At 39.2% G+C, this 49721-nt stretch carries 40 protein-coding genes and 1 tRNA gene; 27 read left to right on the top strand and 14 right to left on the bottom strand.

Features of this window, described 5'->3' with window-relative positions; all coding sequences use genetic code 11:
- Nucleotides 1-310: 310 nt before the first annotated feature.
- The gene (locus QZ738_RS00490; protein ID WP_293782887.1) at nucleotides 311-1012 is read right to left on the bottom strand and encodes an SAM-dependent methyltransferase; all 702 of its coding nucleotides are present in this window, start codon (nucleotides 1010-1012) and stop codon (nucleotides 311-313) included.
- A gap of 279 nt (nucleotides 1013-1291) precedes the next feature.
- Between QZ738_RS00490 and QZ738_RS00485 the strand changes: the two genes are divergently transcribed.
- Nucleotides 1292-2887 (top strand): DUF6600 domain-containing protein, encoded by a 1596-nt coding sequence (locus tag QZ738_RS00485; protein ID WP_293782884.1) that lies wholly within the window; start codon nucleotides 1292-1294, stop codon nucleotides 2885-2887.
- Between the two features lie 211 nt (nucleotides 2888-3098).
- Here QZ738_RS00485 and QZ738_RS00480 read toward each other — a convergent pair whose 3' ends face one another.
- Nucleotides 3099-3722 (bottom strand): HAD family hydrolase, encoded by a 624-nt coding sequence (locus QZ738_RS00480; protein WP_293782881.1) that lies wholly within the window; start codon nucleotides 3720-3722, stop codon nucleotides 3099-3101.
- 79 nt (nucleotides 3723-3801) lie between these two features.
- Here QZ738_RS00480 and QZ738_RS00475 point away from each other — a divergent pair, with 79 nt between their 5' ends.
- From QZ738_RS00475 to QZ738_RS00465, 3 genes are all read left to right on the top strand, one after another.
- On the top strand, nucleotides 3802-4029 hold the full coding sequence (locus QZ738_RS00475) for a YtxH domain-containing protein (protein WP_293782878.1): 228 nt from the start codon (nucleotides 3802-3804) through the stop codon (nucleotides 4027-4029).
- Between the two features lie 64 nt (nucleotides 4030-4093).
- The gene (locus tag QZ738_RS00470; RefSeq protein WP_293782875.1) at nucleotides 4094-5494 is read left to right on the top strand and encodes an MBL fold metallo-hydrolase RNA specificity domain-containing protein; all 1401 of its coding nucleotides are present in this window, start codon (nucleotides 4094-4096) and stop codon (nucleotides 5492-5494) included.
- Nucleotides 5495-5729: 235 nt separating this feature from the next.
- A complete protein-coding gene (locus QZ738_RS00465; protein WP_293782872.1) occupies nucleotides 5730-6416 on the top strand; it encodes a methyltransferase domain-containing protein in 687 nt (228 codons plus the stop codon).
- Nucleotides 6417-6505: 89 nt separating this feature from the next.
- Here QZ738_RS00465 and QZ738_RS00460 read toward each other — a convergent pair whose 3' ends face one another.
- The 5 genes from QZ738_RS00460 to QZ738_RS00440 all read right to left on the bottom strand — a co-directional run bounded on the left by QZ738_RS00460 (nucleotide 6506) and on the right by QZ738_RS00440 (nucleotide 13724).
- Entirely contained in the window at nucleotides 6506-7582 is a 1077-nt protein-coding gene (locus QZ738_RS00460; RefSeq protein ID WP_293782869.1) for a DUF5694 domain-containing protein, read from the bottom strand.
- 175 nt (nucleotides 7583-7757) lie between these two features.
- Complete coding sequence (locus QZ738_RS00455; protein ID WP_293782866.1) at nucleotides 7758-8897, bottom strand: M28 family peptidase; 1140 nt, start codon at nucleotides 8895-8897, stop codon at nucleotides 7758-7760.
- A gap of 348 nt (nucleotides 8898-9245) precedes the next feature.
- Nucleotides 9246-10442, bottom strand: a complete 1197-nt coding sequence (locus QZ738_RS00450; RefSeq protein ID WP_293782863.1) for a PepSY domain-containing protein — start codon at nucleotides 10440-10442, stop codon at nucleotides 9246-9248.
- Between the two features lie 73 nt (nucleotides 10443-10515).
- Entirely contained in the window at nucleotides 10516-11226 is a 711-nt protein-coding gene (locus QZ738_RS00445) for a DUF4198 domain-containing protein (protein WP_293782860.1), read from the bottom strand.
- A gap of 59 nt (nucleotides 11227-11285) precedes the next feature.
- A complete protein-coding gene (locus tag QZ738_RS00440) occupies nucleotides 11286-13724 on the bottom strand; it encodes a TonB-dependent receptor (protein WP_293782857.1) in 2439 nt (812 codons plus the stop codon).
- 460 nt (nucleotides 13725-14184) lie between these two features.
- On the opposite strand from QZ738_RS00440, the gene QZ738_RS00435 reads away from it, so the two are divergent.
- Genes QZ738_RS00435 through QZ738_RS00420 form a run of 4 tightly spaced genes read left to right on the top strand, consistent with a single transcriptional unit; the run spans nucleotide 14185 to nucleotide 20604 of the window.
- Nucleotides 14185-17364: a SusC/RagA family TonB-linked outer membrane protein gene (locus QZ738_RS00435; protein WP_293782854.1), complete on the top strand. Its 3180-nt coding sequence runs from the start codon at nucleotides 14185-14187 to the stop codon at nucleotides 17362-17364.
- Between the two features lie 12 nt (nucleotides 17365-17376).
- On the top strand, nucleotides 17377-18894 hold the full coding sequence (locus tag QZ738_RS00430; protein WP_293782851.1) for a RagB/SusD family nutrient uptake outer membrane protein: 1518 nt from the start codon (nucleotides 17377-17379) through the stop codon (nucleotides 18892-18894).
- Between the two features lie 26 nt (nucleotides 18895-18920).
- Nucleotides 18921-19607 carry a hypothetical protein gene (locus tag QZ738_RS00425; RefSeq protein WP_293782849.1) on the top strand — a complete coding sequence of 229 codons (687 nt, stop codon included), beginning with the start codon at nucleotides 18921-18923 and terminating at the stop codon, nucleotides 19605-19607.
- Between the two features lie 13 nt (nucleotides 19608-19620).
- Nucleotides 19621-20604, top strand: coding sequence for a DUF5007 domain-containing protein (locus QZ738_RS00420; RefSeq protein WP_293782846.1), 984 nt, complete (start codon nucleotides 19621-19623; stop codon nucleotides 20602-20604).
- A gap of 162 nt (nucleotides 20605-20766) precedes the next feature.
- Here the strand turns inward: QZ738_RS00420 and QZ738_RS00415 are convergent, their stop codons facing one another.
- The gene (locus tag QZ738_RS00415) at nucleotides 20767-21468 is read right to left on the bottom strand and encodes a DUF4397 domain-containing protein (protein ID WP_293782843.1); all 702 of its coding nucleotides are present in this window, start codon (nucleotides 21466-21468) and stop codon (nucleotides 20767-20769) included.
- A 571-nt stretch (nucleotides 21469-22039) separates the two neighbouring features.
- Here QZ738_RS00415 and QZ738_RS00410 point away from each other — a divergent pair.
- The 14 genes from QZ738_RS00410 to QZ738_RS00345 all read left to right on the top strand — a co-directional run bounded on the left by QZ738_RS00410 (nucleotide 22040) and on the right by QZ738_RS00345 (nucleotide 35235).
- Nucleotides 22040-22738 carry a GNAT family N-acetyltransferase gene (locus QZ738_RS00410; RefSeq protein WP_293782840.1) on the top strand — a complete coding sequence of 233 codons (699 nt, stop codon included), beginning with the start codon at nucleotides 22040-22042 and terminating at the stop codon, nucleotides 22736-22738.
- A gap of 1 nt (nucleotide 22739) precedes the next feature.
- The gene (argG, locus tag QZ738_RS00405) at nucleotides 22740-23927 is read left to right on the top strand and encodes an argininosuccinate synthase (protein WP_293782836.1); all 1188 of its coding nucleotides are present in this window, start codon (nucleotides 22740-22742) and stop codon (nucleotides 23925-23927) included.
- Between the two features lie 85 nt (nucleotides 23928-24012).
- Nucleotides 24013-25032: an N-acetyl-gamma-glutamyl-phosphate reductase gene (gene argC / locus QZ738_RS00400; RefSeq protein ID WP_293782833.1), complete on the top strand. Its 1020-nt coding sequence runs from the start codon at nucleotides 24013-24015 to the stop codon at nucleotides 25030-25032.
- Between the two features lie 41 nt (nucleotides 25033-25073).
- The gene (locus QZ738_RS00395; RefSeq protein ID WP_293782831.1) at nucleotides 25074-25445 is read left to right on the top strand and encodes a four helix bundle protein; all 372 of its coding nucleotides are present in this window, start codon (nucleotides 25074-25076) and stop codon (nucleotides 25443-25445) included.
- 45 nt (nucleotides 25446-25490) lie between these two features.
- Nucleotides 25491-26621, top strand: a complete 1131-nt coding sequence (locus QZ738_RS00390; protein ID WP_293782828.1) for an aminotransferase class III-fold pyridoxal phosphate-dependent enzyme — start codon at nucleotides 25491-25493, stop codon at nucleotides 26619-26621.
- A 158-nt stretch (nucleotides 26622-26779) separates the two neighbouring features.
- The gene (locus QZ738_RS00385; RefSeq protein WP_293782826.1) at nucleotides 26780-27751 is read left to right on the top strand and encodes an acetylornithine carbamoyltransferase; all 972 of its coding nucleotides are present in this window, start codon (nucleotides 26780-26782) and stop codon (nucleotides 27749-27751) included.
- Nucleotides 27752-27847: 96 nt separating this feature from the next.
- The gene (gene argB, locus QZ738_RS00380; RefSeq protein ID WP_293782890.1) at nucleotides 27848-28636 is read left to right on the top strand and encodes an acetylglutamate kinase; all 789 of its coding nucleotides are present in this window, start codon (nucleotides 27848-27850) and stop codon (nucleotides 28634-28636) included.
- A 267-nt stretch (nucleotides 28637-28903) separates the two neighbouring features.
- Nucleotides 28904-29713 carry a pyrroline-5-carboxylate reductase gene (proC, locus tag QZ738_RS00375; RefSeq protein ID WP_293782824.1) on the top strand — a complete coding sequence of 270 codons (810 nt, stop codon included), beginning with the start codon at nucleotides 28904-28906 and terminating at the stop codon, nucleotides 29711-29713.
- Nucleotides 29714-29781: 68 nt separating this feature from the next.
- Complete coding sequence (locus QZ738_RS00370) at nucleotides 29782-30849, top strand: M20 family metallo-hydrolase (protein WP_293782822.1); 1068 nt, start codon at nucleotides 29782-29784, stop codon at nucleotides 30847-30849.
- A 156-nt stretch (nucleotides 30850-31005) separates the two neighbouring features.
- Nucleotides 31006-32337, top strand: coding sequence for an argininosuccinate lyase (argH, locus tag QZ738_RS00365; RefSeq protein ID WP_293782819.1), 1332 nt, complete (start codon nucleotides 31006-31008; stop codon nucleotides 32335-32337).
- A 20-nt stretch (nucleotides 32338-32357) separates the two neighbouring features.
- Nucleotides 32358-32540: a hypothetical protein gene (locus QZ738_RS00360; protein ID WP_293782816.1), complete on the top strand. Its 183-nt coding sequence runs from the start codon at nucleotides 32358-32360 to the stop codon at nucleotides 32538-32540.
- A 54-nt stretch (nucleotides 32541-32594) separates the two neighbouring features.
- Nucleotides 32595-33848 (top strand): aminotransferase class I/II-fold pyridoxal phosphate-dependent enzyme, encoded by a 1254-nt coding sequence (locus QZ738_RS00355; RefSeq protein ID WP_293782813.1) that lies wholly within the window; start codon nucleotides 32595-32597, stop codon nucleotides 33846-33848.
- Nucleotides 33849-33919: 71 nt separating this feature from the next.
- On the top strand, nucleotides 33920-34771 hold the full coding sequence (locus QZ738_RS00350; protein ID WP_293782811.1) for a hypothetical protein: 852 nt from the start codon (nucleotides 33920-33922) through the stop codon (nucleotides 34769-34771).
- A 323-nt stretch (nucleotides 34772-35094) separates the two neighbouring features.
- Complete coding sequence (locus QZ738_RS00345; RefSeq protein WP_293782809.1) at nucleotides 35095-35235, top strand: hypothetical protein; 141 nt, start codon at nucleotides 35095-35097, stop codon at nucleotides 35233-35235.
- A gap of 408 nt (nucleotides 35236-35643) precedes the next feature.
- Here the strand turns inward: QZ738_RS00345 and QZ738_RS00340 are convergent, their stop codons facing one another.
- From QZ738_RS00340 to QZ738_RS00320, 5 genes are all read right to left on the bottom strand, one after another.
- Nucleotides 35644-37068 (bottom strand): RtcB family protein, encoded by a 1425-nt coding sequence (locus QZ738_RS00340; RefSeq protein ID WP_293782806.1) that lies wholly within the window; start codon nucleotides 37066-37068, stop codon nucleotides 35644-35646.
- 11 nt (nucleotides 37069-37079) lie between these two features.
- Nucleotides 37080-38141 carry a nucleotidyltransferase domain-containing protein gene (locus QZ738_RS00335; RefSeq protein WP_293782804.1) on the bottom strand — a complete coding sequence of 354 codons (1062 nt, stop codon included), beginning with the start codon at nucleotides 38139-38141 and terminating at the stop codon, nucleotides 37080-37082.
- Nucleotides 38131-38892 (bottom strand): nucleotidyltransferase domain-containing protein, encoded by a 762-nt coding sequence (locus QZ738_RS00330; protein WP_293782802.1) that lies wholly within the window; start codon nucleotides 38890-38892, stop codon nucleotides 38131-38133. Before QZ738_RS00330 ends, QZ738_RS00335 begins: the two co-directional genes overlap by 11 nt.
- A gap of 60 nt (nucleotides 38893-38952) precedes the next feature.
- Nucleotides 38953-40050 (bottom strand): slipin family protein, encoded by a 1098-nt coding sequence (locus QZ738_RS00325; protein WP_293782800.1) that lies wholly within the window; start codon nucleotides 40048-40050, stop codon nucleotides 38953-38955.
- A gap of 359 nt (nucleotides 40051-40409) precedes the next feature.
- A tRNA-OTHER gene (locus tag QZ738_RS00320) sits at nucleotides 40410-40468 on the bottom strand.
- Between the two features lie 606 nt (nucleotides 40469-41074).
- Here QZ738_RS00320 and QZ738_RS00315 point away from each other — a divergent pair.
- Together QZ738_RS00315 and QZ738_RS00310 are read left to right on the top strand one after the other, a co-directional pair.
- Nucleotides 41075-42115 carry a WYL domain-containing protein gene (locus tag QZ738_RS00315; RefSeq protein WP_293782798.1) on the top strand — a complete coding sequence of 347 codons (1041 nt, stop codon included), beginning with the start codon at nucleotides 41075-41077 and terminating at the stop codon, nucleotides 42113-42115.
- Nucleotides 42116-42183: 68 nt separating this feature from the next.
- Complete coding sequence (locus QZ738_RS00310) at nucleotides 42184-43701, top strand: glycoside hydrolase family 32 protein (RefSeq protein ID WP_293782796.1); 1518 nt, start codon at nucleotides 42184-42186, stop codon at nucleotides 43699-43701.
- Between the two features lie 139 nt (nucleotides 43702-43840).
- Here the strand turns inward: QZ738_RS00310 and QZ738_RS00305 are convergent, their stop codons facing one another.
- Nucleotides 43841-45424, bottom strand: a complete 1584-nt coding sequence (locus QZ738_RS00305) for a peptide chain release factor 3 (RefSeq protein WP_293782794.1) — start codon at nucleotides 45422-45424, stop codon at nucleotides 43841-43843.
- A gap of 449 nt (nucleotides 45425-45873) precedes the next feature.
- On the opposite strand from QZ738_RS00305, the gene QZ738_RS00300 reads away from it, so the two are divergent.
- The 3 genes from QZ738_RS00300 (at nucleotide 45874) to QZ738_RS00290 (ending at nucleotide 49416) form a co-directional block, all read left to right on the top strand.
- Nucleotides 45874-48144 (top strand): helix-turn-helix domain-containing protein, encoded by a 2271-nt coding sequence (locus tag QZ738_RS00300; RefSeq protein ID WP_293782792.1) that lies wholly within the window; start codon nucleotides 45874-45876, stop codon nucleotides 48142-48144.
- 76 nt (nucleotides 48145-48220) lie between these two features.
- A complete protein-coding gene (locus QZ738_RS00295; protein ID WP_293782790.1) occupies nucleotides 48221-48598 on the top strand; it encodes a GxxExxY protein in 378 nt (125 codons plus the stop codon).
- A 209-nt stretch (nucleotides 48599-48807) separates the two neighbouring features.
- The gene (locus QZ738_RS00290; protein ID WP_293782788.1) at nucleotides 48808-49416 is read left to right on the top strand and encodes a SprT-like domain-containing protein; all 609 of its coding nucleotides are present in this window, start codon (nucleotides 48808-48810) and stop codon (nucleotides 49414-49416) included.
- Nucleotides 49417-49721: the final 305 nt, after the last annotated feature.

Raw genomic sequence — 49721 nt, 5'->3', positions numbered from 1 at the left:
AATTTTTCTTTCAAAGCCAGTAATAGGGCTCGGTCAGTGGAATCCGAAAAATTTGTTAGGCCGGACTTAAGTAGAACGGGGGCACAGTGCGAAGGCCTTGTTAGACGGAAATGCATTGTGCACAAGTGTCTAACTATCAATTGATAACAAAATAACGTCAATGGTAGCTGTAGCGAAGCGGAAAGCTACGGTGTAAATTTATTTCAGGGTCTTTCCTGCTAAAAAGATGCTGGAATGAATTCAGCATGACGAATTGGTCTAGTCAATGGCGTTGAAAAAATAGGATTTCTAAATAATTATCAATTGCAGTTTAATATAATAAAAATATAGTCGGCTTTTTATGAAGGTCTATCTCCTCTTTGCGCCAGTTGTAAACACTTTGTGTTTTAATAAATTCATCTGCTGCGGTAAGGTTACTGGCTACGCAAACCTGCGTGTTCGGTTTACAACTTTTCAGTACCTCTTCAAAAAGCTGGTTATTGCGGAAAGGTGTTTCGATAAAAATCTGAGTTTGTTTATAACGGCTGGCCGATAAATCCAGGTCTTTAATACGCTTTGTTCGTTGTTCTTTATCAATCGGTAAATAGCCCCAAAAAGCAAAACTTTGTCCATTAAAACCTGAAGCCATTAAAGCCAGTAAAATAGAGCTGGGCCCTACCAAGGGCACTACCTTTATACCGCGTTTATGCGCTTCGGCAACAATATCTGCTCCAGGATCGGCAATACCAGGGCAACCTGCTTCGCTCATCAAGCCAACGTCTTTTCCGGCAGTAAGTTCAACAAAAAACTGCCCTAAATCTGTTCGGTTGTGTTTACCATAATCGTGTACAATTAAATCTTTCTGTGGTATTTTTAAACCCGCCTCTTTTAAAAAACGACGTGCAGTTTTACTGTTCTCTACAATGTAGGTTTCAATCTGGTTAATGGTGTTAACCAGGTAAGGGGTAAATGTTTTATGTGCTACCTCTTCAGCCAATGGTACGGGAATAAGGTATAGGGTGCCTTTTTGCATGCTACAAAAATACGCACAATAAATAGAATTTAAGTTCTAAAGCTTGTGCAACTGGCAATATAATCTCTTTTGTAAGCAAAGGTGTAGCAAATTTTATTTTTAACTGACTTCTTTTCTGCACAATTAAACTCCGCGTAAAACGTTAAATATTAGTTAAATATACCTTGGATGGCAATATTTGAAAAGAAAACATAAAAACTATGCTTGCATATTAAACCTTTGGCATTTTTGGTTCTCTAATTGATACACACACATTAGGTTATTAAAATAAACACACAAATGAAAACACTGAAATCTACGGCACTTGTGCTGGGGCTATTTTCGCTCCTTGCCGGAACCACAACCCTTGTCAGGGCACAAGACTACCAAAACGATTACCAGTCTGATGGTTACAGTACCGGCAACATTTCTCTACAGACTTTTTACGACGAGCTCTCGCCCTATGGTACGTGGATACAAGATCCGCAATACGGCTATGTTTGGCGCCCCGATGTAGATCAAAGTGAATTCCGCCCGTATTATACTAACGGACGCTGGGCCATGACTGAGTATGGTAATACCTGGGTTTCCAATTACGACTGGGGCTGGGCACCTTTTCACTATGGCCGTTGGGTAATTAACAGTTACCGCCAGTGGATCTGGTTACCTGATACCAATTGGGGCCCAGCCTGGGTAGATTGGAGAAGTGGCGATGGTTATTACGGATGGGCACCTATGGCGCCAAGCATTAACATTAACCTGAGCTTTGGGCGCCGTTATGTGGTGCCTGCTTTCTGCTGGAACTTTATCCCTCAGCGAAATATTTATATCAATACTTTCCCAAGATATGATTACGGCCGTAATAATGTGTATATACGCAATACCACCATCATCAATAATACTTATGTATATAACAGAAGAACTTATTATGGGGGGCCAAGGGTTGAAGATATCAGGCGCGCAACCAACAGGGATGTGACTGTATACCGTTATGCCGAAAGTTCCAGACCTGGTGCTAGCCGGATAGGTGGCAGGGAGGTAGCGATTTACAGACCAAGGCCTGAACGTAATGCAGTAGTAGACAACCGTAATGCTGCGCCAAGGAGATTTGAGCAAGGCAATGCTGGCATTAGCAGAGGCGGAAGAAACGAAGGTTATACCAACCGTGATCAAAGAGGAAATACCCCAGGCAGTAATGACAACCGCTTTGGGTCAAGAGATAATCGAAATGTAGGCCGGGATAATAACAATCAGCCAGATAATAGGGCTGAGGCTTATAACAGAGATGCAAACGGACGTATTAGCCGTGGCGGTGCTAATGGTATTGATAATGGAAACAGACAAGATAATGCAAATCGTGGTCAGGACCAACAACGTTGGGATCAGATGAGGCAACAACGTAATCAAGACCGCATGGGCATAGATCAACAACGTGGTCAACGTGATATGCAACCGCAGAGAGGTCAGGATGATCAACGTGTGCAAATGGATCAGCAAAGGGCACAACGTAATGAGCAGATGCAACAGCAACGTGCACAACAGGCCCAGCAGCAGCAACAGGAAAGAGCGCAACGCGATGCACAGATGCAACAGCAACGTAATGAGCAAATGCAACAGCAACGTGCGCAACAAGCCCAGCAGCAACAACAGGAAAGAGCGCAGCGAGATGCACAAATTCAGCAACAGCGTAATGAACAAATGCAACAGCAGCGGGCTCAACAAGCTCAGCAACAACAGCAAGAAAGGGCTCAACGAGATGCACAAATGCAGCAGCAACGTAATCAGCAAATGCAACAGCGACAAGAACAAAGAAGGATGGAGGCTCCACAACAACGAGGTGGCGGCGGTGAACGAGGTGGTGAAGGTGGAAGACCATCAAGAGGTGGCAGAGGATAAAATGGAAAGTCCCGATGAAAATCGGGACTTTTTTATGCGGTAATTCTAATAAAGTTAACGTCATTTCGAGTGAAGTGCAACGAAGTGAACCACGTAGTGCTCAGCGAAGCTAAATCTATTAAGATAGATCTCTCCCCGCCTGTACGGGCAGGCCTGTCCGCACAGGCGGGCATTCCACTGCGTTCCAGTCGAGATGACGATCTTCATTTTATTACTGCTCTGCCGCTATGCGCAAATTACTTAAATCATTTCCTCTAAAGGTGCTTTCAGCATTAGGGTGCAGGTTTTCGGGATCCAGCAAGAAAGTGGTTATCCCGAGTTCCAGGCCAAATTTAATTTCCGATTCGGCATCATCGCCTATAATTAAAATATCATCTTTGTTAAGTTGATGCTGGTCGATCAGCATTTCAAATGTTTCTTTCTTATTGGAGATCGAAACATCTACCACACGTACTTCTTCAAAATCATCGGCAATGCCTAACATTTTTACCTTTGATCGCTGTTGTTTTGGGAAACCCGCCGTTACAATAAATTTTCTGCCGGTTAAGTTTTTGATATAATGGTAATCATCGCTTGGTTTTAACGGATGGGTTACAGATCTGTTTTGGAGGTAGGAAATCACTTCTGGCATCACATCCTCATTGAAATGATATTTTTTAGCTACTTTCAGAAAAGGAGTCCTCAACATTTCCTTTTTGGCTAACTGAAAATCTTCCCGACTGATTCCTAAATCCAACTTTTCTAAAAAGCGATATAATTCCCCCATCAACTGTTCTTCGTTCTGCCTGGTAAAATAAATGGTATTGTCTAAGTCTATAAAAAATATTCGCTTCATTATGGATGGGTTTTTGTAAGATGAAAAAAATAAAAACACCTGTGGGTTAAATATGTTTAATAAGTAAATCACTAAAACCATGAAAAAAGAAACAAAAATCATAGTAGGCGTATTAGCCGGAGCAGCATTAGGTGCAACCATCGCATTAGCATTGTCATCAGATTCAACCAGCGATCTGAAAAATAAAGTATCAGATTTCTTTGCTGATCTTTTAGACGCTTCAAAAGATAAATTAGCCGGTTTGGCAGATAAAGCCACAAGTGTTGCCGACAAGGTTAAAGATAAAGTTGCAGAAATAAACGCATAACAAATTGAAAGTGCCGGAAATATCCGGCACTTTTAGCTATATATTTTCTCTAACCAATATTTTGATGAACATTGCTTTTCATGGTGCTGCCCGTACGGTTACGGGAAGTAAGCACCTTATTACCTTAAAAAACGGCACCCAGATTTTATTAGATTGCGGCTTGTTCCAGGGGATGGGCCGTGTTACCGATAAACTAAATGATTATTTTGGTTTTAATCCAAAAAACGTCACGTATCTCATTTTATCACATGCACATATAGATCATTGTGGTTTGCTGCCTAAACTCGTAGCTGAAGGATTTGAAGGAGCAATTTATTGTACCGCAGCCACCATGGATCTCGCCCGTATTTTAATGATGGATTCTGCAAAAATCCAGATGCAGGATGCTGAATATGCTAACCGCAATCTGCGTGAAGGCGAAGAAATGGAAGAAGCGCTTTATACAGAGGAAGACGTGACCAAAACTGTTGGCCAAATGAAAATTGTGGAGTATGAGGAGGATTTTGAGATTGAAGAGGGAATTCGTTTGAAATTTACCGATGCAGGTCACATTTTAGGTAGTGCTGCTGTTCATCTTACCATTACAGAAGAGGGGGAATCTACACGAATTACATTTTCTGGCGATGTTGGCCGTTATGGCGATCTGTTATTAAAAAGTCCGCAACAATTTGATCAGGCTGATTATATCCTGATGGAATCAACCTATGGCGATTCGCTGCATAAAGACCTTGATCCGATCGAAGATATGCTTTTGGAGGTCATTAATAATACCTGTAACCGCAAAAAAGGAAAGGTAATTATTCCTGCTTTTGCCGTTGGCCGTACACAGGAACTCCTTTATGCTTTAAATGGCTTAGAGCTGAAAGGTAAATTGCCTGATGTTCCCTATTATGTAGATAGTCCTTTGTCATCCAAAGCAACCGAAATTCTCAGGAACCATCCCGAAGTATACAATAATGGGGTTAAAGAAATCCTAAAGGTAGATCATGATATTTTTGGTTTTAAAGGTTTACGTTTTATCGAAAGTGTAGAAGAATCAATTGCCTTAAATGATGATCCGAGGCCCTGTGTAATTATTTCCGCATCAGGCATGGCAGAGGCAGGCCGGGTAAAACATCATATCAGGAATAATATCAGTAACCAGAAAAATACCATTTTAATGGTGGGTTATTGTGAGCCGAACTCGCTTGGTGGAAAATTGATCGCAGGAAACAAAGTTGTTGAAATTTTTCGAGATGAATATGAAGTTAAAGCCGAAGTACAATCTATAAAATCAATGAGTGCACATGGCGATTATGAAGATTTATTACATTTTTTATCAGGCCAGGATCCAGCGAAGGTAAAACAGTTGTTTCTGATCCATGGAGAGTACGAAGTACAACAAAATTTTGCTACGAAATTAAAAGACCGGGGTTTCAAACATGTAGCCATACCCGAATACCATCAGGTGTATGAGTTGGAATAAAGTTGATCTGAAAATTGTTGGTCTGGATTTAACGTCCGGACCTTTTTTTAATCTGTTTCTGCCGGGATTGTAAATCCTTGGCGCTTAGAACGGATTTTAAATCCCGACCAACATGAATTTTAAATCCCGACCAAAGTTATGTCTATTGCCTTCGCATAAAATTTACCTTTCCATCTCCCATCTTACCCTTTCCGTCATTCATTTATACATCTTCCATTTTCTATATCTTTGCGTTATGGATGTTTTTGGAAAAGCGCTAACAGATATTTACAGAACGGGCGAGGCAGATACGCTCTGGTTGCACAATTCTTACGGAGAACCAGAAGAAATGCCGCTGGAATTTTTCTTTCGTGATGATGAAGATATGCCGGTTTTAGAGCTTCAGGCTTTGCATATGTGTACTGGCAAGGTATTGGATATCGGTGCTGGTGTGGGCAGTCATGCATTACTGCTACAAGCCTTTAATATCGATGTTACCGCTATTGATATTTCGGAAGCCGCGGTGAATATTATGAAAGACCGTGGAGTAAAAAAAGCATTCGTACAGGATATTTTTAATTATCAGGAGAAATTCGATACCATCATCATGCTGATGAACGGTATCGGTTTGACAGGAACTCTGCCCGGTTTCCGGAATTTTCTGATTAAGTTAAAAGACCTGATCAACACCGGTGGACAGGTTATTTTCGATTCATCTGATATTGCTTACTTATATGAAGATCTACCCAAACCGCAAAATCAGTACTATGGTGAGGTATCTTACCAATATGAATATAAAGGAGAAAAAGGCAATTGGTTTAACTGGATTTATATCGATGAAGAAACCATTAAACAGATTGCGAAAGAAACAGGATGGGATGCTGAACTGATTTTTGATGATGGTGAAGACCAGTATCTGGTGAAACTAACCTTAAAGGGTTAACTTTTTTTATTTCCACGGTCTGTACTGTACTGATAAGAACTTATGCCTATAGCGGTCTGTAGGGACACAGACCGCGGAGGGTGTAAAATTTAGTGGAGGTCATTATAGTTAATAATTTTTACAGCTGGGTTTTTAGCCAAAATTTCCTCCATCCATTTCCGGTGCGATGCACCAACGCCGACTACAACCCTTTTTGCTTTTTGCGCTTTTGCCTGCTCAATAATATTTTTACACATGCCTTCGTTTCTCAAGGTCCATTGTGCAATCATTTCCTTTACTGTTTCAGTTGGGAAACCGGCATATCCGTAAAAGTGAGATCCACCATAAAAGTTCCAGGCTTCATCTAAAATGCCATATTTTACCGTATTCATGCCTGCATAGGGGTCAGCATTAAATACCTTTGCTTCATCCTTATCATAAGACCAGTATTTTTCTATGGCTTTAACAGTAGCGGCTTCCTGAGAGGTGCTATCAGTTTTAGCTTTGTCTGTCAGAATTTTGTATAAGGAATCTGTCTTATGCCAGGCTTCACTCCAGGGCCTGTCATAGGTCTGGCAATCCATATTATAAATCCGATCTTGTTTCAATTGGTAAATAAGGGGAAAATAAATTTTGCTGTATTCGCTACCTGGTCTGTAAAAACCTATCTTTTTCAATGAATCTGTACCGCCAAACATCTTATTATAGGTGGCTAATTCTTCTTTGCCAAAACTCTGTTTCATATAATTCTCTAGCACAAAGATTTGATAATCAGTATTGCCTCTATCCCAGTTTTTAGCATAGTTAACGGCTAAATTCATTCTCGTTTTATGATAGTACGCAAATTTTGCAAGTGCTTTCAGATCTCTTTTAATTTCTACACCAATATTTTTTGGAGATTCCGGATTTAATTTTTCCAGATAGGCATGATTTTTTTTAAACAATTCTTTTGCCCAATTACTTTCCTCAAGTTTAGCATAATCGTCCTTAGGCAGGTATTCTCCAAAAACCATATCTGGCTTAAAGTTTTTAAGTTTATCAATGACAGACTGAAAATTTATAGTCGATTTAGAATTGTCGTGGGCAGAGCCCACGATAACAATTTCGATTTTATTCTGGGCATTCAATTTAATGGTAAATGCCACAAGCAGTGATAATGCAAGAATAAATTTTTGTAAGGTTCTCATAACTTTGTTTCGTTTTTGTTTGATTCAAAGATGAGTATGCAGGCCTCAATGTTAAATTTAATTATCCCAACTGTTTGTTATATTATCCCAATCGGCGAAAAGGAGATTAGGAAACTGAGGATGCAGACTAAAGTGTTTGCATAGCGGTTTATGGTTTTCGTCCTAAAAAACGTAGTTATTCCATCAGTTTTCGATTAAAACCAACAATTAGTTTAAACAGATCTTTGTATTTGGTAAGCGGCAAGGTTTCCGGTTTGTCATATATATCGTGATAGGCAGTTGGGCCGCCCTGAGTGTAAATGAAGAATGCAGGAACACCTTTTTCGGTAAAAAAATAATGATCACTATTGGCTGCTTTGCCCCTCGGATTGATTTTGGAAATATAATGATGTTCATTATTAATTTCATTAAGCTGCGCGAAGGCTTTTGGGTATACAGAAGCATTCACCACTGTCATTCCGGCTTCACCTGTTCCAACCAGATCGAGGTTGAGGAGGAATTTAATTTTACTTAAAGGAACCAATGGATTTTCTACAAAATATGCTGATCCTAATAATCCTGCTTCTTCGGCTGCAAAACAGATAAAACCAATGGAGTAGGGCTGGGGATTGGCGGCATAATATTTGGCTAAACTTAACAGGGTAGCCACCCCAGCTGCATTATCATTTGCACCCGGGAAATAGGTATCGGCACCCATACCACCCAAATGATCGTAATGTGCGGTAATAATTAACAATGAATCAGGATATGTAGTTCCTTTAACCCAACCACAAATATTGGCTGCCTGAAAATTGGGGATAAACTCGTTTTCAATATCAGCACTGATTTCTTTTGGGATGGCCGTAAAGCTCTTTTTATTAAGCTGTATGGTGGTTAAGTCTCCAATTTCGGTTGCTACAGACCAGGTAAGTTTATCTTTTAGTGAAATAATTAATGAAGACGTAGCCTGATAATTAAGACTATCAATTTGTTTTAACCTGGCTTTTTGTTTAATGCCCGGACTTTCGTTATTGATTATGAAATCTTTACCGGGAACGAGTTTTTTGCCGTTGATGGTTACCATCATTTTCCCTGGGAAAGTGTTCACAGGAAAATTAAAGGTCTGTTTATATGCTGTACCCATTGGCAATAAGCCGATTTTTTGATAGGCATCAGTAAGATAACTTGCCGCCTTTTTCATCCCATGTTTGGTATAACCTCTTCCCCAGAATGCTTTCGAAGCAAGGGTATTCATGATTTCCCTGGTATATGTGGAATCTTGCGCAAAACTGTTGAGCGTACAAAACAAGAGGATGAAGAAACCAAATTTTTTCATGCCGGAATTTACAAAAATAAAACCTGGAAAGGGTGATCGTCACCCTAAATTAATTCGGTTGTCTTACTGTATTGAATGAATTCAACATCATAGTGATTGATGATTGTCGTTGGTTTGGATTTGTAATCCGGACAGAGATAAATTATTTACGTGGATTATAAATCCAGGATCCATAAAGTCGAGATTACAATCTCGACTAACATCTAAATATGAAGAAACCGAATCTTTTCATGCCGGAATTTAGTAAATAAAACCGGGGAAGGCTGATCGTCACCCTGAATTTATTTCAGGGTCTTACCGGACGAAACGAATTCAGTGTCATATGGATTAATGAGGTTGCGGCAATTTTTACGCAGCTGCGGTATTTTTCTTCTTTTTCTTTTTGCCCCACCAAATGATAAATCCGGTGATAGGTAGACTTGCAGCAATCAAACTGGCAAAAAATGCCATTATTTTTCCGGGAAGTCCTAAAATAGCACCCACATGAATGTCATAATTCATGCCGATAACTGCCTCACCTGCATTTTTATCGCTTTGGTTTTTACGGGCAAGCAATTTTCCGGTATACTGATCAAATACCAGAACATCGAAATTCCAAAACGTTTCTTCGCCTCTATAACCCGTTGCATAAATGCTTGCTGAACCTCCTTCGGCTGGCGACATCCCGATGCGTTCGGCATTTTTGAACACCCTTTGCGCGGTTTCGAAGGCCACATCAAAAGGAATGGCTTTAATGGCCTGGGTCGAATCTGATTTGGCTATTATGGCTTTTGGGGGGCTGGTACTTCCCGATGCCACCACATATACGGTGGCCTGAAACCATTTGAAAGCCCATACCAAACCGGTCAGTGCCAGCATCAGGCAAATAATCATTACATAAAAGCCAAGTACGTTGTGCATATCATAGTTGATGCGTTTAAATTTGGCTTTCCATTTAATTTTGAAACTTTTATCGAAGTTTGATTTTTTAAGGTTTTTAGGCCACCACATCACGATACCCGAGATCAAAAGAAAAACAAAAATAAGGGTGCTCCAACCGATAATCTGTTGTCCGATGGGATGATTGATCAGAAAACTCCAGTGCAACATTTTAATGATGCTGAAGAATTCGTATTTATAATCGGAAACCCACATAACCTTGCCGGTGTAGGGGTTGATGCGTACGATATCATAATAATCTATCGCGTCGAAATACCAGAAAGCTTTAGGATTACCAGGCTTGTAAGTGCCAAACTCCCAGGCGCGGTTGGCCCGGGTGTAGCTCGATATGAAAGTTATCTTCTTTTTTTCGCCCAAAGCTTTTTCGGCTATCGCCTTTAGCGTACTTAAAGGAATTGTTTTTTTATTGGCCGGTACCTCAACAAAAAGCTCTTTTCTATGGATAAACTCGGTAATTTCTTTCTGAAAGGCAAAAATACAGCCGGTAATGCCCAAATGAAAAACCACAATACCGGATATTATACCCAACCACAAGTGCAGCCAGTCACTGATTCTTCTGATCCGCGATTTCTTTGTTTTTTTCTGTATAGGTTTTGTTGTCGACATCAGGCTTTATTTAATAAAAGAACCAATTGGCGGGTTCGGCTGTCAATTGGTTGAAAGGTTTTGAACTGTCCGGTTATTTAACTTCGGTAGTATAGGTTACCAAATGCCAGGTTTTTTCGTAATCCTGTCCGTTTAGTTTGCCGGGTGTTTTATCTTCGGTAAAGGCCTCAAGAAAGTAATTTCCTTTCGCAACAGGTTTAAAGATAAATTTGCCCTGTACATCGGTTTTGGCGGGTTGGCCTTTCTTATCCGGACCCACAACCGTTAATTTCTGGTTTGCAAAAGGTTTTTTATGATAAATCACCTCATGAACAGCCAGGTCGCCAACTTTTAAACCGTGTTTAGCAGGCCTGATGGTTAAAGCGGCTTCCGACGGAAAAGCGTTGTTAATTTTTGATGTACCAACAGTAACATCGGCAAAGGCGTAGTATTCTATTTTTGCTTTTTCATAAACGGCAGCTACTTCGTGTACAATAGAAATCTTATAATGGCCTTCCTGGTCTGGTACAAAGCTCGCTTTATAAAAAAGTACATCGGGCAAAGCCGTTAGCACTTTAGTGGTGCCGTCAGGCGCCGTTAAAACCAGTTTAAAATCTTTCAGGTTACTAAACCACTTCGCCACAGAATCAGTTTCATTGCTTTCATATTCCCCAAAGAATACTTTTACTTCCTGTTGCTGTCCTTTTTTGCCAGTTGAGGCGGTTTCTATCCATAAGGCATGAGCAAATACATTCGAGATACTAAAGGCAATGAATAATGCCAGTAATGAGATTTTGGTTTTCATGTTTCCGGGTTTTGAAAACAGGAGCAGCTGATCTGATCCAGATGCTCCTGCTTATTTTATTAAAATTTATAAGTTACGCTACCGGTAAAGGTTCTCAAATCCTGGGGATTCATGGTACTATAACCAGTCCAGTATTTCTGATTGGTAAAGTTGTCAACTTTTGCTCCGATCCTGAACCTTGGATGATCGTAAAATACGGATGCATTAAAAACCTCGTAAGCAGGTAAGATAAATACGCCCTGGCTTACACTGTTTACAATTTTGTTATCGCTGGCATAATTACCACCGGCCCCAAAACCAACACCCTTTAACGAACCTGCAGCAAATTTGTAACTGATCCATAAGTTTGCCGAATACGGAGAAGCTGAATAGGCATCACGTCTTCCTTCAACATCCGGAGATGCATTTTCTAAGCGGTTATCGTTATAAGCAAAACCAGCAATAATGTTTAAACCATTTAAAGGATTCGCTATAACTTCAGCTTCAATACCTTTGCTGATTTTGTTGCCATCCTGGATCTGTGCATTTGGATTAGCGGGATCGCCATTATAACCCCTCACAATATCTTTCACTTTGATATAATAATAAGATACCGATCCGGTTAATTTACCATTAAACAGATTACTTTTAACACCGCCTTCTATCTGATTGGCTTGCTCTGGCTTAAATGCTTCGCCTTTATAATCTATACCGTTAAGATTGTTAAATCCATTTTGATAATTGGCAAACAATGATAACTGATCTTTAATAGGCTGAAATACCAAACCAAATTTCGGAGAGAAAACGGTCTGTTTATAAGCCCCTTTTGGCGCCGAGCCTGCACGGTCAGAATTACCTTTATTGTCAAAACGGTCTACCCTAATGGCCGCCAAAGCAATTAACCTGTCGGTTAGGTTAATCACATCAGAAGCACAGGCACTATAAGTGTTCGATTTAAAATTAATGGGATATTTGGAATAGGTATTTGCTGCATAAATGGTTGCCAGATTGAACTCTGTGAAATTATTATAATTGCTGCCAGTACCGTTTTTATTGGTCAAATCGAAACTATCGATTCCATAAAACAATTGATCGGAGTTTTGACGTAAATAATCAAGGCCCAATACCACTCTGTTTTTTATTGAACCCAGGTTAAAAGTGCCGTTAAAATTTTGTTGAATTTCGTAGTTGTAAAGTTTACTGTTATCAGTTGATTGATCTGCCCTTGAAATGAGGTCGGCGCTTGGTGCAGCAGTTGGGTTGCCTAATGGCGGATAGTTGTTTGGAACTAAGAACAGGTAAGTTCCGCGGCCATTAGAAAAACTATAGCTGGATGAAAAGCTGGTATGTGATGACCAGTTGTCGTTAAATTTATAATTTGCCTGTCCAAAGAAAGTGGTGCTGTTATATTTTTGTTTCATCACGTCACCTGTAAACGATTTGTCGTAAGGTATACCAGCCTGATCAGCCCGATCAAAACCAAGGTCTTTTACCGGAAAATAGAAGAAAACAAACGGTTTTAAGGTGTTACTACCATTTGCGATTTCAGCATCAAAAGTAAAATCCAGCTTATCGTTTACTTTATAGGCCAAGCTTGGTGCCACAAAGAAACCCCTATCAAATACATTTTGCTGAAAAGAGCCTTTATAGTTATAAGATGCGTTGATACGGGCATAAATATGGTTAGTTTTATCAACAGGGAAATTAAAATCGGTACTTAGCCTGTTTAAATCATAACTACCTGCCGAATAAGTTACTTCACCGCCCAAACCTTCGAAAGGTTTTTTAGTGATGCGGTTAATTAAACCTCCATAAGAAGTTAGGGTGCTGCCAAATAAAGTGGCTGACGGGCCTTTAATTACTTCAACACTTTCTATATTGGCTGCATCATTACGGCTGGTTACATTACCTGCAATTCCGTTTCTTAATTTCGATTGTACAATAAAGCCTCTTGATGCATAATATGCACCACCATCGCCGCCACGTCCGGTTGATTCCCACATTTTTTGAATACCAACTGCGTTACGGGTAGCATCATCAACCGAAAATAATAATTGATCATTAAATGTTTCTTTGGTAATCGTGGTATAAACCTGAGGATTTTCCAGATTGCTGATCGGCATTTTAGCTACGTAATCGCTTTTTTGAGCGCTATATTTATTGGCTTTGCCTTTATTGATATTCACTTCATTGAGTTGATTTGAGTTCTGGCTGATCACGAAATCAACTGTTTTGTTTTCTCCTGCAGTAATGGTAACTGATTTTTCTATGCTCTGGATGCCAACGCCTGATACGCGTAAGATATACGAACCGGGTTTAACTCTTTGTATTTCGAAGATACCTTTATCATTGGTCATATTTCCAATGCCTTTCCCTTTCAAACCTACAGTAATATAAGCTGCAGGTTTCCCATCAGAAGTGGTAACCGTACCCCTGATCGTTACAGGTTGCTGAGCAAAGCACAGTATATTGATAAAAATAAATAGTAAGGTAAAACTGTAAAATTTGATCTTTAACATTTTGATATTTATTTGGATTAAATCTAAACAGTCGCAAAATAACATCAGAAAATTATATAATCCAAATTATTTTGAATTATTCTAAATTGGATAAGTCCATAAGTATTCAGTTGCTTTTTGCAGCAAAAAAGAATGGATGTACTAAAAGATTAGTTTATCGTTTTAGCGGATTCCATTGAGACATTTTTTATATCTCAGTTGTCAAAATCTGATTGCTAATTAATTAGCGAAATGTATTCTGGAAAAGGATTAAAATAAGACTTATTTTATTGTAAATAGCCATTAACGGCACATAGAGGCAGATTATTGATCGTAAAAGTGTGATGCGCTAACAGTAAATGTTAATTAATGTTAAATTTTTATGTTAAAATATGGTTTTATTTAGCTAAAAAGTTGTTAACCACCAGGTAAAAATGTTGATACTTTTAAAATATTAATAAACTAAACTAACTAGACATCAATGGAAAAAACTTCTACAAAACATTGCTATGTAAAAATTTTAAAAGCAACATTGTTTTTTCTACTTATCCCTTGGCTGGCCTTCGCCCAGAAAACCATTAAGGGAACAGTTGTAGATCAGGACAAAAAACCAATCCCCGGCGTTTCGATTATTGAAAAGGGTACCAAAAATGGTACGGCCACCAATGCTGAGGGAAAATTCTCCCTAACTGTTCAAAAAGAGGGTGCAATTGTTACCGCCAGAATTGTAGGCTATCGCTCGGTAGAGAAAGCGGTTTCGGCCAATGGTACATTAAATTTCTCTTTGGAAGAGGATAATAATACACTCAGTGAAGTGGTTACTATCGGTTATCAGAAAATTACCAGAAAGAAAACGACGGCAGCAATTTCCAGTATTTCCGGTAAAGAACTGGCCAATTTACCTGCAGCAAGTTTTGATCAGTTGTTACAGGGGCGTTTATCTGGTGTAAACGTTCAAAACTTTACTGGCCAGCCAGGTGTGGCACCAACAGTATCTGTAAGGGGTAACTCAACAGGTAGTACAGGTTATGATCAGTTTAATGTCATTAGATCGCCACTTTATGTAGTAGATGGTGTTCCTCAATCATCTGATGATCTTGTGCCACCAGGAACAGGTACAGGAACCAACTACATGGCCGGCCTTAATCCGAGTGATATCGAATCTATTGATGTATTAAAAGATGCTTCAGCAGCGGCCATTTATGGTTCACGAGCTGCTAACGGCGTGATTTTAATTACAACGAAAAAAGGTACAGGTGGCGATACAAGAGTAAGCTTTAACTCTTATTACGGTATGGTGCAACGCCCTAACTTAAGGCAGGCAACCATGGGTACTACCGAGCGTAGACAAAAAATGGAGGTACTTCAAAGACAGCTGAGTTACGATCAGCGGGTACAACTGCCTTACATCCTTACCGACAGCTTAAATCCGGCATTCAATGGCCATACCGATTGGCAGGATTTATTTTATCAGACAGGTAAAATCAATGATAATAACCTCAGTATCAGTGGTGGTACTGATAATGGAACGGTTTATCGTTTCAGCGGAGGTTATTATGACGAAGATGGTATTGTAAAAGGAACAGGCTTTAAACGTTATACCACACGCTTAAACCTTACCTCAAGGGCGATGAATAAAAAATTAATGATCAACCCCATATTTTATTATTCAAGTTCTAGCAGAGGTAGAGGTAATGAAGATCCAAACGATCCATCTAAGCCTACAAAAGTTGGTTCAGGGAATCTGCCCTCTTCGTTATTTAATATATCTCCCGAAAAACTGGATTATTTTGTAAGTAAAGATGGTGAAAATTTAAATAGAAATGTGTCGAACCAGTTTGGAGCTAACCTCAACCTGGCTTATGAATTTAATAAACATTTTACCTTAAATTCTCAATCTTCCTATACTAATGATAATACGCGCAGGGATGTGAGCATGAGCAATTTGTTAAACAATGGTTTTGGCAACAGCTCTTCCAGTTTCTCTTCTAGCGCTATAGGCTTAAGAACATCAAACTATCTGGCTTATAATGGTTCCATTAAAAAACATTCTTTTAGTGCAGTAGCGGGTCAGGATATCGAGTATAGTTTGTTTCAATCTACCCAGGCATCTGGCTATGGAGGTGCTTCAGACAATATTCAAACGGTTACAGGGTTTAAACAACAGAATATTTTTGCCTATTCAAATTACATTGCCCATGGCCTAATCGCATATTACGGCCGCTTCAATTATGACTATGATAGCAAGTATCTTTTATCGGGAACAATCAGAACGGACGGTTCATCTGGTTTTGGTGAAAATAACAAATATGGCGTATTCCCTTCCATTTCAGCAGGATGGCTTCTTTCAGAAGAGAACTTTATGAAAAACCTATCTAATAATCCTTTTACACTCATAAAAATAAGAGGAAGTTATGGCGTGACAGGAAATGAGGATAAAAGAAATGCTTATGTGCAATATAATACCTATCAGGTTAACAATGGTTATTTTAGTGGGAATTCTGGAGCAACCTCATATAATGGTGTAACCGCAATTACACCTAACTTCAGAAATGGTGTGGCACAAAAAGACTTAAGCTGGGAGAAATCGATCCAATGGAATATTGGTACCGATCTGGAAATCGATAATGGTAGATATGCCATTTCATTCGATGTGTATAACAAAGAAGTAAGAGAAAAACTTTTTAATGTTGATTTGCCGGTTACATCAGGCTATGACAATGCCTTTACCAATGCATTTGCCGTTCGTAATTCAGGTTTGGAGTTGGTTCTAACTGCTAATCCAATCCGTAAGGAATTTAAGTGGAATAGCTCTTTTAATATCTCTTACAATAAAAATCAGGTCATGAGTCTGCCGAATGGTGGCCGTGATATTATTTTGAGCGGAGATCGTTTTGATAAAAACCACGTGCTTTCTGTAGGTAGTCCACTAAATGCTTTTTATTTATACCGTACAAAAGGCGTATTTTCTACTTCAGCAGATATTCCCCAGAATCCTTACACTGGAGAAAGATATCGAAATAGTAATGGAACATTTAGTGCAGGTGATTTTTATCTGGCAGATTTGGATGGAGATTATTTTATAGATATTTTTAATGATGGTATCAATCCGGATAAGGCTCCAATTGGTGATCCTAACCCACGTTTTACCGGTGGCTGGACTAATAACTTTTCTTACAAAAACTTTAGCTTAAGTGTTTTTGTAAACTTTACACTTAAACGTGATGTACTCAACCTATTTGATTCAGATCGTTTTACGAACTCAACTGATGCTAATGCCGTATATAATTTTGCCAGTGTTTCTTCACCGGATCTAAGTCGCCTGAACATCTGGAGAAACCCTGGAGATCAAGCCGAATATGCAAAACTCGATTTGGGATCCTATCGATATTATTATACAGCTGCACAATCTTTTTTCCTAGAAAAAGGTGGTTATGCAAGGATCAGAAGTATCAATTTTAGTTATGATTTTAGTCCTAAAGCCGTAAGAAAATTAGGCTTAAGTCAGCTGAAATTATACGCCGTTGTTGATAACGTATATATGTTCCAGCAATCAAAAAAATTACCAGATGCAGAAGCTGTTAACGGATATGGAGAATATAATGGAACGGGATATCCTATTCCAAGAAAATATACTCTAGGTGTACAAGTTCAATTTTAATATCGTCAATAAATGAAAAATATAATCACAAAAATCGGTGTTCTTATCGCTTTGGGCATAGCAGTTACCGTAAGTTCCTGTAAAAAATTGTTATATGAAGAACCTAAAGACGCACCTTATGAGCAAACCTTCTGGCAATCGTCCAAGGATGTAAGAAGTGCCATCGCTGGTAATTATGCCATGATGCGTAGTGCGATTACCAACAAAAACAATCGTTATTTTATGTATGGTGATGCGATTGCCAAAAACTATTTTACCATCCAATATTCCGGAGACGGTTTAGAAGGAATTCAGGGTGGAGATTTTACCTTTCAATACAATCTGAATACGCTGGCAAATTATACTTTATATTATAAAAGCATTGCCATGTCTAATCTGATTTTGAAGAAAGTTAATGCGATGAGCGATACACAATTGTCTGGCGAAGACGATCCTACACAATTCCGGAATTCAGTAATTGGCCAGGCCTATTTTCTTCGCGCATTAAGTTACTTTATGATGGTAAGGGTATGGGGCGATGTACCGCTGGTTACAGAAGCCTACGACGATCCAATCAATGCACCTCAATTGCCAAGAAGTTCAAAATCGGAGGTGATGAAATTGATTGAAAATGATTGTAAAAAAGCCATTAATCTGTTAAGCTGGAATTATACCAATACCGGCGACGCCAAAGTTACGGCAAATAAAGGCTCAGTATATGCCCTTTTAGCACATTTGTATCTTTGGAGAGCAACGATGTTGGATGTTTCAGTGGATGCACCAAATTTGACTGACGTGAATAGTGCTGATACGACCATAAATACCCTAATTGCCAAAGGAGGATATGCTTTAACCGATACTGCCAATTATAAAAATACCTTCATTGGTCGTTCTTCTGAGGGAATATTTGAAATCAACATTAGCGAGAATACATTGGAAGGTTCCAATAGTTCTATAGGTTCTTATTTTTTAAATGAGAATTATATCAAAGGTTACGGAAACAACCCACGTTTTTATACCACGCTTTTATATCTTAATAATCATTTCGAAACAACTACTGATATCCGTTATAAAAAGGGCTTTGACCTTGCCAACCCAGATAAACCAATGAGTGTAAAGTACAGTAATGTAACGTATAGAAATCCTGGGCAAAAATTAGACCCTTACCTGAGCAATAACATTATCATTTTCAGACTGGGTGATTTGAAACTACTTAAGGCGGAGATTGCACTTTACAAAAAAGATGCAGCAACAGCCATCAGTATTATTAATGATTTCAGGAAAAGAAATGACCCAGATCCGGTATTGATTCCTTCTGGAAGCTCCGTAGATCAGGTAATGGATGAATATGCTTATGAGCGTGGGAAAGAAATGTACCTGGAAGGGCATTTGTTTTATGATTTGCTTAGAACCAGAAGATACGGCCTTATCGTAGATTGGCTTACGGAAAGCAGGTTTAGAAGAGAAGGGTTTTATTGGCCTGTAGACCCTGCGTTGTTTAGAAACAATCCGTTATTGAAACAAACACCATATTGGTTGGGTAAAGTATAAGTTGTTTTTATTAAGAGATTAAAAATATGAAAAATAATATATTAGTATATCTTTCATTATTATTACTGGCGCTAACGGCTTGTAAAAAAAATGATTATAAAAGGGATGGCGGCCCTAGTGATCCCAATGTGAATTTAAGTACTTACGATTACTTAAAGTCTAACCGCAATTTCGATTCCTTAGTGAAAGTGATAGACCGGGCTGGCTTAAAGGATGTAGTAAATGGTAATGTAACCCTTTTTGCAACTACAAATTATGGCATAGCGGAGTATGTAAAAGCCAAGAAATATCAGAAATCTCTCCAACTTGGGAAGGAAAATTTTGATTTTGGGATCAAAGATATTCCATCACAGGAGCTGAACGATTCATTAAAGACTTATTTATTTGCGGGCAAGATCAACAGAGACCAGATGACCGTTAGCGGTAAGCTTTATAACAGTTTATTGGGGGCTATTCCAAATGTTCAGTACCTGATCAAATTGAGACGTTCTTATGAATATACACAGTATCTTAATTATGTGGATTATGTAACGTATACCAAAGTAATCGGAACCCGTGATGATCAGGAGACGGATCAAAGTACCATTCCCGATTCACAGAAAGACAAGGCTGTGGATTGCCAAACATCTGGAATCGTCACAACCAATGGTGTAGTTCATGTATTAAGTGGATACCACAGGTTGTTTTTTAATGCACAATCGTTGGGCAATTAATTTAATCACAATTATGAAAATAAAATACATTTTAGGATTATTACTCTTGTTAAGTGTAGTGGCCTGTAAAAAAATACAGAATGGTTTTCTAAGTGATGCCATTCGATATAAAGACAATAACATTTATGCAAAAAGAGGTTTACCTCTTTTTCAATCAGATAGAATCAATGCGGATGGTTCTACACCGCCTTTTACCTATAAATTACTGAATTTGAGAAAAGAAGACGGTTCTCCTGCACCTGCAGAATTTTCGAAGGAATATGAAATTACTGTCTTTAAAACCGGTGCCAATTTTGATCCGGAAACAGACGTAACGCTTGACTTGCTGAATAAGAAAAGGGAGGTAGTTAAAAAGAAGCCAATGGAGTTTAATGAATTAAGCGGACAGCTTACCTTTAACAGAGCGTCCGGTTTCTTGCCATTGGGAAGATATGTATATGATGTAGAAATGACTAATGGTACTGGTACAAAGATATTCCCTAAACTCGCGACAATTAATGTGGTGGAGCCCACAATAGATGACCTGTTTGAGATTACTGATAATGTAGCTAACGGCTTTAATGATGTTACAGGTGCAGTAACGCCAATGAAAAACCCAATCATTACCTGTACAAAAATTTCACCTTTAGGTGCAAGAGCGATACTGAAAATGGTGGATAAAAACGGAAATGTCTTTAATCCTAAAGCAAAAGAAATAATACAAAGGGGTGACCGTCCGGTTTTTGAAAATTATGCTAAATTCAACCCGGTTATTCAAACTGATACCGCTATGATTTGCGATTTTGAGCTAGCACCGTTCCCTTTAACAAAATATGTTACACCAACTACCGACTGGGGTTTCCTAATGTATTACAGAATACCGAGTACCTTTATAAAATCAATAGATGGATTTCCAACATCACCAGGTTTCTCTGTAAACCCAAGATGGTCTTGGAGACTTAAATTAGAAGGTACTTATGTCATTCAGGTAAAATTTACTGATGTAACCAGAAAATAAAAAATAGCAGCTGTGGAATAAATCTGGAAGTCATTCTGAGCCTGTTGAAGGATCTAGCATATACTTTCTTAATCAAGATACAGTGATAATTTTTACTACAACTTAAAAGGCAATTTTCATATCGAAAATTGCCTTTTTTATGAACTGGTAACGCAGATTTTCCTATTTGATCATTATAACCTGCAAACTCAATGCACGTTCTGTATCATTTGAAGGTGTTGTCAAACCACCACAAATAATATCATAGTGATAACCTGCTGTAAAGCTGGTACTCTCCGAAGTAGCTTTAATAGCTCCAGACGAAGTTTCTTTCGCGTCTAGTGTATAAGTTCCTGCATCTACCGCAATGAAGGCACTTGCAGTTTTAAAGGCTTTATTGGTCACTAACGAAGCAGTAGCGCTGGTTTTGGCCAGGTCTAGTGCTGGGGCATCAGGCGATAAGTTGATAAAACGGATGTAGGCTTTATCTGTTGATGGGATAGCTAGATCGTCACTAATGGTATAAACATCTAATGCACCAGGTTTATTAATTAAATAAGTAGAGTAATAGGTACTTGCATTCAAGGTGATATTTTTGGTTAATAAGCTCTCTGCACTGCTGGCTGTTGTAAATTTTAAACTGTAAGTGCCAGCGGCATATGAAAGATAGCTAACAGCACCTCCAAATGGTAAAGCTGCCGGATTAACCATATTGCCATTAAAGTAAGCGTTATAAGTTGCCAAAGACGGTGACGCGTTAATCACCCTTAAATAAGATATGGTAGGATCGACGGTCTCGGTTTTTTTACATGAAGTTAGCGTTGTAAAAGCAATCAGCACAACTAAAACGATTGGTTTGAAATGAAAAAGTTTAAAATTATTCATACGGTTAAAATTTGATTTAATAATTACGGAGTACCCATAAAACGATCATTCAGCAGTATTCGCTACAGGTTGGTAAATATTGCATTTAAACCCTATCTGGAGATGTTAAATGATGTTAAGCATTGTTAAAGATTTGTGTCTATTTTAACAAAAATTGAGCTGGTCATCAAAACGGTCACCTGAAGACGTTGAGAACAGAATTTTTTGTAGCTGTATAAGTGTTTGTTTCAGTCAAAATAATCCAATAAAATAGAAAGCTTAACATAAAAAAAATACAATATTATTGCGTAACTCGATTTTTATTTAAACCTTTGCACCTCAATAGAGTTAAAGCCGTTTTAATACGCAAGAAATGATTAAACCAATTTTACATAAACTTTCAGTTTCTACCGCACACGCCGTGTCGGGAAGAGGTTTGTTTATTAATCATTTTCAATCCGTATTTTTTTATCCCACAAGCCGGCAAAATTTCACTCCACGTATTTAGTACTCAAACTAAACATCACGAGGAATTGATCCTCTCTAAAAACCCAATTAACAAGAATACTTATAATTTTTCGTTAGAAAACGAATGGATATTAACGAATTTATAGTGCAGGTCGCACTTCCTGAACATCGTGTATTTGCAGAAGAAATTGTAACCGAGATGGCTGAATCTGCGAAAGCACGTGGTACAGGTATCGCAAAGCGTTCTCCAGAATACATCTCTAACAAGATGCAGGAGGGCAAATCGGTTATTGCTTTCCACAACGATGGCTCATGGGCAGGATTTTGCTATATCGAAACCTGGAGTCACGGACAATTTGTAGCCAACAGTGGCTTGGTCGTAAGTCCGAAATACCGTAAGGCCGGATTGGCTAAAGCCATTAAAAATGAAATTTTCGGCCTGTCAAGAAGGTTGTATCCAAAGGCAAAAATATTTGGTTTAACAACAGGTTTGGCCGTGATGAAAATAAACTCAGACCTGGGCTACGAACCTGTAACCTACAGCGAACTTACCCAGGATGAAGAATTTTGGAAAGGCTGCCAGAGCTGCGTAAACTTCGAAATTTTAAAAATGAAGGAACGTAAAAACTGCATGTGCACCGCCATGCTCTACGATCCCGCTGAAAAAAAACACGAAGTAGCCAAGCAGTTTGCCGAAGAACTGCAGAAAAAACCCAAATTATACGAGCGCTTTATGCGCATCAAACAACGTTTGGTTGTTAAACAAAAGCCGAAAACCGGCTTAAAAGCCCTTTTATTTTTATTTACCCTTTTATTTAAATAGCATGAAAAAAGTTGTTTTAGCATTTAGCGGAGGCTTAGATACCTCATTTTGTTGTATTTATCTGGCGAAAGACCGTGGATTGGAAGTTCACTCGGTGATTGTAAATACCGGTGGTTTTTCTGATGAGGAGTTACAGGAAATTGAGAAAAGAGCTTATGCTTTGGGGGTAAAATCGCATGCGGTGGTAGATGAAACAGAAGGCTATTATGATGATTGTATTAAATACCTGATTTTTGGCAACGTATTAAAAAATGCAACTTATCCACTTTCGGTGAGTGCAGAAAGGGTAAGTCAGGCCACGGCAATTGCCAACTATGTAAAGAAAATTGGTGCTGATTATGTAGCACATGGCAGTACAGGCGCAGGTAACGACCAGGTTCGTTTCGATATGATTTTTAATATCCTTATTCCAGATGTTGAAATCATTACGCCAATCCGTGATCTTAAATTATCGCGCGAAGCAGAAATTGAATATTTAGCTGGTCATGGTGTTGAATATAGTGCCGAAAAAGCGAGATATTCGATCAATAAAGGTCTATGGGGTACGTCTGTGGGCGGTAAAGAAACGTTAACTTCCAATGAAACCTTACCAGAAAGTGCATGGCCAACCCAGGTTTCAGAAAGCGGATCTCGTAAAATTGAACTGACGTTTGAGAAAGGTGAACTGGTAGCGCTTGATGGTGAAAAATTAGCGCCGGTAAAAGCCATCCAGAAATTGCAGGCCATAGCGCAACCTTTCGGCATTGGTAGAGATATCCATGTGGGCGATACCATTATTGGTATTAAAGGCCGCGTGGGTTTCGAGGCTGCGGGTCCGGTAATTATTATCAAAGCACACCACACTTTAGAAAAACATACGTTAACCAAATGGCAGTTAAGCTGGAAAGAACAACTGTCTTCTTTCTATGGCAACTGGTTGCATGAAGGTCAGTTCCATGATCCCATTATGCGGAATATTGAAGCATTCTTAGCCGATACGCAGAAATTTGTGAGCGGAAAGGTGTTTGTAGAGTTATTGCCCTACCGCTTCCAGATCATCGGTATCGAATCTGACCACGATTTGATGAGCAATAAATTTGGTAGCTACGGCGAAATGAATAACGCCTGGAGCGGTGAAGATGTAAAAGGTTTCTCTAAAATCTTCGGTAACCAGGTAATGATCTGGCATAAAGTAAATCATGAGGCATAGCCTCGAGGTTTAAGGTTTAGGGTGAAAAGGCGTAAGGTTGCCTAATCCCTACACTTTAAACCCTATATCCTAAACCTTAAAAAAAATGATTAAAGCAGGAATTATTGGTGGTGCAGGTTACACTGGCGGAGAAATGTTGCGCATCCTGGTTAACCACCCAAATGTTGAAATTGCTTTCGTAAATAGCACCAGCAATTCCGGAAATCTGATTTCGGATGTGCATACGGATTTAATTGGTGATACCGATTTAAGATTTACGGATAGTGTAGATTTCGATAAGCTTTTTGAATGCTCGCCAACCGGGGGAGATTTAGAGGGAGCTGTACTTTTTCTTTGTGTTGGCCATGGCGATGCAAAGAAATTTTTAGCTGCTAATCCTATTAACGATAACATTAAAATTATTGATTTATCGCAGGATTTCAGGCTGGCTCAAAATGCGAAACTCTTAAACCGTACTTTCGTTTATGGTCTTCCCGAACTAAACCGCGATAAAATTAAATCGGCAGGCAATATTGCTAATCCGGGATGTTTTGCAACCTGTATCCAATTGGGTTTATTGCCATTAGCGGCAAAGGGATTGATCCAGAATGACGTTCATATCAATGCCACAACAGGATCTACGGGCGCAGGACAGAGTTTAGCTACCACTTCTCATTTTAGCTGGAGAAACAATAACCTCTCTATTTATAAAGCATTTGAACACCAGCATCTGAATGAAATCGGCGAGAGCCTTCGTCAGGCTGGTTCCCTTTTAGGAGCGGCGGGGTTAAATTTTATCCCGCAACGCGGTGATTTTACCCGGGGTATTTTAGCCGCAATGTACCTGGAAAGTGATTTAACCTTAGAGGAAGCTCAAACTATTTACGAAGATTATTACAGCGATCACCCTTTTACCCATGTAAGCCGGCGAAATATTGATTTAAAACAGGTGGTAAATACCAATAAAGCGCTGGTGCATGTAGAAAAACATGGAAATAAATTATTTATCATCAGCATCATTGACAACCTGTTAAAAGGTGCCAGCGGACAAGCGGTTCAGAATATGAACCTGATGTTTGGACTAAAGGAAGATGCCGGCCTGAAGCTTAAAGCAGCAAATTTCTAATTAAGGTAAAGGGTTTAAGGTTTAAGGCATAAGGTAAAAGCATGAGAGATTATAAAAAACTTGATGTTTGGAAAAAAGCACATGAGTTGAATATGTTCATCAAAAAGAATTTTGCGACTCAATTTCCAAAAGAAGAGCGATTTGAATTAACCTCACAACTTACCCGAGCTTCATTATCTATACCCTTGAATATTGTTGAAGGATGTGGAAGATTTACAGATAAAGATTTTGCACATTTTCTTGATAATGCTTTAGGTTCTGCCAATGAGATAGATTATTGTTGTTTATGTGCTTCAGAATTAAAGTATATAAGTGAAGATGATTATCTGAAAGTGAGTCAATTAATTAACGAAGTTAGGGCAATGCTAATTTCATTTTTAAAATTTTTGAGAAGTGGAGGGAAAAAACCTTAAACCCTATACCTCAAACCCTATACCTCAAACCTTATACCTCAAAATATGCAACTATTCGACGTTTACCCCCTTAACGATATAGAAATTACCAAAGCAGCCGGCAGCAATGTTTGGGATGCTAACGGACAACAATATTTAGACTTATACGGCGGACACGCTGTAATTTCCATTGGCCATACCAACTCACATTATGTAAGCCGATTAACCGATCAGTTAAACAAAGTTGGTTTTTACTCCAACTCTGTTAAAATCCCTTTGCAGGTGCAACTGGCTGAAAAGCTGGGAGAAGTATCGGGCAAAAAGGATTTCCAATTATTTTTATGTAATTCAGGAGCAGAAGCAAATGAAAATGCGCTTAAACTCGCCTCGTTTTATAATGGCAGAAAAAAAGTAATAGCGTTTACAGGCGCTTTCCACGGACGTACTTCTCTAGCGGTTGCTGTAACCGATAACCCTAAAATTGTAGCACCGGTTAATCAGACCGAAAATGTGATCTTTTTGCCGCATAATAACGAGGTGGCTTTAGAAGAAACTTTTAAAGCGCAGGGTAACGAAATCTGTGCGGTAATTATTGAAGGTATACAAGGTGTTGGTGGAATTAAAGAAGCATCAAAAAGCTTCCTTCAAAAAATCCGTTCACTATGCGATGAGTACAATGCTGTTTATATTGCCGATTCAGTACAATGTGGTTATGGCAGAACAGGTTTGTTTTACTCTCACGATTGGGCCGGCGTAGAAGCTGACGTATATACCATGGCAAAAGGAATGGGCAACGGATTTCCGGTAGCCGGAATTGCTATAGCCCCTAAATTTAAACCTTGGCACGGCGAATTGGGTACAACCTTTGGCGGTAACCACCTGGCCTGTGCTGCGGCTTTGGCTGTGCTGGAGGTGATGGAGCAGGATAACCTAATGAAAAGCGCCGAAGAGGTGGGGAATTATTTAATTGCCGAATTAAAGAAATTTGAACAGGTAAAAGAAGTTCGTGGCCGTGGTTTAATGATTGGTATCGAATTACCAGAAGAGCTGGCGCATGTAAAAAAAGAGCTGTTGTTTAAGCATTTCATCTTTACCGGCGAGGCAAAGCCCAATGTGATCCGTTTACTGCCAGCATTAAATTTAACCAAAGCGCATGCAGATGAGTTTTTGCAGGCATTTGGAAAGTTGGTAAAATAGGTAGAGGGCGGGAAGGCAAAAGGCCGAATGGTGTAAATGCAAAGCCAAAAACTTTAATATAAATCAAGCGGTGATAATCGCATTTTATAAATTTTTGAGTGTTGGAAGGTTGTCAAAAAATCTTCAGCCTTTCAACCCTCAACCTTTAACCTTAAATCATGAAGTTATTCACTTCCGTACATGATGTTCCGAGCATCAAACAATTTGTAAATGATGCATTGGCATTAAAAGCCAATCCTTATGCACATCAGCATTTAGGTAAGAACAAAACCCTTGGATTGGTTTTCATGAACCCTAGCTTACGTACCCGTTTAAGCACGCAAAAAGCAGCCTTGAATTTAGGGATGAATGTGATGGTGATGAATCTGGATAAAGAAGGCTGGGCTTTGGAAACGCAGGATGGCGTAGTGATGAATGGTTCTACTGTAGAACATATCCGTGAGGCTGCTGCCGTTATGGGGCAGTATTGCGATATTCTTGGGCTGCGTTGTTTCCCGAAATTAAATAATCGGGACGAAGATTACAGTGAGGATTTTTTCAATAAGTTTGTGAAATACTGTGCTGTGCCGGTAGTGAGCTTAGAGAGTGCAACACGCCATCCCTTGCAGAGTTTTGCTGATATTATTACCATTCACGAAACCTGGACTAAACAACCTGACGGCCGCAAACCAAAAGTAGTTTTGGCATGGGCGCCTCATGTTAAAGCACTCCCACAGGCTGTTCCCAATTCATTTGCAGAGTGGATGTGTAAAGCGCAGGCGGAGGGAATGATCGATTTCACGATTGCTCAGCCAGAAGGATATGAACTTGCAGAAGATTTTACACCGGGTGCCAATATCCAATATAATATAGAAGATGCCCTGGTTGGCGCTGATTATGTTTACGTAAAAAACTGGAGCAGTTACAAAGAATACGGAAAGGTATTAACTTATCCGGATGGCTGGATGATGAATAACGAAAAGTTAAAAATCACCAATGATGCAAAAGTGATGCACTGTTTGCCGGTTCGCCGAGATCTGGAATTATCATCAGAAATTTTGGATGGTCCAAATTCATTGGTAATCCACGAAGCTGGAAACCGCTTATGGGCCGCACAAGCCGTCATTAAAGCGGTACTGGAGGAGTTGTAAATTCTATAGCTTCGGTTCGTGTCCTCAAGAACCGAAATCATTAAAATAAAAAATTAGGGTGGTTAGTGCATATACGAGCCACGGCGAACATACATGATGAAGCAACTTACGATCATAAAAATAGGTGGAAACGTAATTGATCATTCAGAAAACCTGCACCGGTTTTTACTGGATTTTACAGCACTGCCAGGAGATAAAATTTTAGTGCACGGCGGTGGAAAAATCGCAACCGAAATGGGCGAATCGCTGGGCATTGAAGCTAAAATGGTTGAGGGCAGAAGAATAACGGATATCGAAACCTTGCGCATTGTAACCATGGTTTATGCCGGATTGATCAACAAAAATATGGTTGCCCAATTACAGGCCAAAGGTAGCAATGCCATTGGCTTAACCGGTGCTGACGGAAATATTATTCAGGCGAAAAAACGCCCTGTTAAAGACGTTGATTACGGTTTTGTTGGTGATCTGGATGAAAACTCTGTATCAGCAAGCACGTTAGACAACCTGTTGAAAGCAGGATTGGTTCCAGTTTTATGTGCCATTACACACGATGGCGAAACCCAATTGTTGAACACCAATGCTGATACTATTGCTTCGTCTGTAGCAGTGGCATTGTCAGCTTTATATGAAACAAGATTGGTATATTGCTTTGAGAAAAAAGGTGTACTAAAAGATGTAAATGATGATGCCTCTGTGGTAAGAGAAGTTAAAACAGATGAATTTGAAGGATTAAAGGCTGATGGAACGGTAGCAGGTGGAATGATCCCAAAATTACATAATGCCTTTGAAGCCATCAAGAAAGGTGTTTCAGCAGTATATATCGGAAAGGCCGATGAGTTGGCTGAATTGGCAACGGGTACTTTTGGTACCAAAATGCTGAAATAAGGCGGAAGGTATTAAGGTTGAAGGCACAGGGTTGAATCATTGCATCAATGTATTGCTCAGAGAGGAAAAGAAACCGATTAACCACTGCTTTTGCAAGCTAAACCTGATAGAAACGGAAATACTTTTTTAGCTGTAGCTGTAATTAACTGTCATGCTTAAAAAGATTGAAGTGGATAGCAGGACTGACCTTAATAGTATTACCGAAACTGCTTTTCAAATAAACATTAATTGATTAATCGGTGAAGTCACCAAAATCTTTGTAATCAAATGAAAAAAATAGCCATTATTGGTAGTGGAAACATCGGTTTATCTTTAGCGAAAGGATTGGTTAAAGCCAATTTTGCCCAGGCTGCCGACATTACCCTTACCCGTAGAAATACTGACCATTTAAAATCTTTTGCTGAAGCCGGCTTTAAGGTTAGCCAAGATAATAAACAAGCGGTTGTTGATGCGGACGTTGTCATCCTCGCTGTTCTGCCCCAGCAGTTAAACACGGTTTTAGAAGAAATTCAAACTTCGGTTATCCAGGCTAAACATTTGGTTATTTCGGTAATATCGGGGGTGAGCTGTGCGGCTGTTAGGGAAAAACTAGGTGATGGTGTAGAAGTGGTACGGGTAATGCCAAATACGGCAATTGCCATTGGCCAGTCTATGACTTGTATGGCCAGCGATAATGCGTCAGTAGAAAATATTGCTGAGGTAACCAGAATGTTCGAAACTGTTGGGTCTGTGGTAAAAATTAATGAAGATCTGATGACCTCTGCAACAGCACTTTGTGCCTGCGGTATCGCTTTTTTCTTGAGGGCGATCAGGGCTGCATCGCAAGGTGGCGTAGAAATTGGTTTCCATGCTGATGAAGCGTTGAAAATGGCTGTTCAAACGGCTAAAGGCGCAGCCGATTTACTTTTATTACATGGAACACACCCGGAATCAGAAATAGATAAGGTAACTTCGCCGAAAGGTTGTACCATTGCTGGTTTAAATGAAATGGAACATAATGGTTTTAGTTCGTCGTTGATAAAAGGTATTAAACTTTCGGCTTTGAAAGCGGGGAATTTGTACACAAAAGAAGGTTAAAGGTGTAAGGTTGAAGGTGTAGGGGTTTAACGCTATCCTGATGCTTACTGTTAACTACTTGATACTATATGTTACTAGAAAATATACAAAAGGAAAGTCTGGATCTGCTGAGGCAATTGATTCGCATCCAGTCTTTCAGTAAGGAAGAAGACCGGACTGCTAATTTAATAGCCCAGTTTTTGGAAGAGAGAGGGGTTAAGACCCAGCGTAAGATGAATAATGTTTGGGCCTATAACAAGCATTTTGATGCCAGTAAGCCAACTTTATTGTTAAACTCACACCACGATACGGTTAAACCGAACTCAGGTTATACCCGCGATCCATACGATGCAGCAATTGAAGGAGATAAACTTTTTGGCTTGGGCAGTAATGATGCTGGTGGTTGTCTGGTTTCTTTAATCGGAACATTTTTGTACTACTACGAGCAGGAAAACCTGAAATATAATATCTGTTTGGCAGCTACGGCTGAAGAAGAAATTTCGGGCAATAATGGCTTGGAACTGGTATTGCCTGATTTAGGTGAACTTGAATTTGGTATTGTAGGTGAGCCTACCGAAATGAACTTAGCTATCGCTGAACGTGGCCTGCTGGTGTTGGATTGTGTATCGCACGGTAAAGCAGGGCATGCTGCCCGGGAAGAAGGGGAGAATGCGATTTACAAAGCGTTGAAAGATATTGAATGGTTTAGAAATTATCAGTTTCCCAAAGTATCAGAAGTTTTTGGTCCGCTGAAAATGACCGTAACGATCATTAACGCCGGTTCGCAGCATAATGTAGTACCCGCTAACTGTACTTTTACGGTTGATGTAAGGGTAACAGATGCTTACACCAATGAAGAGGTATTGGAAATTATCCGCGCAAACGTAGATTGTGATGTTACACCACGCTCCATCCGTTTAAAACCTTCATCTATTGATAAAAACCATCCGGTTGTGCAGGCTGGGGTAGCTTTGGGCAAAACAACTTACGGCTCGCCTACTACATCTGATCAGGCTTTATTGGATATTCCATCTGTAAAATGTGGACCGGGTTTTTCAGGTCGTTCGCACATGGCCGATGAATTTATATATGTTAGAGAAGTAGCAGAAGGAGTGGAAGGATACGTGAATATGTTGAAACCAGTGGTTCAAGGTTGAGGGTTTTAAGGTTGAAGGCTTAAGCTTTGGGTGCCTGACTTGAATGTTTGAATGCCTGGTGTGCTTTGTGAAACTCAGTGAACGCTTTAGTAGAAATAGAAGAGCTTTGCGCGCTTTGCGAAAAGCCTGGCGCCCTTTGCGGTTAAATAAATTAAAATGAAAATTTGGCAAAAAAATATTGATGTTAATCAGTTTGTAGAACATTTTACCGTAGGTAAAGACCGCGAACTCGATCTGCAAATGGCAAAGTTTGACGTGCTGGGGTCACTGGCGCATACTGAAATGTTGGAAAGCATTAATTTGCTTACTGCAGAGGAATTAAAAACCATTCAGCAGGAACTTAAAAATATTTACGCTGAGATTGAAGCCGGTAATTTTAGCATCGAAGATACGGTTGAAGACGTACACTCGCAGGTAGAGTGGTTGCTTACCCAGCGCATTGGCGAAGCAGGCAAAAAAATCCACAGCGGGCGTTCACGTAACGATCAGGTTTTGGTTGATTTAAAACTATTTTTCCGTGCCTGCATTGAAGATATGGTTAAACAGACGGCTACTTTGTTTAATCAGTTGATCGAGCTGAGCAATGCCCATAAAGATAAATTATTGCCAGGTTATACGCATCTGCAGATTGCCATGCCATCATCATTTGGTTTGTGGTTTGGCGCCTATGCCGAAAGCCTTGCAGAGGATATGGAACTGATGCTTGCCGCCTGGAAAATTACCAATAAAAATCCACTGGGTTCTGCTGCAGGTTATGGCTCATCATTCCCATTAAACAGAACGTTAACGACCCAATTGTTGGGTTTTGAAAGCTTAAACTACAATGTGGTTTATGCACAAATGGGACGCGGTAAAACCGAAAGAATCCTGGCACAGGCCATGAGCGCAGTTGCCGCAACGCTTGCAAAAATGGCCATGGATGTTTGCCTCTTCATCAACCAGAATTTTGGCTTCATCAGTTTTCCACCTGAATTGACAACAGGCTCGAGCATTATGCCACATAAAAAAAATCCTGATGTTTTCGAACTCATCCGTTCGCGTTGCAATAAAATTCAGGCTTTGCCAAATGAAATTGCCATGATGATTACCAATCTGCCATCTGGCTATCACCGAGATTTACAGTTATTAAAGGAAAATCTTTTTCCAGCCATTACTTCGCTTAATGAGTGCCTGGAAATCGCCACTTTTATGTTCCAGAACATCACCATAAAGGATGATATTTTAAAGGATAAAAAGTACGATTACCTGTTTAGTGTTGAAGTGGTTAATGAACTTGCCTTAAAGGGTATTTCTTTTAGAGAAGCTTACAAAATAGTTGGTGAGCAGATTGAAAATGGTACATTTGCACCATCTAACCAAATACACCATACGCATGAGGGAAGTATAGGCAACCTGTGTAACGAGCAGATTACCGATACCATGAACGCTGTACTCGCACAGTTTGGTTTTGAAAAGGTGAATAAAGCAATAGCAGATTTGGTTAGATAGAACTTGATAAATTTGTAATTATGACGACTTTGCCAATAGAAATTAAGAATAAGGACAAAGGTTTTGTTAAAGAACCGCTTAACAATATTGGTGTAAAAGTTAAATCAGAACCAACGAGCGATATAACAGCTGAAATTGCTGAAGCCTTAAGAGAGCTTAAAGAAATGCAGCAAAGAAAACGACTAAGCTTAAAGGATATTTAAAATTAATTAAAGCATTATAAATGTGCTGGTTATCAGCATTCAATATACAAATAAATGAAAGTTTCAGTAATAGCCAACTCATTAATAGGCTCAGAGATTATAAAAATTGGTAATGAAGTTAACGAAATGAAGCGCAAAGGCGCATCGATTGCTAACCTGACCATTGGCGATTTCGATTCGAATATTTACCCAATACCAACTGAGTTAAAAGCTGGGATTGTGGAAGCCTACAATGCCAACCAAACCAATTATCCGCCTGCTGATGGTGTTTTGCCTTTACGGGAAACGGTTTCGGAATTGTTGAAAGACAGATTCGGACTAGAATACAATACCAATAGTATTTTGGTTTCAGGTGGCTCACGTCCTTTAATTTACGCTACTTTTCTGGCATTAATTGATCCGGGTGATGCGGTGGTTTTTCCTGCGCCATCATGGAATAATAACCATTATTGCCATTTAACATCCGCAAATGCCATAGCAGTTGAAACCGATGCAGCCCATCATTTTATGCCAACTGCAGCCCAGTTAAAACCGCATTTAAAAGGTGCAACTTTATTGGCATTATGTTCGCCTTTAAATCCAACAGGTACCATGTTCGATGCTGATGCTTTGGCTGAGATTTGTGATGCGGTTTTGGAAGAAAATGCAACCAGAGGTGCTGATGAAAAACCACTTTACCTGATGTACGATCAGATTTATTCGCTTTTAACTTTTGATAAAGAACATGTAAATCCAGTTTCACTACGTCCGGAAATGAAACCATTTACCATTTTTGTGGATGGTAGTTCTAAATGCCTTGCTGCAACAGGTGTACGTGTGGGCTGGGGATTTGGCCCGGAGGATATCGTAAACCGGATGAAAGCACTGGTAGGCCACATGGGTGCCTGGGCGCCAAAAGCAGAGCAGATTGCCATGTCTGACTATTTTAACAATAAGCCGCAGGTTGATAAATTCTTAACCGGTTTTAAAGCACAGATACAAGACAGCTTAAACGCGCTTTATAAAGGCTTCAACGATTTAAAAGCTGAAGGTTTTAATGTAGACGCAGTGGAGCCGATGGGTGCCATTTACCTGACGATCAAAATTGATTACATCGGTAAAACGACCGAAGATGGTCAGCTTTTAAAAGATAGTGCAGATGTTAACTTTTATTTGATCAAAGAGGCGGGGGCCGCTTTGGTACCTTTTTCTGCATTCGGAAATGAGCCAGGTATGCCTTGGTTCAGGGCATCAGTAGGGGCTTGTACTTTACAGGATATAAAAGATATGCTACCTAGAATAAAACTGGCTTTAAGCAAATTGAAATAGAGAATCTGAACACTTCATCAAACAAATCAGATGGTGGAGTGTTCAAATAAAAAATCTCATTTCACGCTTTTATGGAACCCAGATACACCCCTCAAGGTTACGCTTCGACATCAGCTATTCTGACTACACTTGCCATTGGCATATTGGCATCATTCATTCTTCCGGTTTTCTACATTATCCTCGGAAGGCTTATTCCCAATATTTGGTTCATTGCCATTATCGCTTTGCTTCTAGGCCTGGGTTTAGGATTTTTTATTGATCTTGGTGTTAAGATCGGAAAACTCCGGAATAAAAAAATCGTTACCATTATTGCCATCTTTTGTGGATTATTTGCCTTTTATATCCAATGGGTATTGTTTGATGCCATAGCTTATAGCAGGAAAGGTTTTACTTTTAACCTGAATGGCAATGATTTAAAGTTTTTGGCTCAGGATTTCGTTTTCCTTTTTACGCACCCACATATTCTCGCCCAGGAAATTATTAACCTGAACGAAATCGGTACATTCCGCATCCAGGGTACAGGCACAGTTAGCGGTGTATTATTATGGATCATTTGGGCGGGGGAATTTTTGGTGATTATCGATGGGGCTGTATATGGTGTTTTGAATGGTCGGGTTATTTATCCTTATTCTGAAATTAATGATGATTGGATGAAAAGGCGGAAAATTAGCCATCGCATTCCTCTGGTAGAAAATAAAGAAACAATTTTAGAAGCATTAAATCAGCGAAATTTTACGGTTTTACAGGATCAGCCTTCATTAATAAATGCAACTGATTATTCCGAAGTACTGATTTTTGAATCTATTGGTGATCCAGTTAAGTACATCAGCGTGGTAAATGTGTCAAACCCTACAGGAAAGGCGAAAGATAAAAAATTAACAAGTATCCTAAAATTTTATCCGCTTCAGAACGCTAATGTTTAATTAAAAGAATCTGAACTTTTCAGAAGATATATTCAAGAAACTGTCGTCACCCTGAATCGAGCCTTACTGAGCTAACCTAAGCTAATATATTTCAGGGTCTATGCTTGATAAAGGATGCTGAAATAAATCCGATTGCTATCGGATCAGCATGACGCGACTCCTAACTTAGAAGCTATAAAAAGTAGATACTTGCTGCAAATAATAGCGAGAAACTCAGGTTAATAATCTTTAAATTTGTATATTAGTTTAAAATCAAATTGATATGGAAACTTACCTTGTACACCCGGATAAAATAAAAGGCTTTAAAGGCATTTCTTAAAGCTTTGGATGTTCCTTATGAAATTAAAAAGAAGGATGCCTTGCCTGAGCATGTTGAGTCAGGAATAAGAAAAGGACAAGATGATATCAAAGCAGGTAGAAGTTTTTCTTTAGCAGAATTTAAAGATAAAATCTCTACAATCTGATGGCACCCCTGCCTGTAGTCATATCAGAAACAGCATTAAAAACTTTTGAGTCAATCTGTGCTTAGATAAATGAAAGATTAGGGGCAAAAGCATTAACTGATTTTAAAAAGAATACCATTAAAACACTAGAATTAATCGGCTATTCACCGTTCATTTATAAACAAACTGAATTTGATCCTAACATCCGACAAGGATTAATTAAAAAGCTTTCTTCTGTATTTTATGAAGTCAAACCCGATCGAATAGAAGTTCTTTTCTTTTGGGACAATACGCAAGAACCCATGTTTTTCTAATTTTTTATTCCAACAACATAAAAAACCTCGAAGGTTTGAAAACCAACGAGGTTATTAGGTTTTAGACTGACGACTGAGGACCAAGGACTCCAAACTCCCAGCTCCGAACTCGAAACTAATCCTCCCTGCTTCCATCATCAGCCATTCTGACCATTTTAGGTTCGAATTTAGCGATCACGTCAACCAGTTCAGTTTGTGCTGCCATTACTTTATGGATGTCTTTATAAGCCATTGGAGCTTCATCTATACCTGCGCCAATTAAAGTCACATTATGATCTTTCAAAATCGCTTTCATATCCGATTTGGTAATCGATTGAATCGCTTTCGTTCTGCTCATTTGTCTACCCGCGCCATGCGAAGCCGAATTGATGGCGCTGGTTTCGCCTTTCCCTCTCACCAAAAATCCTGGGGCAGTCATACTTCCCGGGATAATCCCCATCACCCCTTTTCCAGCGGGCGTAGCACCTTTACGGTGAACAATTACCTCCTCGCCATTGATCAACTCTTTCCAGGCAAAATTATGGTGGTTTTCTACCTTGGCTAAAACTTTTGCACCAATGGCTTTGGTTAACCTTTTATGGATTACTTCATGACAGGCAGAGGCATAATCGCCAGCTAAGTTCATGGCAATCCAGTATTCTTGTCCTTCGGCGGTATCCAGATCCAAATAAGCCAGGTTTGCAGCCTCTTTTGGAAGTTTACAAATCTCTTTGGCCAGTTTAGTATAATGACCGGCAATGGTTGCGCCCAAGCCACGTGAACCGGAGTGGGTTAATAAAGCCACGTAACGACCTTTATCGATATTTAAAACCTCATCGCGTTCGGCAAAATCAATAATCCCCCATTCTACGAAATGGTTACCACCGCCAGATGTACCTAATTGCGCCCAGGCTTTTCCATGCAGGTTTTTAAGGAAGTTAGTTGAAGTAAAAGCTTCGCTATCCAATACTTCGTGTTCGGCTTTTTCCAGACCTCTAAACTCCCTCCCGGCTCCGAATTTTGTAAAAGCAATCAACTCGCGTTTGTACATGGCATCCTTACCAAAATAATGCTTCTCTGGGATATCAAAAATACTCAGCGCCATTCGGCAACCAATATCAACACCGACTCCATAAGGAATAATGGCATTTTTGGTAGCCAGTACACCTCCGATTGGCAGGCCGTAACCCTGGTGTGCATCGGGCATTAAAGCACCAGCAACCGATACCGGCAATTTCATGGCGATATCCATCTGGTTCCTGGCGCCTTCTTCAATGTAATCAGGGCCAAATATGGCATAGGGTTTTGCATCATTTACAAGGGCGATGGTTTCGTCTTTTGGCGCATTGGCTTCTTCAATCATGGCTGTTGCCAATGGCTTTAAAACCGGATCATCCAGAAAACTTTCGGGATAATCTTTTACTTTTTTAAACAAAGCCAGCAATTCTTCTTCTTCAATGGCTAAAAAATTTGTTTTCAAAGTATCTAAGGCCAGACCCAGTATTTTTCCTTCGGAGTAACCTATTTCGATCAGGTGGTTACCTGTTAAGTTGTTTTTCATTTTTCGTTTTTTTAATCAGCATAGAGTTCTGATCTCATTTCAACAAGTAAAGATTCTATTAAGCTTGCATCTGGTTTATCCATAAGCTTGCTTTTAATCGTTTCTTGTTCAATTTGTTCCATTAGAAATTCTGCTTTTTTTAATACTTCATCGTAATCGAGCTCCCCTCTCTTGATCGTGAGCAACTCTTCACGGTTTGGCCTTTTAACATTTAATTCTCCATCTCGAACAATTTCAAGTGCCACTTGTAATAGCCTAATGGTATGCATCATGTTTTTTGAATCATAATCCTTACCGTGGTTTTTATTTAAACGATACCGATCCTCATTTCGTTTTTCTACCCATTCCCAATATTCATTATATTCCTTACAGTAAGACGAATAGCTATCTTTATTGAAGAAGAAATAAGCAATTTCATGTTCTCCTGTGGGAATTGATGAGATAGAAACGTCATTTGCCGCTTCCTTGTTGGCAATCCCTTTGTAATTCAACTTCTTCTCTTCATCATAAAACAAGGCATAGAGATCCTTAGCATTGGGAATTTTTGACAATCCACAGTTAGCTTGCGGAATACTGTTTTTTGCAAACCAGGTTTTTGCTCTTACAGATGAATGGTTTACTGTGATGAAACAAAAATCCAATATTGTTTTCCGTGTTTTAGGCATTGGGTTTAATATTTTTTTGTTTAATCCTTTCGCCTTTCTAATCTGCGTTAACGCATATCCGCCGAAGGTATCTTTGCATAATTTGGATAAGGGCATCGTAATATTTAATTTATCCATTACTGGATGCTTATATAAAATGCAATCTTCAGGAGTTGCTAAAATCTCCAGGATGTTTGGATTATTCTTTATTAGTAATTCTATAAAACGACCAATTTCATAATAAACCTCATCATTACTTTCATTGCTGATTTGTGGAATATACTTCAATCCAAAAAACATTTCTTTCGGCATATAATATATCCCTTTAATGTCAGTATCTGATTGAGGCATATCCAATCCGTAAGCCTTGCTGCCGCTTAAACATTCAAATAAAAGCAGTTTTTGATCCTTTAAATCTTTAATTGTCATAACGGTTTATAGTACTTCTAAAGAAGGCATCAAGCATTTCTGTATCAAAACTCTGTTTGGGCAGAGCTTTAGCTCTTTCAGCACAACTTTTAAATTCATCATCAATGTATATGCGCAATTTTGGGTCTATTTGGATTATAAATGCCTCAGCAGAAGTAGATTTTAATATAATCAGATCTTTAACCAATGTTCGAAGGTGCTCAGGCATTAAGTTTAAAAGTGGACCAATGGTCATTGGAGCAATCGCATTTTTCTCTAAACACCACTTTGCAGAAAGCAAAGGACGGAGTATGTAAAACAGCTTTTTGATCTTGATTTCGTCGCCATTTATAACAGTTTCCAATGCGCCATGTGCTATTCCTAAATAGTGGTTAATATTTGTTTTTTGATTAAAATACGACTGGCACAATGTCCATAATTCATTTCTGAAATGATCTTGTTCTTCATACACAATAGGCGATTGTAGCCACTCAAACGGTGTAGTATTCGATTTTCGGATTAGTTTCAGTACCTTCTTTAAATCCCAACCGTAAATATCAAGTTCATCGTTGATAGGAAAACCCAATTGATCACTCTTTTCTGAAATAGAGAGATAGTGGTTAATCTGGCGTACGTAAATAAAACGCACATCAAAATCGCTGTCTGGTGACGGAAATTCCCATCCCCGGCTACCTGATTCGCAGGCAAATAATATCTTGATCCCATTTGCCTTTTCTATTTCTGCAAGCTTGTTTATGATGGTGTTTTTCATTTTATTCCTCATTAATCCCTGGCAGGAAACATTCACCTGCCAGGGGCTTCTAAATTTAATTTATTTTACAAAGATTTGCTTCAATTGATCCACAATTTGGCCGCTGCCCGATAAACTGATGTTATTGATCTTTTCCGCGATCTTCTCCACGTACTCCATCTCTTTCAGCTTATACAACATCGAATTTTCTTCCATTAATTTGGCGGTGTTCAGTAGACTTCTGGTGGAGGCCGTTTCTTCTCTTCTGGTAATGATATTGGCTTGTGCCTTTTTTTCGGCAACTAAAACCTGGTTCATAATCTCTTTCACATCGCCTGGCAAAATAATATCTTTAACACCACAATTTGTTAATTTTACACCCAAATCGGCTGCTTTAGCCAAGGTTAAATCCATTACTTGTTTGGCAATTCTCTCCTTACTTTCCATCAATTCATCAAAAGTCATCAAACCAACCGACTCTCTTAAGGCCAATTGCATGGTAATGTACAATTGTTTATCAAAATCTTTGTTTTCCAATAATGCTTTTATGATGTCATCAACCTTATATTGAATACTGAAGTTTACCCTCAATTGTGCCTTATCCTTTGTTAAGATTTCCTGGCCGATAATTTCCATGTTCAATTGTCTCATATCGGTTTTTAAAACCTGGATATTAATCGCATTTTTCCAGTAAACATAGTTTCCGGCTTCCATCACCTTTTCAAATTTGCCATCAATAAATAATAAGGCTTTTTCAAATGACTCCACCTTATAAGCCCTGATATAATTTAACAATGGTACTTTCTCTAATAAATTTTTATCGATCGTCTCATCAATGTTGATGTTACTAATATTAACTTTTACAAAGTGATATGCAGACAAACCTTTCCAGATGGCATGCTTGCCCGCAGTTAAAAGACTTTTGAAATTTCCGTTTCGGTAAACCAGTGCCAGCTCGTTATCGGCTATATCTACCACATGCACCAGGTTAATAAAATCAGTGTTTGTTAACAGCACTTCTAATTCTGCTAGGGTGAAAAAATAGTCTTTTCCCATGTCGTACAAATTGATATCTTCTCCAAAACCTAACCAGTAAGTTCCTGATGTCAGTACGCTTTTTAATTTTCCTCTTTTAAACACCAATCCAACATCATTGGTGTTAATGGTTACTCTTTTCATTTTTTTGATGTTAAGATTTATAATTATTTAATTGTTTTGCTTACAAAGCCTTGTAAAAGCACATTCATTTGGTTTTTGCGGAAATAAATTGAATCCTGATGTGTTTAAGAGTGAAATTATTTTTTCAGTTAGCTGAAATCCGGGGATTGATTCTAACGTTTAAAATAACCTGACTTTTAAATCAGTTCGTTCATCGTTTTATTTTCAAAGCAAAAGCAAATTTGCCTTTCAGGAACATAAAAGAACCGTTAAGCAGAATGTGGTTTTACAGGCTAATCCATGAGAAATTTGAAGTATCTCTTCTTTTAAGATGGAACCTAAATCCATTGCACTACCCTTATGCGATTCCAAGGTTGAGTTGGAAGCAGGATTCGAACCTGCACTTTGGGGTTGTTGCTCTAACCAACTGAGCTATTCCGGATTGCTCCGAAAGTGGGATTCGAACCCACGGCACACAACGTGTTCAGACAAAACTATCACCATCCTGACCAGTATATTTCATGCTATTGCATAAATACTTTGGGGCTATACAGAAACCGTCAACAGGGATCATTTTGGGGTAGTGTTGCCATTCCGGTTATTAACCGGAATTTCTTTATGTACTGATTTACTCAAACTGTTTAAATGCTGCCGTTAACCCTGTTCCGCAGATCCGGAACAGGGGGCTTCGTATAAAGTACTACTCGGAAATTGAGTAGTACCCATGAGAGCGCGTATTATTCAAACAGTTTACTTTTGCTGTAAATCAGTTGTTTATTATTAATATTTTTCAAAGAACTTCATCACCGACTGGCGACATGACAAAGATGCCACCAGCCCTGCGCGGAGGAATTGCGCAGTTGGAAGTTTTTAAATGAATTTTATTTAACTGATTGATTTTTAGTTTAATAAAATTTAATTTTCGATTGAATTTGTGTTTTTGTCGCCCAATTGCGCAATTGTATTGCGTAGTTTTATGAAACTTAGTTATCTTTAACAGAGACTTAAATGCCAGATTTTTAACTTCGATCGTAAAACCGACAAAATGGCCATCAATAAATTAGCCCTTATCCGTTACAAAACCATCGACGATTGTTTGCGAAACCGCTTTCGCAAATGGACGCTTGATGATCTGATTGAAAAGGTTGCCGAAACCCTTTATGAGTTGGAAGGCATTACCAGTGGAGTAAGTAAGCGGACCATACAGGCCGATATTCAGCTGATGCGAAGCGATAAGCTGGGTTACAATGCGCCTATTATAGTTAAGGATAAACGGTTTTACGCTTACGAAGATCCTGGGTTCAGCATTACAAAAGCACCCATTAACCATGCCGATGTAGATAAAATGAAAGAAATTGTGGGCGTACTCAAGCAGTTTAATGCCTTCAATTACTTCGACGAGATGAGCGATATGATTGCCCGTTTAGAGAACAACCTTTACAAATCGACCAAACAGAGTGGTAACAACATCCAGTTGGAAAGCAATAAGCTGGTGAAAGGGCTGGAATGTATCCCGCCGCTTTACCAGGCGGTTCTAAATAAACGTTCACTATTGATTGAATATAAATCATTCAAGGCACAACAGGCCCAGCAGGGCATTTATTTTCCATACCTGTTAAAAGAGTATCGCAATCGGTGGTTTTTGATCTGTAAGGCTAAAAAACGGCCTGGAATCTTAAATCTGGCCTTGGATCGTATTGTTGAATTTCAGGAATTGCCAAATGAAACTTTTGTCGCGTATGAAGGAGTAGATTTCGATCGTTATTATGATGATTTAATTGGGGTAACCAAAAGCGAAAGAGACCGGCCACAAAAAGTGATTCTGGAATTTACGAATGACCATGCCCCTTATGTCATGACCAAACCTTTACACACTTCGCAGGTGGTGTTAAATAAAAATGCCAGTACGACTACGATCAGGATTGATGTTGTGCTGAATTATGAACTGGAGCGCGAAATCTTAGGTTTTGGGGAGTGTGTTAAAGTGCGGTCGCCAAGGTTGCTGATTGCTAAGATCAAACGCCGTTTAGAACAGACCTACAAACAATATGACATAACTGACGAAAAACAAGAGACGAAGACTTAAGAATTACAATGGGTTAAACGTTTTACTATTTGGGTTCTTATTTGTACATTAAGGGCTTAATAACCAAAATGAGCAGAACCAAATATATCTTATCTATCCTGATGACTTGTTCTTTAGGCGTATTTGCACAGCAAGCTACCCCGCAATGGCGACCCAGTTACCATTTTACAGCACCAACTAACTGGCTTAATGACCCTAACGGATTAATTTATCTCAATGGCGAATATCATTTGTATTACCAGTACAATCCATTCGAAAATAAATGGGGACATATGAGCTGGGGGCATGCAAAAAGTAAAGACCTGGTCAACTGGAAGCATCTTCCGGTTGCCATTCACGAGAAAATCACAAAAGATACCACTACCATGATTTTCTCTGGTTCTGCAGTTCTGGATAAACAAAATGTGAGTGGTTTAGGGAAGGGTAGAGCACCGATTCTCGCATTTTACACGGCTGATTTACCTAAACAACGTAACGAATCGCAGTATATGGCCTACAGCAACGATGGTGGTTTAACTTTTACCAATTATGCGAAAAATCCCATCATCGATTTGGATAAAAAAGACTTCCGCGATCCAAACGTGTGGTGGCATGAAGCGTCTAAACAATGGATCATGACGGTGGCGATGGTTGATGAACATCAGGTCCGGTTTTATGGTTCGAAAAACCTGACAGACTGGACGATGCTGAGCGATTTTGGTAAACAAGGCAATCAGGGTAGCGGTTGGGAATGCCCTTTTATCATTCCGTTGGCGGTTGATGGAGATAAGAACAATACCAAATGGGTACTCATGATTTCGCTCTTTGGGCCGAAAGGTCCAACCATGCAGTATTTTGTAGGTGATTTTGACGGCAAAACTTTTAAAAATGATAACGATGCGCAATTAACTTTGCTGGTTGATGATGGAGATTCGTTTTATGCCGCTATTCCGTGGAATAGCGCACCAAATGATAAGCGCATCCTCTTGGGCTGGTTGCAGCCAGGGGGTAAAGAAACCGTTCCCTGGAAAGGACAGATGTCTATTCCAAGAGATTTAGCCTTAAAAACTACGCCGAATGGAGTAAGACTGTTTCAACAGCCGAGTTCGGTTATTGCGGGTAACCTTAAAAAACTTGCACGAAACCGAATAATTTCCAAACAGAATCTGGTTGTTGGTGGCGAAATGAAACTGGGTGAAATCACAAATGCAAACTGGATTGAAGCAGAGTTTGATCTGCATGATGTTAAAAGTGCGGGCTTTAAGCTGGCCCAATTAAAAGATGAGCAAGGAAAAGTGATTAAAGAAATTGAAGTAGGCTATCAGGCCGGCAAAAATGAACTTTACGTCGACTGTTCGCGATCAGAAACGGGTATCAAAAACGAGAAAAATATTATTCAAACGGCCAGAATAAATCCTGTTGGTGGTAAAGTGAAAATGCAAATCCTGATTGATCAATCATCGCTTGAAGTTTTTGGTAATGACGGTGAAAAGGTGATTTCGACCATGATTTTTCCCGATGAAAAGGCAACCGGGATTACGGCATTCTCAAAAGATGGAAAAAGTATGCTAAGCGGTTTAAAAATCTGGGATTTGAGTAGGGAATGATAATTAGCACTAATCGTCATTGCGAGGAGGAACGACGAAGCAATCTTTCAAGCTAACGATTGTTCCTGTAAAGATTGCTTCGTGGGCTGAAAAAGCCTTCTCGCAAAGACAGAAGTCTGCTCAGACGCCGAATCAAAAACTAACTCTTAAACTCGCTCGTCTTATGGAAATCGATATCAGGATAATCCTGTTTGGTTAAATTAATCATGTACTCACTATCCGACAGGTAAACCGGGTTTGCCTCTTTATCAAAGCCGATGTGTTGTTGTTTGCGTTTTACAAACTCATCCAGTTTCTTTTTGTCTGCTGAAGTTACCCAGCTAGAACGGGTATAACTTAATGTGCGGAAACGGCATTTTGCACCATATTCATGTTCTAAACGGAAGTTGATCACCTCAAACTGAAGCTCGCCCACCGCACCAATTACTTTCCGGTTGCCCGGCTGCATCACGAACAATTGTGCCACACCTTCATCAGTTAACTGCTCAATACCTTTTTCCAATTGTTTGGTACGCATTGGGTCCATGTTTTCCACCTCTTTAAAAATAGATGGAGAGAAGCTTGGAATTCCTTTAAACTGCAGTTTTTCACCTTCCGTTAAAGTATCGCCAATTTTGAAGTTTCCGCTATCGTATAAACCCACCACATCACCTGGCCAGGCCTCTTCAACAATACTTTTCTCATTGGCCATAAAATCCATCGGATTAGAGAATTTCAGTTTTTTGTCCTGGCGCGTGTGGTAATAGAATTTATTGCGCTCAAATTTACCAGAGCAAATCCTCAAAAAGGCAATCCGATCGCGATGTTTAGGATCTAAATTGGCGTGAATTTTAAATACAAAACCGCTAAAGTTTTTTTCTTCTACCAACACATCGCGTTCTTCGGCTTCACGGTGACGAGGGCTTGGTGCGATATCTATAAAGGTGTCTAAAAGCTCTTTAATCCCGAAATTGTTAATCGCGCTGCCAAAAAAAACAGGTGCAACTAAACCTTCTGTATATAAATCTTTATCAATTTTGCCGTAAATACCATCAACCAGTTCAACATCATCTTTTAAAGTATTGATCTCGCTTTCTTTCAGGTAATCCAGCAGCGAGTTATCGTTTAGGTCATTAACGGCAATAACCGAATCAGTCACTTTGGTTTTATCAGAATTAAATAAATTTAAATGCTTGTTATAAATGCTATAAACGCCTTTAAAAGTATGTCCCTGCCCAATAGGCCATGAAAGTGGGCATAAACTGATGTTCAATTTTTCTTCAATTTCATCCAATAAATCATAAGCCTCTTTACCTTCCCGGTCCATTTTGTTGATGAAGATAATCACAGGCGTGTTCCGCATGCGGCAAACAGACATGAGCTTCTCGGTCTGTTCCTCCACACCCTTTACACAGTCGACTACCAAAATTACACTATCCACAGCAGATAGCGTACGGTAAGTATCCTCGGCGAAGTCTTTGTGACCAGGTGTATCCAGAATATTGATACGTTTACCACTGTATTCGAAACCCATTACCGAGGTGGCAACAGAGATGCCCCTTTGCTTTTCAATCTCCATAAAATCGGAGGTATTGCTCTGGTTGGCCTTATTTCTTTTTACCGCACCAGCCGTATTGATCGCACCGCCAAACAGCAGAAACTTTTCTGTCAGCGTGGTTTTACCGGCATCGGGGTGGCTAATAATGGCAAAGGTTTTACGTTTTTCTATTTCAGGGTTAAGCATAATAAAATTTTGGATATAAAAGATGATGAAACCTTGTTAAAGGAATTTAACAGCGATAAGATTTGAATATTGTTGTTTCATCAGGCTGCAAAGATAGGGAATTTGGTTAACTGTTTTAAGTGGTTAATTGTTTAATTGAAAACTGATTGCAATTTTTAAGATTGAAAAGCAGTGGCAGTGGTTCTTTTGTTGTTACAGCCCTGCCATCCACTATAGCTCCGATTGGAGAAATCGGAGGCTGCCGTTCCTGTCAGGTTTATGCTCATTCTGTAGTCATTCTATTCAGGTTTTTGAGTTCCACAATTAAGAAATTATTGATTAATTAAAGATTCTGACCAAAAAATATCAGCCTAAAATTAAAATTTCTCATTAATCATTCTTTAGTTTTGTGCTAAAATGTTTAGCTTTATTTATCCTCCCTGATTTAGCAAACTAAAATTTTATTGCAGATGCCTACATTAGAAGAAACTTCTATGCCCGCTGAGATCGCGGCTAAATTTGTGAATTATACCTCTAAACACGTTTTTTTAACAGGAAAAGCGGGAACAGGTAAAACGACCTTTTTACGCAAACTGATTCAGCTTACGCATAAAAAGGCGATCATTTGCGCACCAACAGGTATAGCGGCCATTAACGCTGCCGGGGTAACTATACATTCCCTTTTTCAGCTGCCTTTTGGTGCTTTTTTCCCTGATGCGGCTGGAAATATCATCAATCAGCAAATCTCCTTTAACTTTAATACCCCTCGTACGCTGGTCAAGCATTTAAACATGCAGGGCAATAAAAGACGCCTCATCCAGGAGCTGGAACTGTTGGTGATTGATGAGGTAAGTATGCTGCGGGCTGATATGCTGGATGCCATTGATTTTGCACTGCGCTATATCAGGAGAAGTAAAAATGTACCGTTCGGAGGTGTACAGCTCTTGTTTATTGGCGATTTGCACCAGTTGCCGCCCGTGGTTAAAAACGACGAATGGCGGGTAATGGCCGGGTTTTATAAAAGTATTTACTTTTTTGATGCACTTGCACTACAGAATAATCCGCCGGTTTACATTGAGCTTGATAAAATTTACCGCCAGGATGATGCTGTTTTTATTGATCTGTTGAATAACCTGCGGAACAACCAGATTACCCCACAGGACACGGCATTATTGCAAAAGCATTTTATTCGTGATTTTAAACCTGCGGCTGATGAAAATTACATCACTTTAACCACTCATAACCATAAGGCCGATAGCATTAACAGGGAAAGACTAACCCAATTGAAAACAAAATCATATTTTTTTGAAGCTAAGGTAACCGGCGAATTTAACGAATACGCTTATCCCAACGAAAAAAGTCTGGAACTAAAAGTTGGTGCGCAGATTATGTTTATTAAAAACGATATGACTGCCGAAAAACGTTACTACAATGGAAAAATAGGTGTGGTGCACCACATCGAAAAAGATGTGGTCGAAATTGAATTGCCTGAAGATCATACAGTGATCCAGATTTCGCCTTATACCTGGGAGAACGTAAAATATAAACTCAACGAGGCTACTAATGAAATTGAAGAGAATGTAGCCGGTTCTTTTGTGCAATATCCAATCAAGCTGGCCTGGGCCATTACGGTACATAAAAGTCAGGGTTTAACCTTTGATAAAGCCATTATCGATATCGGCGATGCTTTTGCGCCGGGGCAGGCTTATGTGGCGCTTTCGCGCCTTAGGTCACTCAAGGGGTTGGTATTAACCTCGCATCTGCGAGAAAGTGGTTTGCAGCAAGACCAGAACATCCATTATTTTTCTAAAACCAAACAGCCTGCTGAAGCGCTTAACCAGCAGATTAGTGCCGAAAGTTATGATTTTATCAAGACCTATCTGCTATCGGCTTTTGATCTGAATTTGGTGCGCTATTATTTTAAAGAACACATGCAAACTTTTGATAAAAGTGAGGCTAAATCAACCAAGCAACGCTATGATGATTGGACAATGGAGCTGTATAAGGATTTCCAGAAAATTACAGCCACCGCCGATACTTTTATCAATCAGCTTAAAAATTTGTTCGCCCAGCAAACCGAACATACTTTGTTCAATGTATCCAAGCGGGTACAGGCTGCGGTAAAATATTTCAGTCCGTTAATTAGAGAGGTATCGGATAAATTTTTAGCACAAATTGAAGCCATAAAAGAAGAAAAACAGGTTAAAACTTACCTGACCGAATTGCTTGAACTGGAGATTTTGATTTATGAACAGTTAAAGAAAATTCATAAAAGTAGGGCATTGCTCGAAGCGATTATTGATGGAAAAGAGTTTAGTAAAGCTGATACCGATGCACTTTTAAACACCGTTGAGAGGGAAGCAAAATTGAAGAAGGCAATCACCCTCAAAGGTATGGCACTAAAAGTAAGAACTGCAACGGAGAAGAAAAAGAAAGAGCCAAAGCCTGATACCAAACTGATCAGTTTTGAATGGTATAACGCCGGTAAAACATTAGATGAAATTGCAAAAGAGCGGGGTTTATCACTGGGAACCATCGAGGGGCATTTAGCCTACTATGTTTCTACGCAGCAACTGGATGTTACAAAGCTGGTAAAGGCTAATAAAATCCGGAATATTACGGATGCTGTTGAAAGCCAGAAAACAAAATCGATGGCGACCATCAGAGAGTTTTTAGGTAAAGATTATTCTTTCGGCGAGATAAAAATGGTGCTGGCGTCATTGTTTCCTTCGGAAGAGTAACATGCTTTTACCGCAAAAGGCGCGAGTTCATTTTACCACCGAGTAGACAGAGTTAAAGCACAGAGGACACAAAGTTATGGGAGAAGATTTACTAACAAGGACCATTATTGGGCTGGCAATAGATGTTCATACGGCGCTTGGCCCAGGCTTACTTGAAAATGCTTATAAGGAATGTTTGTTTTATAAAATTGATCATGCAGGTTTTCGGGTGGAGAAAGAAAAGATAATGCCTTTAGTTTTTGAAGATATAAAATTGGATTGTGGTTATCGAATAGATATTCTGGTAGAAGATAGATTGGTTTTAGAATTGAAAAGTATTGAACGATTGACGGATATTCATTTAGCACAAACCCTTACGTATATGAAATTGGGTGGTTATAGATTCGGCCTTTTAATGAATTTTAATGTACTAAGATTAAAAGATGGAATTAGGCGACTAGTGAATGGTTACTAACTTTCTCTGTGCAAACTCAATCTACCTTCTAGCTGAAATTTTATGTAAATCATGATACATTTAGGATTCATTCGATCTATCCCAAAATGCGCTCTTTTTCTCTGTGCAAGCTCAATGCACTCGGTGGTTAAAAATGTGAATAAAATCTGTGTTTTCATTAAACTTTAAGCCTTTTCTGGTTACAATTTAAAATATTTATCTTAGCATTCGTGGAGAAAGTTAAAGTTTTAGCGCAGTATATGCCTGAACCAGCGGCACCGCTAATTGCCAAATGGATTGATTATTTTCAATGCGAGTTTAAAATCGCTAAAACACGTTCTACCAAACTAGGTGATTACCGCCACCCTTTCGGTGGTAAAGGCCATCGTATTTCAGTTAATTTTAACCTCAACCATTATGCTTTTCTGGTTACCACGGTACACGAATTTGCCCATTTGTTAACCTGGAATGATTTTAAGAACAAGGTAAAACCACACGGAACCGAATGGAAGAAAAACTTTCAAAGGATGATGGTTCCTTTTTTTGATATGAATATTTTTCCTCAGGATATCCATCAGGCGATAGACAACTATATGTCGAACCCAGCCGCTTCAAGCTGTTCTGACTTACATTTATCGCGGGCCTTAAAAAAATACGATAGCAATACCACCGAAACCTTGCACGTAGAGCAACTGCCAATTAATGCCACCTTTAAAATCAAAGATGGCCGTCGTTTTACCAAAGGCGAACGGATCAGAAAACGTTACCGTTGTGTTTGTTTAGATGATAAACGGGTTTACCTGTTTAATCCCTTGGCGGAGGTTTTTGTGATAGAATAATATTGATTTGCTGTCATTCTGAATGCAATGAAGAATCTTTTGCAACATAGCTCTGCAGTTACATTTTGCGTATTGAAAATACCTTAGATCATTAGGTTAACGTCATTTGAAGTATTGATAGTAAACAGATTCTTCGCTGCGCTACCATTGACGTTAACTTTTAATTAATTGATAATTAGTCACTTATGAAATATGCATTTCCATCCAACAAGGCCTTCGCACTGGGTCTCCGTTCTACTTAAGTCCGGCCTAACAAATTTTTCGGACTCCACCGACCAAGCCCTATTACTGGCTTTGAAAGAAAA

Source organism: uncultured Pedobacter sp., from assembly GCF_913776295.1.
GTDB lineage: Bacteria > Bacteroidota > Bacteroidia > Sphingobacteriales > Sphingobacteriaceae > Pedobacter.
The sequence above is the reverse complement of the archived record's forward strand: the minus strand, read 5'-3'. Positions and strand labels throughout refer to the sequence as shown.

Excerpts from the sequence above, each read along its gene's own strand:
- QZ738_RS00490 (WP_293782887.1), bottom strand. The coding sequence starts at position 1,012 with ATGCAAAAAGGCACCCTATACCTTATTCCCGTACCATTGGCTGAAGAG.
- QZ738_RS00485 (WP_293782884.1), top strand. The coding sequence starts at position 1,292 with ATGAAAACACTGAAATCTACGGCACTTGTGCTGGGGCTATTTTCGCTC.
- QZ738_RS00480 (WP_293782881.1), bottom strand. The coding sequence starts at position 3,722 with ATGAAGCGAATATTTTTTATAGACTTAGACAATACCATTTATTTTACC.
- QZ738_RS00475 (WP_293782878.1), top strand. The coding sequence starts at position 3,802 with ATGAAAAAAGAAACAAAAATCATAGTAGGCGTATTAGCCGGAGCAGCA.
- QZ738_RS00470 (WP_293782875.1), top strand. The coding sequence starts at position 4,094 with ATGAACATTGCTTTTCATGGTGCTGCCCGTACGGTTACGGGAAGTAAG.
- QZ738_RS00465 (WP_293782872.1), top strand. The coding sequence starts at position 5,730 with ATGGATGTTTTTGGAAAAGCGCTAACAGATATTTACAGAACGGGCGAG.
- QZ738_RS00460 (WP_293782869.1), bottom strand. The coding sequence starts at position 7,582 with ATGAGAACCTTACAAAAATTTATTCTTGCATTATCACTGCTTGTGGCA.
- QZ738_RS00455 (WP_293782866.1), bottom strand. The coding sequence starts at position 8,897 with ATGAAAAAATTTGGTTTCTTCATCCTCTTGTTTTGTACGCTCAACAGT.
- QZ738_RS00450 (WP_293782863.1), bottom strand. The coding sequence starts at position 10,442 with ATGTCGACAACAAAACCTATACAGAAAAAAACAAAGAAATCGCGGATC.
- QZ738_RS00445 (WP_293782860.1), bottom strand. The coding sequence starts at position 11,226 with ATGAAAACCAAAATCTCATTACTGGCATTATTCATTGCCTTTAGTATC.
- QZ738_RS00440 (WP_293782857.1), bottom strand. The coding sequence starts at position 13,724 with ATGTTAAAGATCAAATTTTACAGTTTTACCTTACTATTTATTTTTATC.
- QZ738_RS00435 (WP_293782854.1), top strand. The coding sequence starts at position 14,185 with ATGGAAAAAACTTCTACAAAACATTGCTATGTAAAAATTTTAAAAGCA.
- QZ738_RS00430 (WP_293782851.1), top strand. The coding sequence starts at position 17,377 with ATGAAAAATATAATCACAAAAATCGGTGTTCTTATCGCTTTGGGCATA.
- QZ738_RS00425 (WP_293782849.1), top strand. The coding sequence starts at position 18,921 with ATGAAAAATAATATATTAGTATATCTTTCATTATTATTACTGGCGCTA.
- QZ738_RS00420 (WP_293782846.1), top strand. The coding sequence starts at position 19,621 with ATGAAAATAAAATACATTTTAGGATTATTACTCTTGTTAAGTGTAGTG.
- QZ738_RS00415 (WP_293782843.1), bottom strand. The coding sequence starts at position 21,468 with ATGAATAATTTTAAACTTTTTCATTTCAAACCAATCGTTTTAGTTGTG.
- QZ738_RS00410 (WP_293782840.1), top strand. The coding sequence starts at position 22,040 with ATGGATATTAACGAATTTATAGTGCAGGTCGCACTTCCTGAACATCGT.
- argG (WP_293782836.1), top strand. The coding sequence starts at position 22,740 with ATGAAAAAAGTTGTTTTAGCATTTAGCGGAGGCTTAGATACCTCATTT.
- argC (WP_293782833.1), top strand. The coding sequence starts at position 24,013 with ATGATTAAAGCAGGAATTATTGGTGGTGCAGGTTACACTGGCGGAGAA.
- QZ738_RS00395 (WP_293782831.1), top strand. The coding sequence starts at position 25,074 with ATGAGAGATTATAAAAAACTTGATGTTTGGAAAAAAGCACATGAGTTG.
- QZ738_RS00390 (WP_293782828.1), top strand. The coding sequence starts at position 25,491 with ATGCAACTATTCGACGTTTACCCCCTTAACGATATAGAAATTACCAAA.
- QZ738_RS00385 (WP_293782826.1), top strand. The coding sequence starts at position 26,780 with ATGAAGTTATTCACTTCCGTACATGATGTTCCGAGCATCAAACAATTT.
- argB (WP_293782890.1), top strand. The coding sequence starts at position 27,848 with ATGAAGCAACTTACGATCATAAAAATAGGTGGAAACGTAATTGATCAT.
- proC (WP_293782824.1), top strand. The coding sequence starts at position 28,904 with ATGAAAAAAATAGCCATTATTGGTAGTGGAAACATCGGTTTATCTTTA.
- QZ738_RS00370 (WP_293782822.1), top strand. The coding sequence starts at position 29,782 with ATGTTACTAGAAAATATACAAAAGGAAAGTCTGGATCTGCTGAGGCAA.
- argH (WP_293782819.1), top strand. The coding sequence starts at position 31,006 with ATGAAAATTTGGCAAAAAAATATTGATGTTAATCAGTTTGTAGAACAT.
- QZ738_RS00360 (WP_293782816.1), top strand. The coding sequence starts at position 32,358 with ATGACGACTTTGCCAATAGAAATTAAGAATAAGGACAAAGGTTTTGTT.
- QZ738_RS00355 (WP_293782813.1), top strand. The coding sequence starts at position 32,595 with ATGAAAGTTTCAGTAATAGCCAACTCATTAATAGGCTCAGAGATTATA.
- QZ738_RS00350 (WP_293782811.1), top strand. The coding sequence starts at position 33,920 with ATGGAACCCAGATACACCCCTCAAGGTTACGCTTCGACATCAGCTATT.
- QZ738_RS00340 (WP_293782806.1), bottom strand. The coding sequence starts at position 37,068 with ATGAAAAACAACTTAACAGGTAACCACCTGATCGAAATAGGTTACTCC.
- QZ738_RS00335 (WP_293782804.1), bottom strand. The coding sequence starts at position 38,141 with ATGACAATTAAAGATTTAAAGGATCAAAAACTGCTTTTATTTGAATGT.
- QZ738_RS00330 (WP_293782802.1), bottom strand. The coding sequence starts at position 38,892 with ATGAAAAACACCATCATAAACAAGCTTGCAGAAATAGAAAAGGCAAAT.
- QZ738_RS00325 (WP_293782800.1), bottom strand. The coding sequence starts at position 40,050 with ATGAAAAGAGTAACCATTAACACCAATGATGTTGGATTGGTGTTTAAA.
- QZ738_RS00315 (WP_293782798.1), top strand. The coding sequence starts at position 41,075 with ATGGCCATCAATAAATTAGCCCTTATCCGTTACAAAACCATCGACGAT.
- QZ738_RS00310 (WP_293782796.1), top strand. The coding sequence starts at position 42,184 with ATGAGCAGAACCAAATATATCTTATCTATCCTGATGACTTGTTCTTTA.
- QZ738_RS00305 (WP_293782794.1), bottom strand. The coding sequence starts at position 45,424 with ATGCTTAACCCTGAAATAGAAAAACGTAAAACCTTTGCCATTATTAGC.
- QZ738_RS00300 (WP_293782792.1), top strand. The coding sequence starts at position 45,874 with ATGCCTACATTAGAAGAAACTTCTATGCCCGCTGAGATCGCGGCTAAA.
- QZ738_RS00295 (WP_293782790.1), top strand. The coding sequence starts at position 48,221 with ATGGGAGAAGATTTACTAACAAGGACCATTATTGGGCTGGCAATAGAT.